At 34.9% G+C, this 57,671-nt stretch carries 56 protein-coding genes and 1 other annotated feature (2 of these 57 only partly in view); of the genes, 3 read left to right on the top strand and 53 right to left on the bottom strand.

The features are described from left to right. From MHI02_RS09670 to MHI02_RS09475, 40 genes are all read right to left on the bottom strand, one after another. Positions 1-312, bottom strand: partial view of a LysR family transcriptional regulator gene (locus tag MHI02_RS09670; RefSeq protein ID WP_047185994.1) — the start only. The gene continues 549 nt to the left of window position 1, outside the view; the window shows 312 of its 861 coding nt (coding positions 1-312); it begins with the start codon at positions 310-312; the stop codon falls past the left edge of the window. Positions 313-551: 239 nt separating this feature from the next. Beyond that, positions 552-1,961: an ISLre2 family transposase gene (locus tag MHI02_RS09665; protein WP_047184960.1), complete on the bottom strand. Its 1,410-nt coding sequence runs from the start codon at positions 1,959-1,961 to the stop codon at positions 552-554. A gap of 162 nt (positions 1,962-2,123) precedes the next feature. Next, positions 2,124-2,738: an orotate phosphoribosyltransferase gene (pyrE, locus tag MHI02_RS09660; protein WP_047186341.1), complete on the bottom strand. Its 615-nt coding sequence runs from the start codon at positions 2,736-2,738 to the stop codon at positions 2,124-2,126. Further along, complete coding sequence (pyrF, locus tag MHI02_RS09655; RefSeq protein ID WP_047186342.1) at positions 2,735-3,436, bottom strand: orotidine-5'-phosphate decarboxylase; 702 nt, start codon at positions 3,434-3,436, stop codon at positions 2,735-2,737. Before pyrF ends, pyrE begins: the two co-directional genes overlap by 4 nt. Then, complete coding sequence (locus tag MHI02_RS09650; protein WP_047186343.1) at positions 3,429-4,346, bottom strand: dihydroorotate dehydrogenase; 918 nt, start codon at positions 4,344-4,346, stop codon at positions 3,429-3,431. The genes pyrF and MHI02_RS09650 overlap by 8 nt, the downstream gene beginning before the upstream one ends. Then, a complete protein-coding gene (locus MHI02_RS09645; protein WP_204797802.1) occupies positions 4,343-5,098 on the bottom strand; it encodes a dihydroorotate dehydrogenase electron transfer subunit in 756 nt (251 codons plus the stop codon). Before MHI02_RS09645 ends, MHI02_RS09650 begins: the two co-directional genes overlap by 4 nt. Then, on the bottom strand, positions 5,095-8,295 hold the full coding sequence (carB, locus tag MHI02_RS09640; RefSeq protein ID WP_341165860.1) for a carbamoyl-phosphate synthase large subunit: 3,201 nt from the start codon (positions 8,293-8,295) through the stop codon (positions 5,095-5,097). Before carB ends, MHI02_RS09645 begins: the two co-directional genes overlap by 4 nt. Beyond that, positions 8,288-9,388 carry a carbamoyl phosphate synthase small subunit gene (locus tag MHI02_RS09635; protein WP_216883637.1) on the bottom strand — a complete coding sequence of 367 codons (1,101 nt, stop codon included), beginning with the start codon at positions 9,386-9,388 and terminating at the stop codon, positions 8,288-8,290. Before MHI02_RS09635 ends, carB begins: the two co-directional genes overlap by 8 nt. Continuing rightward, positions 9,381-10,673 carry a dihydroorotase gene (locus MHI02_RS09630; RefSeq protein WP_216883638.1) on the bottom strand — a complete coding sequence of 431 codons (1,293 nt, stop codon included), beginning with the start codon at positions 10,671-10,673 and terminating at the stop codon, positions 9,381-9,383. Before MHI02_RS09630 ends, MHI02_RS09635 begins: the two co-directional genes overlap by 8 nt. Then, entirely contained in the window at positions 10,627-11,550 is a 924-nt protein-coding gene (locus MHI02_RS09625) for an aspartate carbamoyltransferase catalytic subunit (protein WP_047186416.1), read from the bottom strand. Before MHI02_RS09625 ends, MHI02_RS09630 begins: the two co-directional genes overlap by 47 nt. Before the next feature lie 167 nt (positions 11,551-11,717). Beyond that, positions 11,718-12,185, bottom strand: coding sequence for an IS200/IS605 family transposase (gene tnpA, locus MHI02_RS09620; protein ID WP_216884347.1), 468 nt, complete (start codon positions 12,183-12,185; stop codon positions 11,718-11,720). Between the two features lie 566 nt (positions 12,186-12,751). Then, on the bottom strand, positions 12,752-13,294 hold the full coding sequence (gene pyrR / locus MHI02_RS09615) for a bifunctional pyr operon transcriptional regulator/uracil phosphoribosyltransferase PyrR (RefSeq protein WP_047186417.1): 543 nt from the start codon (positions 13,292-13,294) through the stop codon (positions 12,752-12,754). Positions 13,295-13,491: 197 nt separating this feature from the next. After that, on the bottom strand, positions 13,492-14,403 hold the full coding sequence (locus MHI02_RS09610) for an RluA family pseudouridine synthase (RefSeq protein WP_047186348.1): 912 nt from the start codon (positions 14,401-14,403) through the stop codon (positions 13,492-13,494). Beyond that, entirely contained in the window at positions 14,400-14,870 is a 471-nt protein-coding gene (lspA, locus tag MHI02_RS09605) for a signal peptidase II (protein ID WP_047186349.1), read from the bottom strand. The genes MHI02_RS09610 and lspA overlap by 4 nt, the downstream gene beginning before the upstream one ends. 217 nt (positions 14,871-15,087) lie before the next feature. Beyond that, complete coding sequence (gene ileS / locus MHI02_RS09600; RefSeq protein ID WP_047186350.1) at positions 15,088-17,838, bottom strand: isoleucine--tRNA ligase; 2,751 nt, start codon at positions 17,836-17,838, stop codon at positions 15,088-15,090. 124 nt (positions 17,839-17,962) lie between these two features. Continuing rightward, positions 17,963-18,186: a binding site (T-box leader), on the bottom strand. A 101-nt stretch (positions 18,187-18,287) separates the two neighbouring features. Then, positions 18,288-18,791: a DivIVA domain-containing protein gene (locus MHI02_RS09595; protein ID WP_047186351.1), complete on the bottom strand. Its 504-nt coding sequence runs from the start codon at positions 18,789-18,791 to the stop codon at positions 18,288-18,290. A gap of 103 nt (positions 18,792-18,894) precedes the next feature. After that, entirely contained in the window at positions 18,895-19,671 is a 777-nt protein-coding gene (locus tag MHI02_RS09590; protein WP_047186352.1) for a YlmH family RNA-binding protein, read from the bottom strand. Between the two features lie 31 nt (positions 19,672-19,702). After that, positions 19,703-19,969: a YggT family protein gene (locus MHI02_RS09585; RefSeq protein WP_047186353.1), complete on the bottom strand. Its 267-nt coding sequence runs from the start codon at positions 19,967-19,969 to the stop codon at positions 19,703-19,705. A gap of 3 nt (positions 19,970-19,972) precedes the next feature. Further along, complete coding sequence (locus MHI02_RS09580; protein ID WP_047186354.1) at positions 19,973-20,404, bottom strand: cell division protein SepF; 432 nt, start codon at positions 20,402-20,404, stop codon at positions 19,973-19,975. A 93-nt stretch (positions 20,405-20,497) separates the two neighbouring features. Further along, entirely contained in the window at positions 20,498-21,169 is a 672-nt protein-coding gene (locus tag MHI02_RS09575) for a YggS family pyridoxal phosphate-dependent enzyme (RefSeq protein WP_047186418.1), read from the bottom strand. Positions 21,170-21,221: 52 nt separating this feature from the next. Further along, the gene (pgeF, locus tag MHI02_RS09570; protein WP_047186355.1) at positions 21,222-22,031 is read right to left on the bottom strand and encodes a peptidoglycan editing factor PgeF; all 810 of its coding nucleotides are present in this window, start codon (positions 22,029-22,031) and stop codon (positions 21,222-21,224) included. A 69-nt stretch (positions 22,032-22,100) separates the two neighbouring features. Continuing rightward, entirely contained in the window at positions 22,101-22,358 is a 258-nt protein-coding gene (locus MHI02_RS09565; RefSeq protein ID WP_047186356.1) for a YlmC/YmxH family sporulation protein, read from the bottom strand. 278 nt (positions 22,359-22,636) lie between these two features. Further along, a complete protein-coding gene (gene sigG, locus MHI02_RS09560) occupies positions 22,637-23,422 on the bottom strand; it encodes an RNA polymerase sporulation sigma factor SigG (RefSeq protein ID WP_047186357.1) in 786 nt (261 codons plus the stop codon). A gap of 121 nt (positions 23,423-23,543) precedes the next feature. Beyond that, on the bottom strand, positions 23,544-24,269 hold the full coding sequence (gene sigE / locus MHI02_RS09555; protein ID WP_047186358.1) for an RNA polymerase sporulation sigma factor SigE: 726 nt from the start codon (positions 24,267-24,269) through the stop codon (positions 23,544-23,546). 16 nt (positions 24,270-24,285) lie between these two features. Continuing rightward, positions 24,286-25,206, bottom strand: a complete 921-nt coding sequence (spoIIGA, locus tag MHI02_RS09550; protein ID WP_047186359.1) for a sigma-E processing peptidase SpoIIGA — start codon at positions 25,204-25,206, stop codon at positions 24,286-24,288. A 535-nt stretch (positions 25,207-25,741) separates the two neighbouring features. Beyond that, positions 25,742-26,893, bottom strand: coding sequence for a cell division protein FtsZ (gene ftsZ / locus MHI02_RS09545; RefSeq protein ID WP_047186360.1), 1,152 nt, complete (start codon positions 26,891-26,893; stop codon positions 25,742-25,744). Positions 26,894-26,955: 62 nt separating this feature from the next. Next, positions 26,956-28,239 carry a cell division protein FtsA gene (gene ftsA, locus MHI02_RS09540; RefSeq protein ID WP_341165859.1) on the bottom strand — a complete coding sequence of 428 codons (1,284 nt, stop codon included), beginning with the start codon at positions 28,237-28,239 and terminating at the stop codon, positions 26,956-26,958. Positions 28,240-28,778: 539 nt separating this feature from the next. Beyond that, positions 28,779-29,558 carry a cell division protein FtsQ/DivIB gene (locus tag MHI02_RS09535; protein WP_047186362.1) on the bottom strand — a complete coding sequence of 260 codons (780 nt, stop codon included), beginning with the start codon at positions 29,556-29,558 and terminating at the stop codon, positions 28,779-28,781. Between the two features lie 176 nt (positions 29,559-29,734). Continuing rightward, positions 29,735-30,847: a stage V sporulation protein E gene (gene spoVE / locus MHI02_RS09530; protein ID WP_204797810.1), complete on the bottom strand. Its 1,113-nt coding sequence runs from the start codon at positions 30,845-30,847 to the stop codon at positions 29,735-29,737. A 77-nt stretch (positions 30,848-30,924) separates the two neighbouring features. Continuing rightward, positions 30,925-32,274 carry a UDP-N-acetylmuramoyl-L-alanine--D-glutamate ligase gene (gene murD / locus MHI02_RS09525; RefSeq protein WP_047186364.1) on the bottom strand — a complete coding sequence of 450 codons (1,350 nt, stop codon included), beginning with the start codon at positions 32,272-32,274 and terminating at the stop codon, positions 30,925-30,927. Then, positions 32,271-33,257 (bottom strand): phospho-N-acetylmuramoyl-pentapeptide-transferase, encoded by a 987-nt coding sequence (gene mraY / locus MHI02_RS09520; protein WP_047186365.1) that lies wholly within the window; start codon positions 33,255-33,257, stop codon positions 32,271-32,273. Before mraY ends, murD begins: the two co-directional genes overlap by 4 nt. A 258-nt stretch (positions 33,258-33,515) precedes the next feature. Then, complete coding sequence (locus MHI02_RS09515) at positions 33,516-34,880, bottom strand: UDP-N-acetylmuramoyl-tripeptide--D-alanyl-D-alanine ligase (protein ID WP_047186366.1); 1,365 nt, start codon at positions 34,878-34,880, stop codon at positions 33,516-33,518. Between the two features lie 5 nt (positions 34,881-34,885). After that, positions 34,886-36,355: a UDP-N-acetylmuramoyl-L-alanyl-D-glutamate--2,6-diaminopimelate ligase gene (locus MHI02_RS09510; RefSeq protein ID WP_047186367.1), complete on the bottom strand. Its 1,470-nt coding sequence runs from the start codon at positions 36,353-36,355 to the stop codon at positions 34,886-34,888. 195 nt (positions 36,356-36,550) lie between these two features. Next, positions 36,551-38,497 carry a stage V sporulation protein D gene (locus tag MHI02_RS09505; RefSeq protein WP_047186368.1) on the bottom strand — a complete coding sequence of 649 codons (1,947 nt, stop codon included), beginning with the start codon at positions 38,495-38,497 and terminating at the stop codon, positions 36,551-36,553. A 104-nt stretch (positions 38,498-38,601) separates the two neighbouring features. Beyond that, positions 38,602-40,836 (bottom strand): penicillin-binding protein, encoded by a 2,235-nt coding sequence (locus MHI02_RS09500; RefSeq protein ID WP_341165858.1) that lies wholly within the window; start codon positions 40,834-40,836, stop codon positions 38,602-38,604. A gap of 10 nt (positions 40,837-40,846) precedes the next feature. After that, positions 40,847-41,221 (bottom strand): cell division protein FtsL, encoded by a 375-nt coding sequence (gene ftsL, locus MHI02_RS09495; protein ID WP_047186370.1) that lies wholly within the window; start codon positions 41,219-41,221, stop codon positions 40,847-40,849. 2 nt (positions 41,222-41,223) lie between these two features. Further along, on the bottom strand, positions 41,224-42,201 hold the full coding sequence (gene rsmH / locus MHI02_RS09490; RefSeq protein WP_047186371.1) for a 16S rRNA (cytosine(1402)-N(4))-methyltransferase RsmH: 978 nt from the start codon (positions 42,199-42,201) through the stop codon (positions 41,224-41,226). 59 nt (positions 42,202-42,260) lie between these two features. Further along, entirely contained in the window at positions 42,261-42,692 is a 432-nt protein-coding gene (gene mraZ, locus MHI02_RS09485; RefSeq protein WP_047186372.1) for a division/cell wall cluster transcriptional repressor MraZ, read from the bottom strand. 349 nt (positions 42,693-43,041) lie between these two features. Next, positions 43,042-44,661 carry a bacillithiol biosynthesis cysteine-adding enzyme BshC gene (gene bshC, locus MHI02_RS09480; RefSeq protein WP_145523563.1) on the bottom strand — a complete coding sequence of 540 codons (1,620 nt, stop codon included), beginning with the start codon at positions 44,659-44,661 and terminating at the stop codon, positions 43,042-43,044. Positions 44,662-44,821: 160 nt separating this feature from the next. After that, the gene (locus MHI02_RS09475) at positions 44,822-45,223 is read right to left on the bottom strand and encodes a DUF3397 domain-containing protein (RefSeq protein ID WP_145523564.1); all 402 of its coding nucleotides are present in this window, start codon (positions 45,221-45,223) and stop codon (positions 44,822-44,824) included. 380 nt (positions 45,224-45,603) lie between these two features. Here MHI02_RS09475 and MHI02_RS09470 point away from each other — a divergent pair, with 380 nt between their 5' ends. Continuing rightward, a complete protein-coding gene (locus tag MHI02_RS09470) occupies positions 45,604-46,104 on the top strand; it encodes an N-acetyltransferase (RefSeq protein WP_047186375.1) in 501 nt (166 codons plus the stop codon). A 47-nt stretch (positions 46,105-46,151) separates the two neighbouring features. Here MHI02_RS09470 and MHI02_RS09465 read toward each other — a convergent pair whose 3' ends face one another. The 5 genes from MHI02_RS09465 to MHI02_RS09445 all read right to left on the bottom strand — a co-directional run bounded on the left by MHI02_RS09465 (position 46,152) and on the right by MHI02_RS09445 (position 49,845). Continuing rightward, positions 46,152-46,631, bottom strand: a complete 480-nt coding sequence (locus tag MHI02_RS09465) for an RsfA family transcriptional regulator (RefSeq protein WP_145523565.1) — start codon at positions 46,629-46,631, stop codon at positions 46,152-46,154. A 68-nt stretch (positions 46,632-46,699) separates the two neighbouring features. Next, positions 46,700-47,452 (bottom strand): enoyl-CoA hydratase/isomerase family protein, encoded by a 753-nt coding sequence (locus MHI02_RS09460; protein ID WP_145523566.1) that lies wholly within the window; start codon positions 47,450-47,452, stop codon positions 46,700-46,702. A 153-nt stretch (positions 47,453-47,605) separates the two neighbouring features. Next, positions 47,606-48,916, bottom strand: coding sequence for an ISL3 family transposase (locus MHI02_RS09455; RefSeq protein WP_047185367.1), 1,311 nt, complete (start codon positions 48,914-48,916; stop codon positions 47,606-47,608). Between the two features lie 197 nt (positions 48,917-49,113). Next, entirely contained in the window at positions 49,114-49,287 is a 174-nt protein-coding gene (gene rpmF, locus MHI02_RS09450) for a 50S ribosomal protein L32 (protein ID WP_047186378.1), read from the bottom strand. A gap of 30 nt (positions 49,288-49,317) precedes the next feature. Beyond that, the gene (locus MHI02_RS09445) at positions 49,318-49,845 is read right to left on the bottom strand and encodes a YceD family protein (protein WP_047186379.1); all 528 of its coding nucleotides are present in this window, start codon (positions 49,843-49,845) and stop codon (positions 49,318-49,320) included. A 204-nt stretch (positions 49,846-50,049) separates the two neighbouring features. On the opposite strand from MHI02_RS09445, the gene MHI02_RS09440 reads away from it, so the two are divergent. Then, positions 50,050-51,264, top strand: coding sequence for a nucleotidyltransferase (locus MHI02_RS09440; RefSeq protein WP_047186380.1), 1,215 nt, complete (start codon positions 50,050-50,052; stop codon positions 51,262-51,264). Positions 51,265-51,291: 27 nt separating this feature from the next. Here the strand turns inward: MHI02_RS09440 and MHI02_RS09435 are convergent, their stop codons facing one another. Beyond that, a complete protein-coding gene (locus tag MHI02_RS09435; RefSeq protein ID WP_047186381.1) occupies positions 51,292-52,308 on the bottom strand; it encodes a SepM family pheromone-processing serine protease in 1,017 nt (338 codons plus the stop codon). Between the two features lie 592 nt (positions 52,309-52,900). On the opposite strand from MHI02_RS09435, the gene ylbJ reads away from it, so the two are divergent. Further along, on the top strand, positions 52,901-54,115 hold the full coding sequence (gene ylbJ / locus MHI02_RS09430) for a sporulation integral membrane protein YlbJ (protein WP_047186382.1): 1,215 nt from the start codon (positions 52,901-52,903) through the stop codon (positions 54,113-54,115). A gap of 17 nt (positions 54,116-54,132) precedes the next feature. Here ylbJ and coaD read toward each other — a convergent pair whose 3' ends face one another. From coaD to MHI02_RS09395, 7 genes are all read right to left on the bottom strand, one after another. Beyond that, on the bottom strand, positions 54,133-54,618 hold the full coding sequence (gene coaD, locus MHI02_RS09425; RefSeq protein WP_047186383.1) for a pantetheine-phosphate adenylyltransferase: 486 nt from the start codon (positions 54,616-54,618) through the stop codon (positions 54,133-54,135). Between the two features lie 25 nt (positions 54,619-54,643). Beyond that, the gene (gene rsmD, locus MHI02_RS09420) at positions 54,644-55,207 is read right to left on the bottom strand and encodes a 16S rRNA (guanine(966)-N(2))-methyltransferase RsmD (RefSeq protein WP_257457520.1); all 564 of its coding nucleotides are present in this window, start codon (positions 55,205-55,207) and stop codon (positions 54,644-54,646) included. 354 nt (positions 55,208-55,561) lie between these two features. Continuing rightward, entirely contained in the window at positions 55,562-55,837 is a 276-nt protein-coding gene (locus MHI02_RS09415) for a YlbG family protein (protein WP_047186419.1), read from the bottom strand. A 244-nt stretch (positions 55,838-56,081) separates the two neighbouring features. Beyond that, entirely contained in the window at positions 56,082-56,513 is a 432-nt protein-coding gene (locus MHI02_RS09410) for a YlbF family regulator (protein WP_341165857.1), read from the bottom strand. Positions 56,514-56,585: 72 nt separating this feature from the next. Then, entirely contained in the window at positions 56,586-56,819 is a 234-nt protein-coding gene (locus MHI02_RS09405; protein ID WP_047186386.1) for a YlbE-like family protein, read from the bottom strand. A gap of 14 nt (positions 56,820-56,833) precedes the next feature. Then, positions 56,834-57,250, bottom strand: coding sequence for a YlbD family protein (gene ylbD / locus MHI02_RS09400; protein WP_257457521.1), 417 nt, complete (start codon positions 57,248-57,250; stop codon positions 56,834-56,836). Between the two features lie 78 nt (positions 57,251-57,328). Continuing rightward, positions 57,329-57,671 carry the 3' end of a CAP domain-containing protein gene (locus tag MHI02_RS09395; protein ID WP_341165856.1) on the bottom strand. The gene runs 707 nt beyond the window's last position, so only the last 343 of its 1,050 coding nucleotides appear in the window; its start codon lies beyond the right edge, outside the window; it ends in the stop codon at positions 57,329-57,331.

The raw sequence follows: 57,671 nt of genomic DNA, 5'->3' as shown, positions 1-57,671 counted from the left end.
ACGTTGACTTATAAGGGAAGAGCAAGCAATGGATAATGTTCCTTGGACATCATGACTGGATTTGGCTAATTCATTTTTTAATTTTTTTTCATTGTCAACAATCTCTTTCGCATAATTTAATATAATCTCACCACTTGGTGTAGGTAACAATTCTTTAGATGTACGAATGAATATTTGTTCTCCAAAATAATCTTCCATATATTTAAGCCTTTGCGTTACAGCTGGTTGTGAAACTAATATTACTTTAGCTGTACCTCTAATCGTTCCAATTTCATTCAACTTTAACAGTAATTCATAATCTTCTATTTTCATAGCAGTCTATCCTTTAATCGTATTATTTAGAACTAATTATATGGGATATGTTTCACTTAATCCAATTTCAATATCGCAATAGTATGCGTCAAGTTTTTCTCGGTGTGTCTTCCACACCAATATTTCCGGCACTCTATTTTTGTACACTTTTTCGGCTACCGCGCGACCCTTGTCGCTTGCTGTCCCCAATTTTTAGGTAACGTTCTAAAAACCAAGAACCTTACCTAAAAATCAGGGTGTTATCTAAAACTTTTTATTAACTGTCCAATAGCTGATGAATGAGCTGTATTTAGGCTTATTTTACCTTGTTTTGCTCCAATTGACGGCTGGGTTTCCTGGCGTAGAAATTCAGTCATACGAACCACTTTTTTCACGTCTCGTTGTTTTCTTACACTTCGCCTTTGGTCTCTCAAATAGACGGATCGTAATGTTTTATTTAGAATCCCTTGTTTGATCTTCACCATTGCCTCACTACCTTCTAAACTCCAATGCATTCCACGCTTTTTCATTCGGAATGAAATATGTCGTTGGTTGGATTCCATTGCACCCATGCCCCTTGCCTCTTTTGGTGGATTCTCAACTTTTTCTCTCCAATCAAAAATTCGATCCCAATTACCGCCAATATATCTACGAAAATCCTCGGCCTTTTCTAACTGCTTATCCGTTTCTAAAGTGCTCTCCAATGTATCCATCCAACGTATGAAATCATCCAGTTCGTGTTCTTTGATTGCCTTTTGTACACCTTCTTTAAACTCGCTCTTTTTAACTCCAAAAGTTCGATTCAGTGCTTTAGAAATGTGAAAGGAATCCAATTGATTTAAAACAGGATAACTAGACTGTGAGAAAGCCTCTTGAAAACGTTCTGCCGTATAACCGGGACCACCATCACTATTGGTGACAACTTGAGTGTTTTCTAAGGAATAATGATTAGCTGTATACGCCTGGACTTCTTTCCAAAAATCATTCGTTGGTTTGGTTGTCATGATGACCTGTGGATTCTTTAGGGAAATACGCTTCCCATTTTTACTCCAACCTTCATGAATGATCGCATGATGGACTTCATGACTTGTCTTTTTCTTTGTTCCACGCACAAATACACCATCTGCCTCGGCAAATAAAAAATCCAACTCATCTCCCTTTGGTAAATAAGCAGCTTCCTCTAATTCCGCTAACATTTCTTCATCAGCTCGCGCTTGTGCCTTCCCAACACGTTTCACAATACTTCCCACAGTTGTATGACTAAGAGTTACTGCGGTCCATTCACCTAATATGCGTGCCGTTTCTCGGTACGTACTCTCACTAGCCAACTCTGCCACTTTTACTTCAACTAAAGGACTATGTCGTTGATATTTTCTAAATCCAATCCATTCATCAAAAGGATAATGCGCCTTTCCATTCACATCGCGCATCAAGGTATGAGTAAAGCGAACCGCCCCAAAAATAAACTGAATCGTTTTTTCATCTTCTCGTTCAACCGTCCAACCTTTACTTTGCATTCTTCTTTTAATCGTTTGATTAAGTTGTGTAAATACGCTCCCCATTAGTGTAGTAAGTAGATCATATATACTAATTTGAATTTGTTCTTCAAACTCAATTAAGTCATTTGTATCCTTTAATAATTCGCTAATTTTTGATATAATTGTATTCATGAAAAGGCCTCTTTCTAATGTATTTGCCGGGAAGCATACATTTATGATAGAGCGCCTTTTCTTTTTTTTCTAGAATTTTGTTTCAAATCCCCGAGAACTATTTTACACATAGTATCGCAATAAAAAAACGCTCATGTGACAATGTCCCATGAACGCTGATTATTATAGATTATCACGCCACTCTAGTAATTCTTTCTTTTGTTGATTATTTAGTTTATCATCTTCAACTAACGCGTCAATTAATTCGTCAAAATTAGTAATCGTTGAAAAAGAAAGGTTTGCAGCTTCAAATTGTTGTGTTGCTTTTTTCAAACCATAGGAAAAAATGGCAAATACATCTAAAATCTTAGCCCCTTCTTTTTCAAGGGCCTTAGCTGATTCAATGGAAGAACCACCTGTTGATATTAGATCTTCAATGACCAATACTTTTTGTCCTTCTTTAATTTCTCCTTCGATTTGATTACCTTTCCCATGGCCTTTTGGCTTAGAGCGTACATATACCATTGGAAGATCAAGTCTTTCAGCTAGCCAAGCCGCGTGTGGAATACCTGCCGTAGCACAACCAGCAATAACTTCGGGTTGTTCATCCATTTCTTTTATTTTTTGAACAAATGCTTCTACAATTTTTCTGCGTATGGTTGGATAAGACATCGTTAATCTGTTGTCACAATAAATTGGTGACTTAATACCTGAAGTCCAAGTAAAATATTCATTCGGATTAATTTGTACTGCTTTCATTTCTAATAAATCACGCGCTAGGTCTTGACTTAATGTCATGTTAATCCACACTCCTTTAATGCTGTTTCGTACGCAACACGGGGGTTCCGGGCTTTGGTAATACTTCTTCCGATGACTAATATATCAGCTCCATTTTCCTTCGCATAGGAAGGAGTAGCTACTCGCTTCTGGTCATTCACATCTGTATTTTCTAAACGAATCCCTGGTGTCACTGTCAAGAAGTCATTCCCGCATTGTTTTTTGATGTCGTTTGCTTCATGAACCGAACATACAACTCCATCCGCTCCACTTTGTTTAGCCAAGCTTGCAAAATGCATCGCATTACTTAATACATCTCCAGGAATAAGAAGATCATTGTTCAATACTTGTTTATCCATGGAAGTTAAAATGGTAACTGCAATTAATTTAGTTTCTGTATTACTACTTAAAAGACCTTCTTTCGCAGCTTTTATCATATCACTTCCACCTAATGCATGAACATTGACGATGTCTACACCTAATTTCCCTAAGTTGTGCATCGCTTTCTTCACAGTAGTCGGTATATCGTGTAATTTTAAATCTAGAAAAATGGGATGGTTATTTTCTTTTAGTTTTTCTATAACAGCTGGGCCTTCGCGGTAGAATAATTCCATTCCTACTTTAACCGGAACACCTGTTAGATCATTATTTACTAGAAATTTCTCCGTTTCATTCCAGTTTTCAAAGTCTAGTGCAATATAAATTAATTGATTACTCATTCATAACCGCCTTTCCAATTGCATCCTCTACAGCGTCAAAACCGTATCGTTCTAATGTTGTAGGTAATTCATCAATGATATCTGAGCAAATGAGAGGATTAGAAAAATTAGCAGTTCCGACAGCAACAGCACTCGCCCCCGCTAATAAAAATTCTAAAACATCTTCTGCACTACTTATACCACCCATCCCAATGATTGGAATATGGACATGCTGTTTTACCTCATAAATCATTCGAATAGCGATAGGTTTAATGGCAGCGCCAGATAATCCACCTGTTTTATTAGCAATTATCGGTCTTTTAGAGGCAAGATTAATTTGCATACCAGTTAATGTGTTAATCATAGATAACCCATCCGCTCCGGCACTTTCTACTGCTTTTGCCATCGCAACAATGTCCGTTACATTTGGCGATAATTTAACGTATACAGGAAGATTACTAGCTTTCTTAACGATTTCTGTTACTTTGGCTGCCATCTTGGGATCTGTTCCAAATTGGATACCGCCTTCTTTAACGTTTGGGCAAGAAATATTTAATTCAAGTGCATGAACAGCCTTAGTATTGTTAAATGTTCTGGCAACATATTCGTATTCCTCTATCGTACTTCCAGCTACATTTGCAATGATACTCGTATCATATTGAGAGAGAAATGTTACTTCATTTTCAATAATTTTCTCTACTCCGGGGTTCTGAAGCCCGATTGCATTAAGCATCCCTGATGCTGTTTCAGCAACACGTGGAGTAGGATTACCAAATCTCTCACTCCCTGTAGCTGCCTTCATAATAACAGCACCTAATTTACTTAAATCATAAAACTGACTATATTCTCTACCGAAACCAAAGCAGCCTGACGCTGGCATGATAGGGTTCTTCAAATGAAGTCCAGGTAAGTTCACTTGTAATAGACTCATAATATAACCTCCCTGGCTGCAAATACAGGACCATCACTACAGATTTTTTTATAGCCTTTTTCAGTATTAGTAGGTACCACACAAGCAAAACATGCTCCAACTCCACATCCCATACGTTCTTCTAATGAAATGAATCCTTCCTTTTCTGAGAGTTCATTGGTTATTGCTTTTAACATAGGAAGTGGTCCACAAGAGTAGTAACGATCAAATTGTTCAACTTGGGGAATGACCGTTGTAACAAATCCTTTATCACCGTAAGAACCATCATTTGTTACGACATAGGTTTGAGAAAATTGTTGAAATTTCTCTTCATAAAATACATGTTCTTTCGATTGAAAACCAAGAACAGAAATGACATGAATATTTTGTTTAGCTAGGGACTTTCCTAAGTAATACATAGGAGGGACTCCAATCCCTCCACCTATTAATAGCACTGTATGAATTCCCTCTGTACTGGTTTCAAATCCATTGCCACTCGGGCCTAGAACATTTAAAAAGTCTCCAGCTTTCGACTCGGACAATTTTTCTGTTCCAGATCCTAACTTTTTAAAAAGAATGGTTACCGTTTCGTTATCCTTATCTACATCGGCTATCGATATTGGTCTACGAAGTGTATGACCTTCTACCAAAATATGAATAAATTGTCCAGGAATGGCATTCTCACTAATGTAGCTATTCTTTAAAACCATTTCTATCGTGTCTTTTGCAATTTGATTAGTGGAAACAATTTTCATACGTTGCTTGCTAATCATAGTATCACTGCCTCTTTACCAGTCATTGGTTTAGCACTAAAAGTTGTCGAATCAATCACGTTTAAAATGGCATTTGCCGTGTCTAAATTAGTTAAGCATGGAATACCGTGTTCCACTGATTGTCTACGGATTAAGAATCCATCGGAACGTGTTTTTTTACCAGAGTTTAACGTATTAATAACAAATTGTACATGTCCACTTTCGATGGTAGATAGAACATTCGGCTGATTAGAACCAACCTTTTCAACCTTCGTCACTGGTATACCAAATTGCCCTAAATACCCTGCTGTTCCTTTCGTTGCATAAAGCTGGAATCCAAGCTGATTAAATCGTTCAGCAATTTCTCGAACTTCTTCCTTATCTTTATCGGCAACGGTTAAAAGCACTCCACCTTCTTGTGGTACCTTAATTCCGGAAGCGATTAAACCTTTATATAATGCTTTTTCCAATGTCTTATCATACCCAATCGCTTCACCAGTAGATTTCATTTCAGGCCCTAAGATGGTATCGACACTACGTAGTTTTTCAAATGAGAAGACAGGAATCTTTACTGAAACAAGATCTTGTTCCGGTAGAATGCCAGTCTCAAATCCTAAATCTACTAACTTAGTTCCTAATATACATTTAGTAGCAATATTTGCCATGGTTACGCCAGTTATTTTACTTAAGAAAGGAATAGTTCTACTTGCTCTAGGGTTAACTTCAAGAATATAAACATCTTCACCGCGAATGATAAACTGAATATTGATAAGTCCTTTTACCGCTAGAGCTTCCGAAATTAATTTCGCCGCTGCTAAACATTTTTCTTTTACGGTTTGGCTAAGTCTTTGTGGTGGATAGACTGCCATCGAGTCACCAGAGTGAACGCCAGCACGTTCAATATGTTCCATAATACCCGGAATGATCGTAGTCTCGCCATCACTGATAGCATCTACCTCTACTTCAATACCTGTTAAATATTTATCAATTAAGATAGGATGTTCTGGGTCGACCTTATCAGATTTTTGTAAATAGTTTTGAAGTTCTTCATCACTATAAACAATTTCCATCTTACTTCCACCAATTACATATGATGGACGAACTAATACAGGATAGCCAATTTCATTTGCTACGTCAATAACTTGATCAAGTTTACGAACAGCTTTACCTGTTGGACGAAGTAAGTTAAGATCATCAAGAAGTTCCTCAAATTTATCACGGTCTTCTGCACAATCAATGGATTCAAGTGAAGTTCCTAGTAGTTGAACGCCTCTTCTTTTAAGTCCAGCTGCAAGGTTAATCGCAGTTTGTCCACCAAACTGAACAATAACTCCTTCAGGTTTTTCTAAGTTCACAACATGCATAACATCTTCTAATGTTAATGGTTCGAAATACAACTTATCTGAAACACTAAAGTCTGTTGAAACTGTTTCTGGATTATTGTTCATAATAATTGCCTCATAACCCATTTCTTTAATTGCTAGTACGGAGTGAACCGTAGCGTAGTCGAATTCTATACCTTGTCCGATACGGATCGGTCCAGAACCTAACACAAGAATCTTCTTTCTATCGGATACGATAGATTCATTTTCCTCTTCATAGGTACTATAGAAGTACGGTGTTTCAGATTCGAATTCCGCTGCACATGTATCTACCATTTTATAGACCGGTGTCACTTGTTCTTTTACTCTAAATTCGTATACTTCATCAAGGGAAACATCCCATAGTCTTGCGATTTGTGCATCAGCTACGCCAAGTTCTTTTGCCTTTTGAACAATTTCTTTAGAGAATCGATTCTCCCTTATTTCCATTTCGAATTCAACTAGATTTTTAAGTTTTTCTAAGAAAAAGCGATCAACCTTCGTAAGGTTAAAGAGTTCATCAACAGTCATTCCACGACGGAAGGCTTCAGCAATGACAAATATTCTTTCATCATCTGCTTTTTTAAGACGTTTCACCAGAACATCATTTTCTTCATTAACTAAACTTCTTAACCAAAGTTCCTCTGTACCACTTTCTAATGAACGAATTCCTTTTAATAAAGATTCTTCAAAATTACGACCAATCCCCATAACTTCCCCAGTTGCCTTCATTTGGGTACCTAGTTTTCGATCACCAGTGTTAAATTTATCGAATGGGAAACGAGGTAATTTAGAAACCACATAATCTAAGGCTGGTTCAAACATTGCATATGTTGTACCTGTAATCGGGTTGATTATTTCATCTAGTGTATAACCAACTGCAATCTTCGCCGCTACTTTCGCGATTGGATAACCTGTAGCCTTTGATGCTAGTGCAGAAGATCTACTTACTCTAGGGTTCACTTCAATAATATAGTAATTAAAGCTATTTGGATCTAGCGCTAATTGAACATTACATCCACCCTCAATTTCTAATGCACGGATTATCTTAAGAGACGCATTTCGAAGTAGATGATATTCACGATCGCTTAAAGTCTGTGATGGTGCAACAACTATGGAATCTCCTGTATGAATACCTACTGGATCAACATTTTCCATATTACAAACCACAATTGCCTGATCATTTTTATCCCGCATCACTTCATATTCAATTTCTTTGTAACCAGCTATGTTTCTCTCTATTAAACACTGATTAACTGGCGATAAGGATAGACCATTTCTTGTAATTTCTTTTAATTCATCTTCGTTGTAGCACATACCGCCACCAGTACCACCAAGGGTATAAGCAGGACGAACGATTAATGGAAAGCCTATCTCACTTGCAAAATCTAATGCTTCTTCAACCGTATGAACGATACTACTTTCAGGTACTGGCTCATTTAATTCGTACATTAAATTTCTAAACTGTTCACGATCTTCAGCTTTCTGAATTGCTTCGAGTGAAGTACCTAAGAGTGTCACATGATATTTATCGAGAACCCCTGATTCTTCCAGGGAACTCGCAAGGTTTAAACCTGTTTGCCCTCCTAAAGTTGGAAGCAAAGCATCTGGTTTTTCTTTACGGATAATTTTTGTCAAAAATTCAACCGTTAAAGGTTCCATGTATACTTTATCCGCAACGGTATTATCTGTCATGATGGTTGCCGGATTGGAATTCGCTAAAATTACTGTGTAACCCTCTTCTTTCAAAGACTGGCAAGCTTGTGTTCCAGAGTAATCAAATTCCGCTGCCTGACCAATGACAATCGGTCCTGATCCAATAACTAGGATTTTTTCAATTGCGGTATTTTTAGGCATATGCTTCAACCTCTTTCTTCTTGTGATTCTCTTGCATCATGTTTAAAAACTCATCAAATAAGTAGTTTGTATCTTCTGGTCCTGGTGAAGCTTCTGGATGATATTGAACAGAAAATGCTGGATATAGACTATGCTTAATCCCTTCAACCGTATTATCATTTAACGCTATTTGTGTTAATTCTAGGCCAGTACCTTCTAGAGAGGCTGCTCTCACCGCATAACTGTGATTTTGTGATGTTAAGTATGTTCTATTTCTAAGTATATCTTTAACCGGATGATTTGCCCCACGATGACCAAATTTAAGTTTTTCTGTATCAGCACCATTGGCAAGTGCTAACAGTTGGTGACCTAAACATATTCCAAAAATTGGTATCTTCCCAATAACTTGTTTAATCATTTCAATAGCTTCTGGAACATCTTTTGGATTTCCAGGACCATTTGTCAACATAATTCCGTCCGGTTTTAATCTTAAGATGTTTTCCGCACTATAGTTATAAGGAACAACTGTAATATGGCAATCTCGTTTCGTTAATTCTCTTAGAATACCGTGTTTTGCACCAAAATCAACCATGACAACTCTCATGCCACGTCCAGGAACAACATAAGGTTTTATAGTAGAAGTTTGTTTTACCTGGTCAGTAGGAAAACTTGTGTCTTTAAGTTCGTTAACAATTTCTTCTATCGACTTACCCATATCAGAAATTTTGGCCTTCATCGTACCATACTTGCGAATAATTTTAGTTAGTTTGCGAGTATCCACCCCAGTAATTCCAGGTATGTTGTTGGCCTTTAAGAAATGATCTAAGCTTTCTTCATTTCTGAAATTGGATGGGTATGTACTTACTTCCTTTACAACTAATCCATGAATGAATGGAGTGATTGTTTCAAAGTCGTCTCTATTAATACCATAGTTTCCTACAAGTGGATATGTCATGGTAACAATTTGCCCACAGTAGGATGGGTCGGTAATTACCTCTTGATATCCGGTCATACCAGTATTGAACACAATTTCTCCTGATTGTGTACATTCACTACCAAAACCATCTCCTATAAAGAATGAGCCGTCTTCTAATACTAATTGTCGTTTAGCCATGTTGTATCTCCTCCTCATCGATATAACGAACTTCTCCATCAACCATGGTTAAAATTGGTTGTGCCTTTACTTCCCAATTATGAAATGGTGTGTTCTTTCCTTTTGAATAGAATGTGTTTTTATCGATTACACTATTTTTTTCTAAGTTAACTACAGTGATGTCTGCAATAGCATTTTCTTCTAATCTTCCGTATGGTAAGCCAAACACTTCAGCAGGTTTAATGGTCATCCAATCTACTAATTGATTAAGAGTAACTTTATTTGTTAGAACGAGATTGGTGTATAGTAGTGGGAATGCTGTTTCCAACCCTACAATTCCAAATGGAGCCTTTAACATGCCTTGTGCTTTTTCTTCAGCTGAGTGTGGGGCATGATCTGTTGCAATGAAATCAATCGTCCCATCTAGCAACCCTTCTAGTAATGCTTGTTGATCTTCTTTAGCGCGTAGTGGAGGGTTCATTTTGAAATCTCCAGAATCCTCTTTAATATGTTCTTCATTAAGAATAAGGTGGTGTGGTGACACTTCAGCTGTTACATTAATTCCAGCTCTTTTGGCATCACGAATCACCCGTACAGATTCTTTCGTACTTACATGACAGACATGATAATGGCAACCTGTTGCTTCAGCTAATAAAACATCTCGAGCTATTTGAACGGATTCACTTAAAGATGGAATTCCAGGAAGATTAAGAGCTTTACTTACTTTTCCATCATGAACAACTCCGCCATACACAATAGAATTATCTTCACAATGGGCTACAATGGCACGTCCTGCTTTTTTAGCACGTTTCATAGCTTGTAACATAAAATCCGCGGTTTGAATTCCTACACCATCGTCCGTAAAGGCAAATACACCTAGTTCAGCAAGTTCTTCAAATTTTACTAACTCTTCCCCTTTTAAGTTCTTTGTAATTGCAGCATAAGGTAGTACACGAACTTGTGCATCTTGTTTTATTTTTTCAAAAAGAGCATTAACTGTATCTACATCATCTGGAACTGGATTTGTATTTGGCATTGAACAAACAGTAGTAAATCCACCTCGTGCTGCAGCTTTTGTACCAGTTAGAATGGTTTCTTTATGCTCTCCACCTGGTTCTCTTAAGTGAATATGAACATCGATAAAACCTGGTAATACTAAATTCCCTTTAACATCAATTTCACGATCAGCTACTTCTGATATTGTAGAATTTATTTCTTTAATTTGGTTATCTTCAATTAAAATTTCACAGTTCTCTAATTCATTTGATGGCAGTAAACGTTTGGTATTCTTTAAAATAATTTTCATTGATTGTCCCCCACTCTTCTAATAAATGCATCATAATAGCCATTCTTACATATACCCCGTTAGTCATTTGCTTAAATATACGCGATCTAGAACATTCTACCAAGTCGGTATCTATTTCCACACCTCGATTAACCGGTGCTGGATGCATAATAATAGCATGTTTCTTCATTCTTTGTTCTCGCTCTTTGGTTAAACCATACATATCTAAATAATTTGATGTCTCAGCTTTATGGAGATGTCTTTCATGTTGAATTCTTAGTAACATAATGACATCACAAATTTCAACTGCTTGATCAAGAGAGATATAAGGAACTTCTAATTCCTCATCCTCAAAACCAGGGGCTGCACAAAGGTAAACTTCTGCTCCTAATTTTTGCAGAGCACAAACATTTGATCTAGCAACTCGACTATGTTTGATGTCGCCTACGATAGCAATATTTAGTCCATCAAGAGTTCCATATTCTTGGTATATGGTAAGTAGATCTAGCATGCATTGTGTCGGATGATCTGCTTTACCTGCACCGGCATTAATCACTGGAATGGAAAGGTTTTTTAATTCCTTTGACCAATCATCTGACTGATGTCTTATTACTAACATGTTGGCACCTATCGACTCAAACGTTTTTGCCGTATCATAAAGTGTTTCACCTTTTAGAACACTTGAAGATTCAGAGTGAAAATCCAGTACTTCTAAACCCAATTTTCTTTCAGCAACCGTAAAACTCATTTTCGTTCTTGTACTTGGTTCAAAAAATAAATTCGCTACAAATAGTTGCTCCGCTAACGAGAAATCATTTTCACGATAATACTCTGCTTTAATTAAAAGTTTATAAATATCTTCCTCATTTAAATCACTGACGGAAATAAAGTTTTTCATCATTCCACCCCATTTAAGTTTTCCAATCAATCATGACCACCCGTCCAACGGGTGGTTTGCACAACGGCTATAAGCCTATACTACCGACCAGCGTCTCAAGGCGCTGGCTTTCATATAGCATTCAAGCCTCATTGTCGTTGCCTCTTTTGCTAACCCCTGAAGGAGTGTTAGTATTTCTTGCCACCCTTAAAAGGGTCTTCATATTCTTTTACACTTAATTTATCAAGTGCAATATCATGTTTTTCTTGCTCTTGAATGTATTTTCTAATGGTAGCTTCATTCAAACCAACTGTACTTACATAATATCCTTCAGCCCAAAAGTGTCTATTTCCAAACTTATATTTTAAATTTGCATGCTTATCAAATATCATTAGAGCGCTTTTTCCTTTTAAATATCCCATAAAATTTGATACTGCTAGTTTTGGTGGAATACTCACTAACATGTGAACATGATCTGGCATAAGATGTCCTTCGATTATTTCTACCCCTTTATATTTACAAAGTGTTCGAAGTATCTCGCCTATGCTCCTTCGATATTGATTGTAAATTATTTTTCGTCTATACTTTGGAGTGAACACAATATGGTATTTACACAACCATTTTGTGTGTGCCAAGCTATTTGCTTTATTGGCCAATTTACTCACTTTCCTTTCTATATTTAGAGGCTTGAACAATCTCTATTATAGAAGAAAGTGAGTTTTTTGTTTGGTATAACCACTTGTTACCCACCCGCATAGCAGGTGGTTTTCTGTTTCGCACGCTGCCGCGTACTCAACGGACTAAAGTCATAATAAAAAAACCTCTTTGCATAAAGGTTGCAAAGAGGTAAGCATGCCAAAAAATCATATTTAAAGCACACCACTACATACAACCTTTTAAATCTCTCTGGATTTAATTAAAAGTTGACTTATTTCATTGAATTAAAAAGTATAAAATTCAGCTTGTTATTTCTTTTTTTAAGAAAGTCCACGTCCGGCGCTTGCGCCTTTGTTCTTGTCTAGGAAATTATAAAATTTGTGGCTGTGGATAACTTAGATACAGAAATAGCCACGTCCGGCTCCAGCGCCCAGTGACTAGTAGACTTCCTTCACCTCCGTACGATAAGTCAACATCGACTCGCTTACGCTCTCCGTGTTTCCTTTATCTCCTACGGCTCAGTCCAGTCTATACGTCACTAAACGGGCGCTTGCGCCTTTGTTCTTTATTTTTCATAAATCGATACTCGATCATCTCCATCGATTTCATTCAATTGTACAACAATAATTTCTTTTTCTGATGTTGGGATATTTTTTCCTACATAATCAGCTCGGATTGGTAACTCTCGATGTCCACGGTCTACTAATACCCCTAACTGAATTAAAGCAGGTCTTCCTATATCCATAACTGCATCCATCGCAGCCCGTACAGTTCTCCCCGTGTATAAAACATCATCAATTAAGATTACATTTTTTCCAGATAAATCTTCATCAATCGTTGCTGACTTAATTTCAGGATCGGAATTCGTTGAAACCTTTTCTAAGTCATCTCGATATAAGGTAATATCAATTTCGCCCACTGGAACTTCAATCGATTCAATTTGTTTTATTTTATCTTGAAGTCGCTTAGCAATTGGAACTCCTCTTGTTTTAATCCCTACTAGTATAAGTTCTTCTCCACCTTTATTCTTTTCTAGTATTTCGTGGGACATCCGAGTCAAAGCCCGATTCATCGCAGCTTCATCTAAAATATCTGCTTTTTTCTTCAACATAACTCACTCCCTTTTGTACTCTAGGAAACGAAAAAATCCTTTTACCATGAGGTAAAGGATTCACTTCGATAGACTTATCCATTTTATAATGAATACACTTGTCTATGATTCACGATTCCTTTTCTAGCCTCACAGGACTATTGTTAAAAGGTCTTATTTAACTGTTATTATTATTTCAAACTTTAGTTAACATGTCAATATATTTTTTCAATATAATGTAATACTTTTATAAAGGATTCTGGCGGCTCCACTTCAAATTCCATCCACTCATTCTTCCTTGGATGTTGGAACCCAAGAATTTTGGCATGAAGAACTTGACCATCTGTTTCTAATGTTTTTCTAGGACCATACTTTGGATCCCCTACAAGCGGGAAACCAATATATCTCATATGGACCCGTATTTGGTGTGTTCTACCGGTTTCTAATTGACATTCAATATGGGAATAGTCTGGGTAGCTTTGAAGTACTGTGAAATGGGTAACAGCTGGTTTTCCTTTATCAACAACCCCCATTTTCTGACGATCTTTAGGATCTCGACCAATCGGTGCATCTATTACACCTGTTTCATGTGGGATTTGGCCATGTACGATTGCTTCATATTTACGTTTAATCGTTTTTGAAGCCATTTGTTCGGATAAATTAGTATGGGATAGATCATTTTTAGCTACTACTAATAAACCACTTGTATCCTTATCTATACGATGAACAATACCTGGTCTTTCTACTCCATTAATACCTGATAAATCTTGGCAATGATAAAGGAGTGCATTAACGAGTGTACCTGTTTGGTGACCAGCAGATGGATGGACTACCATTCCTTTTGGTTTATTAACTACAAGCAAATCACTATCTTCATAAATAATATCTAAAGGAATATCTTCTGGTATTAACTCTAACGGTTCTGTTTCAGGGATTTCCCATGAAAGCTCATCATCAAGTTGACATTTATAATTTGCTTTTACTTGTATCCCGTTCACCTTTACATAACCATCTTGAATCCAGGACTGTACTTGGGAACGCGAATTTTCAAGGTTAAGTTCAGATAAAACTTTATCTATTCTTTTTTTAGCTTGCTCTTCTGTAATAATATGACGAAAAGAACTCATTTATTTGTTCTTCCTTTCTTTCTTTCATCAAGAATCGTAGCAATAATAACAAAAATAACACCGATTGTTAGTGCCGAGTCTGCAATATTGAAAATTGGAAAATTGTAATTTATTATGTAAAAATCAAAAAAGTCTACTACTTCTTTTCGAAATATGCGATCAATAAAATTACCAAGTGCTCCACCCAATATAAAGCTTAACCCTAATCCTAACCATTTATCAGTTTTAGCAAATTTATTCATGTAATATACGACAGCGATAATGACAATTACTGTTACAATATAGAAAAACAACATTTTCCCTTGTAAGATACCCCAGGCTGCACCTTGGTTTCGGTGTGACGTAAGGTAAAAAAAGCCATCGATGATAGGTATACTTTCACCGATTTCCATAGATCGAACTATAAGCCATTTTGTTAATTGATCCATTCCAATAAGGAAAAGAGCTATGATGTAATACCAATACATCTCATCATCCCTCGATTCTATACAAAGTTCTTTTTCATCTTATATGTTAATCCATTTATTTTCAAGTGTGAGAGAACCATCGTCGAATAGGATTAGAAAACTTGGCATTCACTATTAGGTTAGGTCCCTTAGTTATACTTATATAGACGTAAAGATTTTTATATCTTTCCTAACTGTTAAAAAATACTCTCCATAATGGAGAGTATTTTTATTTCCTTTATGCACTATAGTTCTCTTTAACAATACTTGCACAACGCGTACATAGATGTGGATGATCATGATCCTCGCCAACCGTGTCCGAGGAAACCCAACAACGTTCACAAGTTTCTGCAGGATGTTTTTCAACAAAAACATCCGTATAGCGATATTCCTTCGCATTTTCAGCGGATTCTGCAACAACTGCCTCTGATACAATTAACAGTTGATGTAAATGTTCCATAGAATTTAATACTTCTTTTGTTTCGTTGTCTTTCGGGACAATCGTTACCTTAGATTCTAAAGATTTACCAATCACTTTATTATTACGAGCTTCTTCTAAAGCTTTTAGTACATCATCCCTAATCTTCATAAATTGATCCCATTTTTCTTCATTGAAATTAGAAATTTTTCTTGGCTCAGGCATATCCGTTAATTGAACACTTTCTTCCTCTACTCCAGGAATAAATTCCCATACCTCATCCGCTGTATGCGGGATAATTGGTGAAAGTAGTTGAACTAAAGACTTAAGAATTTCATAATAACCTGTTTGTAAACTTCTTCTACGTTTATTATCTTTCGCTTCGATATATAAAATATCTTTTGCAAAGTCTAAATAGAAAGAACTTAATTCAACAGAACAGAAATTATGAATACTATGATAGATTGGAGAAAACTCGAATCTATCATAACTTTCACGAACTGAGGAAATTAATTTCTGTAGTCGGTTTAGCATATAACGATCCACTTCTTCTAAATCTTCTTCTTGAACAAGATCAGTCTTAGGATCGAAATCAGCTAAATTGCCAAGCATGAATCGGAACGTGTTACGGATTTTACGATAGCTTTCAGAGATTTGTCTTAATATATCATCAGAAATACGTACATCAGCTTGGTAGTCTACAGATGCTACCCAAAGACGTAAAATATCTGCACCATATTGTTTTAATACTTTAGACGGTAATATAACATTACCAAGAGACTTACTCATTTTACGTCCATCCCCGTCAAGAGCAAAACCATGACTTACGATGTTTTTGTATGGTGCATGTCCAGTAACTGCAACAGCTGTAGAAATAGACGAGTTGAACCAACCACGATACTGGTCACTACCTTCTAGGTAAACATCAGCTGGTCTTCTATGTCCCTCTCTATGAAGTAAAACTGCTTGGTGAGAAGAACCTGAATCAAACCATACGTCCATGATATCTGTTTCTTTCGTAAATTTACCATTTGGACTATGTTCGGATGTAAAGCCTTCTGGAAGTAAATCTTTCGCTTCTCTTTCAAACCAAACATTGGAACCATGTTCAGCAAATAATTTAGAAACATGATTAATCGTTTCGTCCGTAATAATCGGTGTCCCATCTTCCCCATAAAATACTGGAATTGGTACACCCCATGTTCGTTGACGAGAAATACACCAGTCTTCGCGATCACGGACCATATTATAAAGTCTTGTTTCACCCCAGCTTGGGTACCAGTTAATTTTCTTGATTTCATCTAAAATATCTTGTCTGAAATCTTTAATCGATGCAAACCACTGTGATGTTGCTCGGAAAATAGTAGGTTTCTTCGTACGCCAGTCATGAGGATACGAGTGTTTAATGAATCCTAGTTTTAATAGAGCCCCAGCCTCTTCAAGTTTCTCGGTAACAGCTTTATTAGCATCGTCGTAAAATAATCCCTCAAATCCAGGCGCTTCTTTCGTAAATACACCTTTATCATCTAATGGTGATAGAGCTTCTAAACCGTACTCTTTACCAACATAAAAGTCATCTTCCCCATGGCCTGGAGCAGTATGAACACAGCCTGTACCTGCATCAGTTGTTACATGTTTACCTAGCATTACAATAGAATCACGATCATAGAACGGATGTCTAGCTACTGCTCTATCTAAATCTTTTCCTTTAAAAGTTTTAACAACTTCTGGATTTTCCCAATCAAGTTCTGCTGCAACGGTTTCTAATAATTCCTGTGCAACAACGAAGCGGTTGTCTCCAACTTGTACACGAACATATTCTATATCAGGATGGAGACTAATACCTAAGTTTGCAGGGATGGTCCATGGTGTAGTTGTCCAGATAACAATTTTATCGCCTTCTTCAAGAACGCCTTTCCCATCTTGAATCGTAAAAGCAACATAGATAGAAGGTGATTTTTTATCATAGTATTCAATCTCTGCTTCGGCTAAAGCAGATTCAGATGAAGGGGACCAATAAACAGGTTTTAATCCTTTGTAAATATACCCTTTCTTAGCCATTTCACCAAATACTTGAATTTGAGCCGCTTCGAAATCTTTTGTTAAGGTCAGATAAGGATTATCCCAATCCCCACGAACACCTAATTGTTTAAATTGTTCACGTTGCCCATCAACTTGTCTTAATGCGTACTCTGCACACATTTGTCTAAATTCGGCGGTACTTAATTTTTTACGATCTACTTTTTTACCCTTACTTAAAGCCACTTCAATAGGTAAACCATGTGTATCCCATCCTGGGACATATGGTGCATGATAGCCAGTCATGGATTTATGACGAATAATAAAATCTTTTAAGATTTTATTCATCGCGTGCCCGATATGTAAGTTACCATTAGCGTACGGTGGGCCATCGTGTAAAACGAATGAAGGTCTTCCTTTCGTTCTTTCTTGTACTTTCTCATATATGTTATTTTCTTCCCACTGTTCTTGTCTTTTAGGTTCTTTATTTGGTAAGTTTCCACGCATTTTAAATGCTGTTTTCGGCATCAATAGCGTTTCTTTGTAATCCATTTGGTTTCCTCCTTATTTAGTTTGTCTGCTGAAAAGAAATAAACTTTAGCAAATGTCCTAATTCAATTATACATAGTGAAAGATTAATTTTCTTACCTGTTAAAAAAAGCCCTCTCAAATCCCAAAAAGGGACGAGAAGACTCGCGGTACCACCCTTATAAATTTAAAATAAACGTTATTTTAAATTCACTCAATTTCCGTAACGTGGAATAACACGTCCAAAATTACTTTGTTTCATAATGGATACTTTGGAGTGATGTTCTAAAAGCATTACTCTCTAGGCTTCCACCATCCCTAGATCGCTAAACAGTAATTTTGCCTTTATACTGTCTCCTTCAACGTATTTCAACTTTTTTAGCGGTTATTCAAAAAGTCCAGTTTCCTTTTTGAACACACATTTTTAAAACCTTTTTAAGAATTATATGTAATATATTCTTATTCGTCAAGATTTAAGATTTATTTTCAACTAATTCAAGCTCTTCGCTCATTTCCTCTGAAAAAAGCTTGTCCCAATCGTCGGTTTGAACTATTTCTAATTGCGCCTCAACTAACATCTTTAATCGTGTACGGAAAACTTTAGCCTGTTTTTTAAGTTCTTCCACTTCGATGGAGATTCGGCGTGATTTACTAAGTGCTTCGTTTATTATGCGGTCCGCATTTTTTTCTGCTTCTTTAATAATTAATTTGGACTCTTTGGTAGCACTGTTCTTTACTTCTTCAGCTGTTTCTTGAGCGACTAATATGGATTTATTTAAGGTTTCTTCTATATTAGTAAAATGACCCAATTTCTCTTCTAATTGGTTTAGCTTTTCCTGTAAATCTTTTTTATCTCTAATAACCATTTCATAGTCTTTAATAACTTGATCTAAAAACTCATTGACCTCATCTTCATCATAACCCCGCCAACTTTTTGTAAACTCTTTATTATGAATATCTAGTGGTGTTAATGGCACATTGGCCACCTCCTTAAAGTAAATAAAATACGTTACTAAAAATAGTTTAATCTAGTTTTATTATTCGACAAAAAATTCCTTTATCCTGCAAAAAAATATAAAATCACTTTAAAATAGCAATCGTTATTTTCCATTTTTCCTTTTTTGATTGACCATTCATTTTTACTATCTTACTTCTACCTTTACCACGGAGTGAAATTAAGTCACCTTCTTGTAATGGAAAATTAACTTCTTCCACAACCTTATAATTCACTTTAACAAGTTGCTTTTTTATACATTCAGCTGAATCTTTCCTAGAAATATGATAAATTTCCTTTAAAACTGCATCCAAACGTAACGAGGATACCGTTTTTTCGGATTCAGTCCATTCGTTTTTCATTTGAATGAAGTGAATTAACGGAATTTCCTCAAACGTTATGTTAGCTTTCTTGATAGAGTGTAAAGTTGTTAGAACATATGTAGAAATTTCTTTCGCTACTACAATTTGAATTTTTCCATTCCCTGCAAAAATGTCACCTAATTTTTTTCTTTTAATGCCTAATGACAAAAATGTTCCCATTACATCGCGATGTTCCAGGGTGATAAATTTTTCATGGTAGTTAGCTTGTAGCAGACTAAGCTGATAAGATTCTTGTGTAATTTCTTCATAAAATGGAGCAATAATCGCTCGTTTTCTTTCATTATGATTACTGCCACCGAAAAATGACAATTTCAAATCATCATGATTCGTTCCGATCAGCATTTCAATAATTTGTTGTTCTCTAGGGTCAAGGAAATCTGTTAATTTTGGGCTAAATGTTCTTTCAACTTGCTCTTTCCATGACAGGACTTGATCGATAAATCCATGTTCTTCTTTTCGAAAATGCTGGTATATATCCATTGTAAACTCCTAAAATCACATCATTTACTTTTTAGAATACGAACATTCTAAAGAATTCAAATAACCCTACTCTAGCCATATGCAAAACAAAGATTGCGATAATCGGTGAAAAATCTATCATCCCAAGCGGTGGTATGAATCTTCGAAATACTTCTAAATAAGGTTCGCAAATTTTACTTAGGAGTTCCCCAAAAGTAGATTCTCTTGCCCCTGGAAACCAGGACATGAAAATATAAATAATAATTCCCCAACTATATATATTGAGGGCTAAATTTAAAATTTGTAACAACTGATACATCTACTACCATCCTTTATCATAGTCATCTTCATTAATTAAAGTATCTGTTATCGTGCCAGATACATCAATATTTTCAGGTGTACATAGGAATGTTTCGGAACCTAGCTTTTGAATATCTCCATTTAAAGCATAAACAGTACCACTTAGGAAATCCACAATTCGTTTAGCTTGATTTCGATCAACCCTTTGTAAGTTTATTACAACAGCACGTTTACTTACAATATTATCTGCAATTTCTTGTGCTTCGTTATATGTTCTCGGCTCACAAAGAATTACTTTAGAATTAGGTTGCTGAATAGCTGCTAAACTAACGACATTTTGGTTTTTCTTTTGCTTTTCCACAAATTTATTTTCCGGAATTTCCTCTTCGTCTACATATTCGTACTCGTAGTCTTCTTCTACAAAGAAACTTTTCAGCTTATTTTTAATACTCAAGCCTTTCACCCCATTTTATTATTAGCAGATTGGAAAGTATAAAACTATCTTAATGCTTATCGTATTCACCAAGCTCTATCCAATGTTTTTAAATCAATTTCCAACTAATTTCGTTCCAATTCTTATATGGGTTGCACCTTCTTCAATTGCAATATCATAATCATTACTCATACCCATAGATAAATAATGACAAGGAGCGTGTGAGTAATTTTTCTGACTAATTTGATCCCTTAATTTTGCCAACCGTTTAAAAACTTCTTTTATTTTTTCTCTGTCTTTAATATGAGGTGCCATGGTCATTAAGCCAACGACATAGATGTTTTCGTAATTTTTAATTTCTTCAATAAAGTCTAAGACGTTTTCAGGTGCTAGTCCGTGTTTAGACTCTTCGCCGCTAACATTCACCTGCACAAAACAATTCACAGGTTTTTCGGATCTTTTATTTACCTCTTTTGCTAAAGATAGACGATCAAGCGAATGAAGATAATCTATTTTTTCAATAATGTCTTTTACTTTTCGAGTTTGTAATGTTCCAATAAAGTGCCATGTAGCCTTTTTGCCAATGACTTCATGCTTTTCTATAAATCCTTCATTACGATTTTCACCAAGATTTTTAATTCCTGCGTCAATTGTCTCCTCCGCTCGTTCTATTGTAACATATTTCGTTACACCAATAACCGTTATTTCATCTATTTTCCGATTACTTTTTTCACAAGCCAATTTTATATTTTCTTGAATTTCTTTTAAATTTGAAACTACATCCATTGTTATCCATAATCCCCCTAGTATTACGTGTTCAAAAAGGATCTCTCTTGTATTAAGATATAATCCCAAGGAAACCTAACATTCTCCCCGTTTTTCCCTTATCCCTTCGATGAGAGAAAAATAACGATTTATCTTTATAAGTGCAATAATTTGTCACATCTATATTATGACGTAATACGCCACTTTGTAAAAGGATTTCTACATTTAATTTCTTTAAATCTAATAAATACCGTTTATTTCTACTAGGTACTACACATTTTTGGCGAATCTTGTCTTCTATGTTGTCTATAACCTTTTCATCTACCTCATACATTTCTTGGGAAATAGATGGCCCAATTACAACTAAGAGATTCGATTCATTGACTCCCTGATCTTTCATGGCTTGTACCATTGACCTTGCCATTCCATTAACTGTCCCTCTCCATCCAGCATGTGCAATCCCAATCATTTCAGTAACGGGATCAAAAAAGAATAGTGGGACACAATCAGCAAAAAATGCGGTAAGTAGAATACCTTTATGACCAGTAATTAATCCATCAACCCCATGAATCGAATTAGAATAATCACGTGATCCTTTGCCTTTATCGTCTACTGTTATCAATTGTACTGCAGTATCATGTACTTGTTCACCAGCAACCCAATTTTCAAGAGGTATGTTTAACTTATTAGCTAAAGTTTCCCTATTTTTTATTATATCTTCTTGATTATCGGGAACATGCAATCCAAGGTTAAGTGACTGAAATGGAGGATCACTTACTCCTCCATTTCTAGTTGTAAAACCTACTATTAATTTTTCATTTAATTGACGCCATTTTTCAATTTGTAAAAAAGATTGGTCTTTTTGTTGAAAAACTTCAGACATTATTATCCTCCCGAAATCTTTTATTTGTTATATTTTATCATATCTTACTGAAAAGTTTGCTATTAAATGTCATTGGGTTAGTAAAAGCGGACCATTTGCTTCTCTAACTAATATAACATCTGTTCCGATACGAACAATCTGATTCCATGCAATGATAAGTTCATCCGATTTACTAAAAAAATTACCTTTTTTGTCTTTTACAAATAAAATGATTGCCTCAATTTTCCCGGTATTAGGATTAATTTCAAGGTCCGCTATATTCCCCAACCTTCGCCCGTCTTCCATTAGAATGACTTCTTTTAGTTGTAATTCTGTTAAAGTAACCATACAAATCACCCACCTTATTACACTATATGCACTGACAAGTATTTATATTAGAAAACTTGCCCTATAAGTAAAAAGCTCTTAGGAAACTAGCATCGTTCAGCGAAAGACGAAGGTGACTTGGTATTCCAACAATAAGTAAGTTATTTTCCCTAAACCATTAGAACTAAGGCATTCGCCATGCTTTTGGGCGAATGCCTTAGTTGCACTTATGTAGACGGGAAAGATTTTTATACTTTCCTACCTGCCAAAAAAGGAAGAGGTATTAAACCTCTCCCTTTTTATCCTTCAAACATCTGTTTATTCATTTGACTAATGGCTGCTTTTTCTAGCCTAGATACCTGGGCTTGTGAAATACCAATTTCATCAGCAACCTCCATTTGTGTTTTACCTTGAAAAAAGCGTTTATTTAATATCATTTTTTCTCTTTCATTAAGTTTATGCATACCTTCTTTTAATGAAAGCTTATCAACCCATGTAGAATCTTTATCTTTTTCATCACTTATTTGATCCATTACAAATATCGGATCTCCTCCATCATTATAAATAGGTTCAAATAATGACACAGGGTCTTGAATTGCATCCATAGCAAAAACAATGTCTTCATGTGGGATACCCATTTCTTCGGCAATTTCTGCTGGTGTAGGTTCTTTTGAAGTTTTATTAATCAACTTCTCCCTAACCTGTAAAGCCTTATAGGCAATATCTCTTAACGACCTTGATACTCTTATTGGATTATTATCTCGGAGATATCTTCTAATTTCTCCGATTATCATGGGAACAGCATAGGTAGAAAATCTTACATTATGTCCTAAATCAAAATTATCAATGGATTTCATCAATCCAATACAACCTACTTGGAATAAATCATCTACATATTCCCCACGGTTGTTAAACCGCTGTATTACACTAAGTACTAATCTGAGATTTCCATTTACTAGCTCTTCACGTGCGGAAATATCTCCGTCTTGTTGCATTCTGATGAATAATTTTTTCATTTCTTCATTGGTGAGTACTGGTAACTTGGATGTATCAACACCACATATCTCAACTTTATGTCTAGTCATATGTTAACCCTCCCAGATGGTGATGCTGTTCAAGGACAGTATCTCCCCCAGGGAGGGTTTTTATGCAGTAACAGATTTTTGAAATAAATACCAATTACTGTAAAACCTTTGTGAAATAAGGCTAAACCATTTTATTAAATTCTTTTTTCAGTCTCCTAATTATTTTCTTTTCTAAACGAGAAATATATGATTGTGAAATCCCTAACATATCAGCAACATCTTTTTGTGTTTTTTCTTCTTCTCCTATTAATCCAAATCTCAACTCCATAATCTGTTTCTCTCTATCATTCAGTTTGGATAAAGCGGTTTTCAATAAGGTCTTGTCAACATCGGATTCTAAACCTTTTGTAATAATATCATCGTCTGTACCTAAAACATCGGATAATAATAATTCATTTCCATCCCAATCAATATTAAGAGGTTCATCAAAAGAAACTTCTGATTTTAATTTATTGTTTCTACGTAGATACATTAAAATTTCATTTTCTATACATCTCGATGCATAAGTTGCCAATTTAATATTCTTTTCTGGGTTAAATGTGTTAACTGCTTTAATCAGTCCAATAGTACCTATACTGATTAAATCCTCAATATTTATGCCCGTATTTTCAAACTTTCTGGCAATATACACGACTAATCGTAAATTTCGTTCTATTAGAATAGAACGTGCTGACTTATCCCCTTTTGGTAATAGCAAAAGTAATTCTTGCTCCTCCTGTTTAGATAGGGGTGGTGGCAGTGCTTCACTTCCTCCTATATAATAGATTTCGTCTGATTTAAGCCCCAAACGAATCAGTAGTTTATACCACTTTAATCGTAAATGTAATCGTAGCTTCCAAAATTTCACACCTTATCTCCCCTTTTTATGCAGTATTAATGGTAGCTAATTGAATAATTTGAGGATGAAGTAAACAATGATAACTATTATCCTTCGTAAGCTCCGCAAATTGAATCCCAATTAATAGTTTGCGAGTTTTAATTTGTTGTTCTCCATAATACACAATTAAGTGTTCAGGTCGTAACGCGAAAAGAAACATATTATTCCCTTGTACTCCTTGATAAGGAAGAACTTGAATACTACTTTCCCAATCTTTAGGAATCTTTTCCATATCAAATGTTTCATACGCATTTTTCAAACTAAGCCATTCTTCTTCTGTAAACCATTTTTTTAAAAATATTTGATCACAAATAATAACTGGCTTTTTCGATAATGGATCTACTAATTGATTTCCACTATCAATATATCCCATAGTCGAAAAGCTTTTATCCTTCATTTTAATGGATACAGAATAAAGTTGATCATAACGAATTTTTTCAGAAGCATGCTTGTCCATACGTTTCTTCGTAAAATACCATACGCAAGGGAACCCAATGAACACGAATAGCCAACTTACCGGATCACCATAACCATTGTTATACGTAATGAATCCACTAGAAGACATGGATATTGGATTAGAAAATAGAAAATGTAACCCTACAAGTCCACCTCCAATAGCAAAGGTCGTAAAATAAAACAATAAAACTAGTTTAGAAAAACGATAAATTGTTATAAAACCAAAAGAACAAAATATAATAAGAAGAGAATATATAATTTTTCCAATCAAACTAGTAATAAAGGAATTTGGATAAAATAAAGTTATTGGAACAATTAAAGAAGCAATGAATGCTCCAAGAATAACTCGTCTTGTTTTAGTATCATCTCTTGCTAGGGCTTTAGTTAATAAAAGTAACATGAAATCTAAACAGAAGTTGAGTGCCCAAACCGCATCTACATATATTTCCATTTTATTCTTCCTTCTATAAAAGATGGTTTCTCCTTAACATTTAATTTTGTATGTTCTAATTGGTTAGATTTACTGAAAAGTATATCTGATATATTAAGCAAAGTCTGTCACTTCTTGTATGCAGAACAAAGCTAATTTTAACTAGTTATCGAAAAGTTTGTCGGAGGAATGAAATAAGTAGGTTTAGAAGGAGCATATGGGTCCTTCATCCAAGGGTAGTCGGTCTCCCTCCTACCTTCTTTGTTTCCTTGGAGGCCTGAGATGGGAGTCTTACTGCCCATTTATGTGGGATAAAAGAAATGTCGAAGGAAAGTTTATTGAATGAACATAAGCGAAAGCATCCTTACAGGCTTAGAACGCAACACCTGTACTCACACATCCTGTGCTTCGTAGCGATGTATGTAGGTGTAGAAAATCTTGCTAGTCCCTGGAGCTAGAGCTGGGCGTAGCATTTCTTAAGAATAGATCTAATAAGCTAAATTTCCCTATAAAAAAAGCAAACGAGTATAAGTCGTCTGCTTTTTTTATAGGGAATTTATCTTCTATTTCGATTTCGATTTCTTAAAAATGTTGGTATATCCAGTTCATCGTCTTCTTGGATTCTTGGACGTTGAACTTGCTCTCTTTGTTGTTGCTGTTGTTGTTGGATAGGCGCTTCTTCTTTAGTTGCTGCATGTTGTTTTTGATTTAAGGTTGGACGTTGTTGCTTAGATGGCATTTCTGGCTTTTTATTCAACTCATCAAAACCAGTTGCAATTACTGTAACAACAATTTCATCATTTAAATTCTCATTAATAACGGAACCAAAAATAACATTTACTTCCTTATCCGCAGCAGAAGTTACTAAATCAGCGGCCTCTTGTACTTCATATAGGCTTAGGTTTGTTCCACCAGTAATATTCATTAAAATACCGTGTGCCCCATCGATTGAAGTTTCTAATAAAGGTGAAGAAATTGCTTTTTTCGCAGCCTCTGTTGCACGTGTTTCTCCTGTTGCGATACCAATCCCCATTAATGCCGAACCTTTATCGAACATAATTGTTTTTACATCTGCAAAGTCAACGTTAATTAAACCTGGTTTTGCAATTAAATCTGAAATCCCTTGAACACCTTGTCGTAATACATTGTCAGCTTCACGGAAAGCCTCTAACATAGGTGTGTTTTTATCAACAATTTCAAGCAAACGATCATTTGGAATAACGATTAACGTATCAACAGCATTTTTTAGAGCTTCAATACCAGAAATCGCCTGGGTCGAACGTCTTCTGCCTTCAAATGAAAAAGGTCTTGTTACAACTCCAACCGTTAAAGCTCCTAAATCCTTTGCAACTTGTGCAATAACCGGAGCGGCACCTGTACCTGTTCCACCACCCATACCAGCAGTAACAAATACCATGTCCGCACCTTGTAAAACTTCCTCGATCTGTTCTTTACTTTCTTCAGCTGCTTTCTTACCAACTTCAGGATTCGCACCCGCTCCTAATCCTCTAGTAAGTTTACCGCCAATTTGAATTCTTAACTCGGCCTTAGATAAATTAAGTGCTTGAGAGTCTGTGTTAACAGCTATAAATTCAACACCTTCCACACCGTGTTCAATCATTCGGTTAACAGCGTTATTACCGCCGCCGCCGACACCGATAACTTTTATCGTCGCTAATTCATCCATATTTGTATCAAACTCTAACATTTTCGTTCCTCCTAATTTCTACGCAAATCTCACGAGTTTTATAGATTTAAACATTCAAGAGTTTAATCAAAAAACCATTTGAATAAACTACTAACTTTCCCACTTTCTTTTTTCTCTTTCCTTTTCGGTTGCTCAGTATTTGCTTGCTTCGTATGACGTTTAGGACTAGGCTCGTCCATGTCATTTCGAACAGCTGGGTATAATTCTTTACCTTGAATTTTTGCGTTTCGGTAAGCAAATTGTAGAATTCCTACTCCAGCTGTAAACTGGGGTTCTCTAACACCGATATAATCCGGAATTGCAATACGAACATTAGAATGGAATAAATCCTGAGCTAATTCCAATACACCTGGCATTGCCATTGTTCCTCCAGTTAACACGTAACCTCCCGGTAGTTCCTGATATCCCATTTTACGAATTTCACGTTCAGCAAAAGCATAAATTTCTTCCATTCTTGCTTCTATCATATCAGAAATTTCCAGCTGATTGTATGTTTCTCTTTGATTACTTCCGATCACAGAAACCTCAAAAGTTTCATCTTCTTGTGCATCATCATAAAAGGCATGACCATAATTTAATTTAACATCTTCAGCCTCTTCAGTCGTAGTACGTAAACCAATGGATATATCTTTGGTAATATTATTTCCACCAAGGCTAACAACACTTGAACCTTGTAAATAATCATTTTCAAAAACGGAAATGGTAGAACAACCACCACCAACGTCGATTAAAGCTACACCCATATTTTTTTCATCGGGTGAAAGTGCTATCGTACCAGTGGCAAGAGGTTGTAAACAAATATCCAATACTTCTAAATTAGCACGTTCCACGCATTTAAGAATGTTATGTAAAATGGTCCTTGAACAAGTAATAATCGTTCCTTCCATTTCTAAGCGAACACCGATCATCCCTCTTGGATCAGTAATCTCGTCTAATCCATCTACTATAAATTGCTTAGGTATGACGTCAATAATCTCACGCTCTGGTGGAATGGAAACTACTTGTGCACCGTCAATTACTCTTCTAATGTCTTCATCCGTAATTTCACGATCTTCACTTTGAACCGCTACAACACCATGACATGGCTGTAAATCGATGTGGTTTCCGTTTATACCAACAACAACCCCTTCGATATGCATGCCAACCATGCGTTCAGCTTGTTCGACAGCATTTCTGATGGATTGCACTGTTTGATCAATATCAACAACTGCACCTTTTTTCATTCCATTAGATTTTGCTGTACCTACACCAATAATATTTAAAGAATCATTTAAAACTTCTCCAATTATAACTTTAATTTTTGATGTTCCTATATCAAGACTTACTAGTATTTCACTATTATTCAAAGAAAGGCACCTCCAAATTCAACACATCCATACAAAATGGATCATATAATTGTACATTTCATACAATCCTACTTTCATTGCTTAGGAAATTATAAAATTTATGACTGCGGATAACTAGTTGTTAAAGAACAGCCACGTCCGGCTCCAGCGCCCAGCGACTAGCGAGACTTCCTTCACCTCCGTACGATAAAGAAGACTTGCCGATGGTGAAACCAGAGGCTTAGTCGCACTTATACCCTTGCGGTGAAAGTCAACATCGACTTACTCCGTTCGTCGTGTTTCCTTTATCTCCTACGGCTCAGTCCAGTCCGTACGTCGCTAAACGGGCGCTTCCGCCTTTGTTCATTCGACTAAAATAGATATATATAGGTACTATTTCCACAAAAAAAACTGGATTCCTTTAAATTTCAAGAAAAATATTCCTATATACATATATTTTAATAGATTGAAAGATTATTCGTTAAATCAAATTTTTAGAATTACTTTGGGCTTTTTAGAAAAACTCACAATCGCTCATTCTTAGTGTACAAAATAGAATCTTATTCTTCTGTTTCATCCGTTTCTTCAGACTCATCATTAAAAGATTCAAAATATACACCCACACCAATATGGATAATCCCATCAACACCTGGTTCTAATTGAGAAACTATCGAAGGATAAACTACCATTTTCTCAGAAAAATTTCGAATCGTTCCATCAACTATGTATCCATCTGTCATAAAAAGTTGGATTTTATTTTTATTATTGTCAGTTGGTTCCCAATGAATTTCAGAGATGAGATTTGTTATATTTTTGGGTAATTTATTTAATTCTTCAGCCATCCGTTGTAAATACTCATCCTCTGTAAAGCCGATTAACATTGGTGAGTTACCATGATATGTATCCTGTCCTTCTTGCTTCAATGATACCCCATTAGCTAAAATTGGATAGTATTTCCTTTCTTCTTTTACATAACCAACTACATTATGTTCTGTTATTTCAATTGAAACAGTCCAAGGAAGCTTACGATTAACTTCTACTTCATTAACGATAGGATTTGTTTTTATTGCCTTTTCAATGGCATCAAAATTAACCATCCAAATATTCGTTTTAGCAGTAATTTCAGATAAGTTTATTATTTCCTCATCCGTTGTATGCACATTACCTTGAACATTTATTGTTTTAACATGACTTAATGGTGATTGCAAATAAACAATAATTGAAATCAAGAAGAAAAAGATTGATAGATAAAAAATCAAACGTCGGTTAGCTTTTTTCTTACGGGCTTGTTTTAATTTGGGAATTCGATCCTCAATTGAAACAATATTTTTATTACTCATCCCCATTTCTTCCTTTTTCAGAAATTAAAAGAATAAAACGGCATAAATTATGCCGCCTTTATTCAGTTACATGAATTATATCATAAAATATAGATAAACATATAGTGTCCAAGCATTAGATTAGCAAGTTTTTTCTCATATTTAATGGGTAATATTTTCCATTTTTGCCATTCCCACTATATTTTAGAATAAATACTAATGTTTAATAATATTCCAACGGAACAAAGGGTTAAAGTTAATGAAGACCCTCCGTAACTAAGGAAAGGTAATGTTATACCTGTAACAGGTATTAATCCAATTACTACACTTATATTAATCATTGCTTGTACAGCTAACATCGAGACAATTCCTAAAGCTAATAATCTTCCGAAAAGATCTGGAGCTTCTAATGAAACTTTAATCCCTCTCCATAAAAGGAGTAAAAATAATAGAATAACAAAGGTGCCGCCGATAAATCCTAATTCTTCTCCCACAATAGCAAAAATAAAGTCATTTTGTGGTTCTGGTAAATAGAAATATTTTTGCAAACTATTCCCTAATCCAAGTCCCATCAACCCCCCAGGCCCAATTGCATAGAGGGATTGAATAATCTGAAACCCATCACCTAATGGATCTTCCCAAGGATTTAAAAAAGCTGTTATTCGATTAATTCGATATGGGGCTGAAGCAATCAATCCAACCAATCCTAATACTCCTAAAGCAGCTAGTCCAATAAAATGAGATAGTCTGGCACCTGACACAAAAATCATAATCATACAGGTTAAGACCAGTACCATTCCAGTCCCTAAATCTGGTTGAAGCATAATCAAACCAAAAGCTGTAAAAACTAATAATAAAGATGGTAAGAAGCCTTTTTTAAAAGATGTAATGTACTTTTGTTTCGTGGCAAGCATATTAGCTAAGAAAATAATTAATCCTAGTTTCATAAACTCAGATGGCTGTATACTAAATGCCCCAACTCCAATCCAACTTTGCGCTCCACCACGAATTAATCCTATTCCTGGTATTAATACAAGTATTAGTAAAGCAAAGCATACAATTAATAGAATTTTCGAGTAGTTTTTCCAAGTGCTATAAGGTATAAACATAAAGAAAAACATAGCGAAAACTCCCGCACCAGCAAATAATAACTGACGTTTTAAGTAAAAAAACCCATCACCAAACTTATACTCTGACCAAACATGGGACGAACTGTAAACCATCACTACACCGACAATTAACAGTGCTATAATAACCCATAATAGAATGTAATCTGGTTTACTTTGATCGTTTAGACGTTTTTTAAACAAAAAAACACCCCTTTGACTAAAATATAGACAGGGGCATTTTTGAACATTCTTATTATTAATTTAATATACAAGCCCCTCTAAACTAGTTTATGCACGGCTTGTATAAACATGTCTCCTCTTTCTTCAAACGTTCGATACTGATCCCAGCTTGCACAAGCTGGTGATAATAGTATAACATCTTTTTCATTTGAAATTTCAAAAGCTTTGCTGACCGCTTCTTTGACATCTTCCACTTGTAAAATAGTTGAAATGCCATTTTCTTCAGCTATTCTTCTTAATTTATCTTTCGTTTGACCAAATACAACCATAGCTTTTACATTTTTCAAATAGGGAGCTAAATCATCGAACTCATTTCCTCTGTCCAACCCACCAGCAAGTAAAATGACAGGCCTCTCGAATGAAGATAAAGCCTTTTGAGTAGCTAATATATTGGTTGCTTTAGAATCGTTATAAAATAAACGACCATGAATATTATCTACAAATTGTAATCGATGCCTAACACCTTGAAATGTAGTAAGAACTTTGATAATTCCTTCATTTGTTGCACCTTTAAGTTTCGCTGCCGCGACTGCAGCTAAAATATTTTCAAGGTTATGATCACCAACTAAAACAATTTCATTTCGTGAAATTATTTTTTCATTTTTAAAATAAATAAATGTATCGTCTAGCCATGCCCCATTTTCCATTTTATTTTTTATGGAAAATGGAACGAGCGTAGATTTAAGGTTTTTCACTTCTGAAGTAATAATTGTATCATCAGCATTATATACTAAAAAGTCCTCTTTTGTTTGGTTTCTGAAAATATTAAATTTCGCTTGTTTATAGTTGTCAAATGTTTTGTGATAATCTATATGTGCTTCAAATATATTCAATAATACTGCAATATTTGGTTTGAACTTTTCAACACCTTGTAGCTGAAAAGATGATAATTCTAATACTAATGTTTCCTCATCCTCAAGGTTTTCGGCGACTTCACATGCAACAACGCCAATATTTCCAGCAACTTTAACTGGTCTTCTGCTTTCTTCCAACATTTTAGTTATTAAAGTTGTTGTTGTCGTTTTTCCATTGGAACCAGTAATTCCAATAATAGAATCACCTGCAAGCATATACGCAATTTCTACCTCAGTGATTACAGGAATATTTCTTTTCCTTGCTTCAACAATAATTGGATTATCATAATGAATCCCTGGATTTTTTACAATGATTTCTATACCATCCAATACGGATAATGGATGTGAACCTACTACTACTTCTGCACCAAGATTCCTTAATTCCTTTATTATTGGATCATTTTTTTCTGTTTTCATATCATTAATACGAACACGTTTATCGTGGTTCAACAATAAATTAGCAACTGCCGTTCCACTTTTTGCAAGTCCTAAGACTAAAATATTTGAATAAGGAAAATCCAATACTTTTTTCAATTTAAGCCCACCTCAATATATACGCCAAGCACAGCAAAAACAAGCCCAACTAACCAAAATGTTGTTACAACTCTCCATTCGGACCAGCCTAATAATTCATAATGATGATGTAATGGACTCATTTTAAATACTCTTTTACCAGTTGTTTTAAATGAAATTACTTGAATAATAACAGATAAAGTTTCTAATACGAAAATTCCACCAATAATAACAAGCAAGATTTCTGTTTTTGTTAATATAGCAATTGCTCCAATAGCTCCACCTAATGCTAATGAACCAGTATCACCCATAAATACTTTTGCTGGATGTGCATTAAACACTAGAAAACCTAGAAGTGCTCCAACAACTGCTAGAGAAAAAATGGAAACCTCCGTAAATCCACCTATGATAAGTGTAAGTATTGCATAAGCCCCAAAGGCTATCGCCGCAGTACCCGCTAATAAACCATCTAATCCATCTGTTAAGTTTACAGCATTAGAAGCTCCAACTAAAATAATAATAATAAAAATTGCATAAAACCAACCAAAATCCCACTGAATGTCTGTACCTGGAATTTGAATGTCTGTAGAAAATCCTTGTCCTTTGAGTATAAAGAAAAATATAAGTGCAATAACAATTTGTCCTAACATTTTTTGTTTCGAAGTTAGACCTAAATTACGCTTCATCGCAACTTTAATGAAATCATCCAAAAAACCTAATACTCCATAGCCAAGCAATACAAAAATTAAGAGCCAAAATTCATAACCAACATGATTTCCAAGTACTTTATATACCATAATAATGGAAGTTATGACAATACCCAATACAATCATAACGCCACCCATTGTAGGGGTACCTGTCTTTACCATGTGGGATTTAGGTCCTTCTTCTCGTATACTTTGGCCAAATTTCAACCTTCTTAATAATGGGATGAAAATGGGAGATAAAAGGACGGTAATTAGAAATGCTATTGCTATCGTTACAAATATTCCTGTTAAATCCATTGTGTTTCCTCCTCTTACATGGACCGTCCAAACTAAAACTTGATCTTTTTACCTTTAAGAGGTTGTTCAAAAAGTCTGGTGAAATTGACATGCCTCGTGCAAATGGGAAGGCGTGAGTTGGGCGCAAAGCTCATCTTTAGTCAGCCTTCCTTTAAAGAAGTCCGTTGGCGATTGTGGAAATTCTACTAAGACTGTCCACGTCCCGCGAGCAACGTAGAAGTCCTTTTCATCCTTCTTTTTGAACACGCACTTTAAAAATTAATTAATTAACTCATTTACAAAGGATTCGAATTTTAATCCTCTTGATGCCTTAAATAATACTAATGATTGATTATTTAAAAATGGTTGTAATGCTTCCATTAATTCTTCTTTTGTGTCAAAATGGGCGGTTTTAATTTTATTACCTTTATCTTTTTTAACTTTATCTGAAATTACCTTTGACATCGTACCAAAAGTAAATACTGTAGTAATTGGCTCACCAATTGCTTCCGCTACAGTTTCGTGTAACGATTTGGAAAACTCCCCTAATTCAAGGACATCCCCAAGAACTAAAACCTTATCTTTAAACCCATTCAATTCCTTGACAACTTTAATAGCAGCCTTCATGGAAGTTGGGGATGCATTATAAGCATCGTTTATAATTGATACTTCGTTTTTACCTTTTAATAATTCAAAACGCATAGAAGTGTGTTGTACGAATTTCAACGCTTGTTGTCTTTGCTTCGCATTAATTCCAACACAGTATGCTAATGCAATGGCATAGCATGCATTCTTCGCATGATGCTTCCCTAGTAACGGGATATGGTAAGTGGCTCCATCTGATAATTTAAATATAGTTTCCTTTGAAGTTACTTTGGAATCTTCAATTTTAAAATCATTACGTTCTTTAAAACCACATTTAATAACTTTAGGCTTTTGATGTAGTGATTTTAGGAGCTCTTCATCACCATCAATGATGATGGTTCCATTATCTTGCAAACCGTTAATAATTTCCATTTTTGCTTTTGCAATACCTTCCCTAGAACCGAGGAATTCAATATGGGATTCCCCTATATTCGTTATGATAGCAAAATTAGGTCTTGCTATTTGGGATAATAAATCTATTTCACCAAAATTACTCATTCCCATTTCTAATACAAGTACTTCCGTATCCCTGCTCATGGAAAGAATAGTTAACGGGAGACCAATGTGATTATTATAGTTACCTTTTGTGGAGTGAGTAATATATTTAGATTTCAAAACAGTTGTCACCAAATCTTTTGTGGTCGTTTTACCATTCGAACCCGTTATACCTACAACTATTGGATTGATTTGATCACGGTAAAGACTTGCAAGTTTCTGTAAAGAAGGTAATGTATCCTTCACTAGAAATACCGGAAAATCTCTAGGTAGAGTAGAAGGTAAATCCCTATCCTCATTCCAAAATAAAGCAACGGCACCATTTTCAACCGCCTGTTCTGCGAATTGATGACCATCAAAGTGTTCCCCAACAATCGGGACAAACAAGGAATCTTTGACTTCTTTTCTACTGTCTGTTGTTATTTCTTTAATAGCTGTTTCTTTATTTATGTTTCCCTGATTTTTAGGAAACCATTTGGACAAATCTTCTAATGTAAACAACATATGCATTACCCCTTAGCGATTATTGCGCTTTTTGCTATAACCCTGTCATCAAACTCATACTTGGTATGACCAATTTGTTGATAGGTTTCATGGCCTTTTCCAGCAATTAATATAATGTCATTTTCCTTCGCATACTGAATCGCCTTATTAATTGCTTCTTTTCTATCCACGATGACTTCATATTCATCTTCACCGTTTAACCCCTTCGTCATATCATTTAAGATGGAAACAGGGTCTTCCGTTCTTGGATTGTCGGATGTAAAAATTGCAAAATCCGAGTATTCCATGGCAACCTTGGCCATTAAAGGACGCTTCGTTCGATCACGGTCTCCACCACAACCTACAACAACATATATATCATTTTCCGCAAATTCTTTCACAGTTTGTAATACGTTTTCTAATGAATCGGGTGTATGTGCATAGTCAACAATAACCGTAAAGTTTTGCCCTGCATCAACTACTTCAAAACGACCATCGACTCCATTTATGCTTTCTAATGCTTCTTTGATCACTTCTAAAGAAACATTTTTAGCTATTGCAGCCCCAGTAGCAGCTAACATATTATAGACATTAAACATCCCAATTAATTTACTCTTGATTACAACTTCACCAATCGGAGTTACTAATAAAAACGACGTACCTGCTGCATCTAGCTGGATATCTTTAGCAACTATATCAGCTTCTTGACGACAACTATAGGTTAAAATAGGTTGTGCAGTGCTTCTCTTTAATAATCCAGCAGAAGAATCATCCGCGTTAATAATGGCAAATTTTTGCTTTTCTTGATTAAAGTTGTTTCCTAGTTGACTAAACAAGAGACTTTTTGCACGTAAATAATCATCCATATCTTTGTGATAGTCAAGATGATCTTGAGACAAATTAGTAAATATGGCAACATCATAATCACACCCATGAACTCTACCTAAATCAAGTGCATGAGAAGACACTTCCATTATGGCTTGATTCACATCTTCATCAACCATCTTCTTAAAAAAACGTTGGAGTTCAAGAGCATTTGGTGTTGTGTTTTGAGTTGGAAAAGCATTTTCACCAATTTTCATTTGAATGGTTCCAATTATGCCTGTTTTCTTCTTGTCATGGTTAAATATTTTTTCTAGTAAATACGTAACAGTAGTTTTTCCATTTGTTCCTGTCACACCAATTAGTGAAAGTCCTGTAGTTGGATAATGATAAAACTTAACCGCAAGCATAGATAAAGCTCTTGCAGTATCATTAACCATAATAATAGGTACATTTGCTTTTACTTCTTTTTCGGCAATAATTGCAACTGCACCATTATTTACGGCTTCTTCAACATAGTCATGTCCATCCACCGTGAACCCTGAAATACATACAAATAAATTCCCAGCACTCACTTTTCTAGAATCCATTTCTATTTCTGTTATTTCAATACCATCAATATTAACTTCTGTTTGATAAAACGGTATAGTCGTGAGCAAATCTTTTAAATACATTTTTCGTAACATCCTTTTTAGTTTTAGTATCCTACGTAAGAGATAATAACATCCCAAATATATGTACGTTATTCCATACATTTTTTTAGAGGGTGTTGGCACCCTCTAAAAAAATTATTTTATCACCATTTATTGTAATCAAAAAGAATAAAAACAAAATAAATGGGAAATCATATTAATTTATTATAACAAATATTATTCTTCTTCACGATTTTTTTCCTCATCACTTAAATAAATCCTAACTGTTGATCCTGGTTCTAATTTCGTTCCGGCCTTCGGAGCTTGATCAATAATTACGTCTCCAGAACCACTCGTCTCTATTGAGAGATTAGTCATCATTTCCATTAAGTCGCCCTTCGTACGCCCAATTAAATCCGGAACTTCAACTGCTGGTTCTTCAGGCCACTGATATTCTTTGTCTAATCCACCAGTACGCGGTTCTACTTCCATGGCACGTAAACTATCACCAATAATGGTTCCAACTATTGGCGCTGCCACTACACCGCCAAATTGAATCGTATCTTTAGGATTATCTACTGCAACATAAACTACTATTTCTGGATCGTCAGCTGGTGCAAATCCAATAAAAGACACAATATAATTGTTTTCTAAATAACCGCCATTTGGACCTACTTTTTGCGCTGTTCCAGTCTTACCTCCAACCCGATATCCATCCACGTATGCTGGCCTACCTGAGCCTTTAGCAACAACATTTTCTAAAGCACGACGCACTTCCTCAGAAGTAGACTTGGATATAACCTGTTCTCTTAAAGTTGGTTCCTTTTTTTCTACAACTTTTCCAGTTTTAGGATCAATCCATTCATCCGCTATATATGGTTCATATAAGTAACCACCATTTATAGCTGCAGCAACAGCCATTACTTGCTGAATAGGTGTTACGGAAACTCCTTGACCGAAAGAAGTGGTAGCTAACTCAACTGGGCCAACATTCTCTGGTTTAAATAAAATACCCGATGCTTCCCCTTGTAAGTCAATTCCAGTCTTCTGGCCGAAACCAAAATCTTTAATGTAGGAAAACAATCGTTCTGTTCCTAATTTTTGACCTAAATTTACAAAACCGGGGTTACAAGAATTTTGTACAACTTCTAAATAAGTTTGATGGCCGTGTCCACCACTTTTCCAGCAATGAATCGTAGCACCTCCGACTTCCACAGAACCATTATCATTGAATTCATCCTTATCTAAATCAACTAATTTTTCTTCCAAAGATGCAGCCAATGTAATAATTTTGAAAGTGGATCCTGGTTCATAAGTAGACCAAACAGGTAAGTTCCTATTAAATATCGATTGATCTACTTCTTTATATTTTTCCGGGTGAAAGTTAGGTCTTGACGACATCCCCAGTACGCCACCCGTTTTAGGGTTAACTGCTATGGCAATTGCGGAATCTGGGCTATATTTTGTTTCTACAAGATCAAGTTCTCTTTCTATAATGGTTTGTACCTTAGAATTAATAGTTGTCTTTAAATGCAACCCATCTGTTGGAGGACTATATATATCAGCTAACGTCTCTAGTCTCCTCCCTTTAGCATCCGAATAAAAAGAAAGATTGCCTTTTTCACCACTAAGCTTATCATCATAGTAAAGTTCTAATCCCATAAGCCCTTGATTGTCTATTCCTGCAAATCCTAAAACATGTGATAAATCGTCCCCTAACGGATAATGTCGTTTTGAATCTTTCGATAGATATACGCCACTTAGGTTTAGGTTACGGATTGCTTTTTCTTGCTCTGTTGATATTTTAATACCTTCAGGGCGTAAATTTACACTTGATGCATTTTTAGTTATGGATTTATACACGGTGTCTTTATCCATATTTAAAATACTTGCTATTTTCTCAGCGGTAGAATCTGCATCTTCAATTTGCCTAGGGACTACGACAACAGAAGGCGCAGTGACATTTTCGGCCAGAACTTCCCCTTCGCTATCAAGAATTAATCCTCTTTCCGGTTCAAAAACAATGTCCCTTGTCCATAAATCCGTTGCTTGTCCAACTAATTCATCACTTAAAAAAAATTGAACATAACCCAATCGGATAACAATAATAGTTAAAATGAAAATAGCAAAAAGAAATACAGTGACTATTCGTTTTCTAACTGTTACAGTGGATACACGCTTCATTTCTCTAAATCCCCTTTTCATAGGTAGGCTTGTATCAACTATATGATTTTAAAAAACTAAATAGAACACTGTACATATTAAAAGAGGTTGTTCAATAACGATAGTTATTCAATTCGTTCTTCTGTATCTATATTTTCTTTTTGTTTCTCACTGTTTTCATCTTGACCCGGAGGACTTAATTCTACAGCTAAATAATCATCTTTACTTATTTCAGCACCTTTTTCAATACTCTGAGATGTGGCATAACCATTGCCAAAGGTTTCTAATTTGAGTTCAAGTAAATCAGCCAGTTGTGAAACGTCACGATTGGACCAGTTTGTGATATTAGGCATTTTAGGTTGGTTCGTTACTAAAATTACCCTTTCTTGTGGGATAATCATATCACCTTCATGTACGTTGGCAGAAACAATTTTATCTCCATCGCCAACTACTGTCACCTGCAATCCACTGTCAACCAATTTTTGTTCTACATCTTTAGTATTTTCATCTATTACTTTTGGAACCTTCGTTTTAATTAAGGATTCTTCTGTTTCTTCTTTTTCTTTATCAGGATTGATATTTAAATAATGTAGACTGTTTTGCATAACATTTCGGTAAATGAATGATACAGGGTCAGATCCAACTTCTTGGGGTTCTAATTCCGGTTGTTTCACCGATACATACATTACTAATTGTGGATCATCAATTGGTGCCATACCAAGAAAAGAGAAAATATAATTGTTTTTTCCTTTTAGGTAACCACCATTTGGATTAGGGATTTCAGCAGTTCCTGATTTACCACCAGTTGTATAGTCTTCTAATTTAAATTTTTCACCTGTACCATGTTCACTATTGACCACAGAATTCATTAAAGATAGAACTTCTGTTGCTGTTTCTTCTGATATCGGTTGACCAACAACAGTTGGCTCCTTCTGTTCTAGAACTTTTCCGGATGTAGAATCTACTATTTTATCAATTACATATGGTTGAAGCATTTTCCCGCCATTAGCAATTGCCGTAGCAGCTTTCATTTGTTGTATTGGAGTTAAAGTGGAACCTTGTCCAAAAGCGGTCGTGATCTTTTCAAGTGGCCAGTTATAAAGTATTTTTCCCGCTACTTCACCCGGCAAATCAATATCTGTCTTTTTATCAAAATCGAATGCATGTAAATATTTCAGAAACTTATCAGGTCCTATTTTTTCCCATACCAATTTAGCTGCAGCAACGTTAGATGAACGAGCAAATCCCTCATCATAAGAAATGGTTCCCCAACCTTTACCGTTATTATGGTCATTAATAGGTGTGGTCTTTTTATTTACTTGATAACTGCCTGAGGCAAAACCCTCTTCTCCGTTATAAACGCCTTCCTCAATGGCAGCGGCCCATGTAAATATTTTCATAGTAGAACCAGGTTCATAAGGTGTTGAAACTGCATCATTATACCAGTTCCCAACATCGGCAGGGTTGTTTGGATTATAACTTGGTCGATTCCCCATTGCTAGTACTTCACCGGTTTTGGGGTTCATGACTATTGCAGTGATTCGCTCAGGACTATACTCTTCTTCAACTTGAGTTAATACATCTTCTACTAATGTTTGGATTTTTTGATCAATTGTAAGGTAAACATTATCACCATTTTCAGGTCGCTTGATAACCTCATTAGGATTTAATAATTTTTTATTATATTTATCACGTTGATAGGAAATATATCCATCTTTCCCCTCCAATAGATCATCCATTTCGTGCTCCATTCCAGCTATTCCCTTAATTTCATTAGTAACTTGTCCATCCTTTTCAAATTCTTCTTCTCTAGCGAAGCCTATAATATGGGAAGCAAATGTACCATTAGGATAATAGCGTTTTGAATGTTCTTCAAAATTTATTCCAGGTAAATCTAATTTTTCTATTTGTTCTTTTACATGTTGTGATACTTCATTTCCGACTTTACCAAATTCTACTTGGAATTTATTTTTTTCTATTCCGCTCTTAATTGGTTTAAGTATGGTGCTCTCATCAACATCTAAAATTGGAGCTAGAACTTTTGCAGTTTTTTCAGGATCTACAACATGTTTAGGATCCTCGGAGTTCTCGGAGTATTCCTTGCGAACAATAGCGTACATTCGATAGATTGGCATATCATAAGCAAGCGTCATACCATTTTTATCAAAAATTTTCCCTCTTTCTGCTGGAATCGTATAAGAAGAAGTTCGTTTTTGTTCAGCAAATTCCTTTAAGGACACACCATCAATTTCACCTGTTGCCTGAATATACATAAATCTTCCAGTCAGGATAATAAATATAGTTGTAAAAAAAATAATTAACATGCCGGTCATGAAGTGTGTCGTTTTATTCCTTTTCATAAAAATCCCCTTAGTTGTTTAAAGCTTGAGCTTGTTTCACATCTGCGTCTTGGATTTTTAATCCTTTTTCTTTAGCAATTTTTAAGATTCTTTCAGGACGACTAAGTTCTTTCTTTTCAAATACTAATCCTTCATTTGTTACTTTTTGATGCTTTACCGTTTGTTTTAATGCTATTACTTCTCTGTTTAACGAATCAGTGGCGGATGAAAATGAAACCATAAAAATTCCGGAAACTATAAAGCATAAGATAACAATCGAATAAATAACTTTTTCTCCCTTTGTAATCCAACTCTTTTTCTGAACTTTTACTTGTGTTTTTGGTTCCTTATTTGGAGTTTGCTGCGGGCTAAATTGTTGCCAATTACGAGCATGATTTGCACTCATCTTTATTTCTTCCACCCTTCTTTATATATAAATTCTTCATTCCATGGATTAACCTTTTCTACAACCCTTAGTTTAGCTGAACGTGATCTTCTGTTTTCTTGTAATTCATCGTTACCTGCTACAATTGGTTTTCTAGTAACAAGCTTAAAAGGTGCTTCAAATTCTTTCGGAATAATAGGTAAATTCCTAGGAGTTGGTTTCGGAGTACTCCATTTCTTAAATGCTTGTTTACACAATCTATCCTCTAATGAATGGAACGTAATAACCGCAATCCGTCCCTCAATATCTATTATTTTTGCAGCTTGATGAATCGCACTGTTAAACGCTTCTAGCTCATCATTAACCGCTATTCGCAAAGCTTGAAAAATCCGTTTTGCCGGATGTCCGCCTTTTCTCCTCGCTGGCGCGGGAATGGCATCTTTTATAATTTCGACTAACTCATATGTGGTTTCAATCGATTTAATTTTACGAGATTCCTCTATTTTACGAGCAATTTGTTTAGAAAATTTTTCTTCGCCATAACGAAAGAAAATGGAGACTAATTGATTATAAGGCCAATAATTAACGATATCATAGGCACTAAGTTCAGCTGATTGGTTCATTCTCATATCTAGCTTTGCATCTTGTTGATAGCTAAATCCTCTATCTCCCCTGTCTAATTGAGGGGATGATACACCTAAATCAAATAAAATACCATCGACATGTTCAATATGATGCTCTTTTAATTTTTCTTCCATTTCTTTAAAATTTGCATGGATGAACAATATTCTATTTTGGTATTTCTGTAATCGCTGTTTAGCAGCTTGTAGGGCATCCTGATCTTGATCGAAAGCAATTAACAATCCTTCTTCACTTAGCCTTGAAGCTATCTGTTCTGAATGGCCTCCGCCACCTAATGTACAATCTATGTATGTACCATTTTCTTTAATTGCTAATCCTTTAATAGATTCATCTCTTAATACACTATAATGTTCAAACATAGTAACCCCCGCTTTTCATAAGTCAACTAAGGCATTCGCCCAACCTAATCTAAAAAGACTCAGATATCAAAGTCCATAAGATTTTCGGCAATTTCACCAAATGATTCCTCAGAATTAGTTACATATTCTTCCCAATTATCATTTGACCAAAATTCTATACGGTCCGATACGCCGATGACTACACATTCCTTTTCTAAGGCTGCATATTTCCGTAAAGATTGTGGAATGTTTATTCTTCCCTGTTTATCAACTTCGCATTCAACCGCTCCTGAAAAGAAAAAACGAGTGAAAGCCCTAGCGTCTTTTTTTGTTAATGGGAGTTTTTTTAACTTTTCTTCTAAAACCTTCCATTCTTCCATTGGGTACGCAAATAAACATTTATCAAGTCCACGGGTTACAACAAACGATTCTCCAAGATCCTCACGAAATTTAGATGGGACGATAATTCTCCCTTTTGGATCAATGTTATGTTGGAATTCACCCATGAACATATAGTACGCCCCACTTTCATATTTTTTATATTACCACATCCCCCCACAATTCACCACCTAATTTATATAAAATCATAAATATTTTTTCTCTCCCTTGCTATTCCATGTAAACCAACCATAAAAAAACCTTGTCATTTCAATAAATGACAAGGTTTTAGTGTTTTTTATGGTTTTGGTGGTGGATAGTGGGGGGGGGATTTTCCCACTATAGGGGTCGTTCAAAAATCCGGTGAAAATGACATACCCCTGTGTAGGGGCAATGTTGCAACAAATCTTGACAGTCGGAGCCTAAAGACGTTGCGCATTTAGCCGACCTCGGTCCTCTTCATCCTCTTTTTTAAACATGCACCTATAGGTAAACTAAGTAATGATCATGTAAAAAAGAACAGGGACTGTCTATTGTTTTCTTAATAAAATCTACACCAAATTTATTAATAAACGGTAGTGGATTCCAAATACGTTCTTGTAAACCATCTGGATAAAGATGCACATTAATATAATCCAGTTCCGTTAGTTCTTTATCATATTTTTCTTCAACCGCTCTTACCATTCTACCCTCTATAAATGAGATTTCTTTTTGTAAATAATAAAGATTTTTATCAGCTAACTCTCCAATATCTGCCCGTATTCCCTTAGCTAAATCCCTAAGGGGGCGATGTGCCTTTTCAATCGTCGCTTTTATATCCTTCGCTAACTCATGAATCGGAGGATTTGTTTGCGAATCAATCAAGTTCCTCTTATAATCTTGAACCCCGTTATTCACTACTTCTTCAGGAGTAATCGTATAATGCTCTATCATTTTACTAACTTTAGGTTCAATATAGGTAAAAGATAACCGTGGGAATACAGGTGGCATTTTAATTCCAAAAACATGGAATACCGGTTTAAGTGCAGACCAGTAACTGATTTCTCCTGGCCCACCAATAAACGCTAAAGATGGAAATAGCAATTCCTGCATAAGCGGTCTTGTCACGACATTATTGCTTAGTTTTTCCGGTTGGCTAGTCGCTATATTAATTAATTCCTCAGTTGTTAATTCAATTTCATTCTGTTTTCCAATCCAGCCACCATTTTTATTTCTAAATAATAAAATTCGTTCTTTATCATGATGATAAAATAAATTTCCACTATTCAAATCTACTTCTAACGGAACTTGATAGTCTTTTTTTCTCAACTTATTTAATATTTCATATACCCCACTACTGATTTCTTGTTGTTTTAGAATCATTTGTTCAAAATATTCTTTTTCTAAATTTCGAACTAATGGGTGGTGTGAATCAATCAATACAAGACCTTCACTTGGGAAAAGTTTAAATATTAACCGAGCGAAGAAATCTGTATAAGTTTCTGATTGATCGAGACATCGTAAAATAGAATGATATAAGTCCTTTGTATTCTCTGTTTCCCTTAAATAAGAAAATACATTATCCAACCAATTACGAATTATATTTTTCTCCAATTGTATTTCTGACACAGAGCACTTATCTATATTTTCTTGCCCCACCTTTAGTTTTTTTAAACGGGATTTTTCCTGCATAAATATATGATTAATTTCATCAAAATCATGATCCTCTCCGGCGATCCAAAATACAGGTATTACAGGTATGTTTAATTCTTCTTCCTGTTGCTTAGCTAACTGTAGAATAGAGATTACTTTATTAATGGTGTACATCGGACCAGTTAATAATCCAGCCTGTTGACCAGCTATAACAACAACACTATCTTTATTTGAAAATCGATTAATATTATGTAAAGTGGAATTTGGCGCATCCCAGGCTTTATTCAATTTATGTAATACTTCTTGCAAGGATTCTCTCTGAAAAGTTCGTTCTCGTAATTCTTTTACTCTAGTTTCCAAATCTCCACTTGGAATATAATCAAAGAAATCCATTATTTCTTGCTTTCCCAATCGATAATCAGAAATTAACTTATTCTGAGAACCCATTTTTTTTATTGGATGTATCCGCATAGATTATTGTTCTCCTTTTTCTAGTTATTCCACTTCATACATTCTACCCAATTCTCCACTCTTTTTCATTTAATCTGTTTGAGAATGCAAAACCCCATAAAGAAGACTTCCACCAGTAGGGTTCTTACTCCCTGTTTTGGTGGGATAAAACTTATTTTTATCATACGATTTCCATTATTAATCCAATAATAGTGAAAGAAATATAAAGGATAAAAAATAGGAGAAAACAAATTTTCCATAATATTTTAAAAGCCTTCTTTATTTTAATATCCACATTTGTTTTCCATTGATAAATGATAATAATGGTTAATACAATAATCATAAATATGAGTACAAAACCTGTTATAGAAACATTAAAGAGATATTGTATAAGAATAAATACGGATAATATATAAAAAATGGTCGACCAACTAACAGCCTTATGAACTGCCATTCTAGATGATCGCCGTATCTTTAAAACAATCATGTATAAAGTCAGAGTAGCTATGATTGGAACCGTAATAAAGAATGATAACAAATATATAATAATATTAATAAGATTACCCTCTTCCCTCAAGAACATCCAACAAAACTTCCACACAGTAAAGACATGAAATTATTATTTCAATTACCCGATAATACTTTATCATAAAAGTTAAGAAAAAAAACTCATAATTTATCGAGACGTACTATTTAGCTAATTTACTATATTATTAATTTTATTTAAAAATTAACACTTTTATATTATAATAACAGTATAGGATTAGATAAAGAACCCAATCTGTAAGCCCTACAATTAATTCTATGGATTTTCTAGCCATTACACCAAATTGTCATGATAAATCACTATTTAATTTTAGCAGGGAAATAAAACGGTCTCCTGTATAATTACGACTAAGGCATGCGCTAATAACGAGAAATTTTCTAATATCCTATAAAATATGACTGGGAGAGTGAAGTTTTATGGAGAATATTAAGGTGGAACGTTTGTTAATTAACTACAAGACACTTGATATGTTTAAACGGTTTAAGGCATATGGAAATCAGGAATTGTCCATGCACGAAGAATTACAAAATAAATTTATAGAGAATAATATCGAATCACCTTTTTATGGCATATACTATGCGAATAATCTTGCAGCTAGAATGTGTCTATATGAAATGGACAAACAATATGACCACTATTTTGAGCCCCCACAGGACTATCTTACACTTTGGAAATTAGAAGTACTTCCAGATTATAGAGGTAGGGGGTACGGTAAAGCTTTAGTTGAATTTGCTAAAAGCTTTCATTTACCAATAAAAACAAATCCATTAATTAATTCTCAAGGTTTTTGGGAGAAAATGGGGTTCCAAAAAGCACACTACGACATGCATCGTGATTTAGGTGAGAATCCACTTATTTGGCTACCAGATGGGGTTAAAGAAAAAGGGAAAGAAAGAGAAATACAAATAGAAAATTAATCTTTTAAGACATGAATGTCACCCCATTCATGTCTTAATTTATATATTCATATTTTATTATTTCTAAAAGTATTAACTTCAGAAATGATCCTACCCAATTGGATAATTGTTTCCTCATAGCGTTTGAGATATTCTCGTAATTGTCTGTTTTCATTTTCTAGTTGTGTTACAAGTTTCTCATTTTTTTCTTTTGCCACATTATCTTCCGTTTGAAAGTTCGCTTTCATTTTTTCTAACAATAAAATAGCGGTTTCGATTGTATCTGCTTCACCTTTGTTAGCTGAAGAAGCATCGCTTTTTAAACCATTTTTTCTTTCTTCTTTAGCTTGTTCTATCGCTTCTTGATAATGCTTTCGAATCGTTGCGTTCCATCTAAACCCGCACGCTGCAGGTGTACGCGATAATTGAGAAGAAACTTCTTTAAAAGCTTCTAGTTGTGTTTTACCTTCTCTAATATAACGTAATACCGTTTCCGCTAAAATGATATCTTCATCATTTGTCCATGCATCTTGACGTGTTTCGTTCATAACACCCCTCCTTATTTCTTTGCTATAAAATGTATGCAAAAAATAGGAGTACTAGAATAACTGTTTGCTTATTTACGTAATAAAAATTTTTCTACAGCTTGTTTATGTTCTTCAGAATCCCATAACATAGCGGTTTTCTTAACTTCTTCTGTCATTTCAAAAAATAAATTACGATTCGTCCAACTTTTAATATGTTGATCTTTTAGTAATCTCATTTGCCGATAGGATTTGGAAATGTAGTCTTTTAATAGGACATCCATATCATCTATTTCATGTTCGTTAACTACTCTATTGATCCACCCTTTCTTCTCTAATAAATGACAATCCATTACTCTTGCTTCTGTTAACCATTCTAAAGCAAATGATGAGGAAACTTTATGATATAAAAGGGTTCCCCCTCCCCATCCAGGTAAAATACCTAAATTTGCTTGAATAAAACCAAACTTTGTATTCTTTCTCGCAATTCGAATATCACAAGCCGTAGCTAGTTCACATCCCCCGCCTAAAGCGTTACCATTTAATAATGCAATAACAGGTACAGGAAATAAAGCAATTTTGTATAGTATTTCTTTCATAGGATTTAACCTTGCATAAGCTTCTTCCCGACTTAAGTTACCATGTAAATATGTTAAATCCCCACCTGCACAAAACATCTTATTATCCTTAGATGTCAGAACCAAAAATTTAATTTCTTCCTTTTTAGCTTTATCAAGTATAGTACCGAGCATCGCTGCCATTTCTTTTGATATAGCATTTCTTTTTTCCGGTCTATTAAGATAGATTACACCATAATCCTTCTTTTTTTGATATTCCACAAACATATAGTATTCCCCCAAAATAAAGCGTATTTATTATGTTTAGAATACCATATAACATGGAACTTATTTAATAACATATGGCTCTACGTCAAGTGACGTTGGTACTGTATTTTAGTCGACTTTTAATATGTATTTGATTATCACACTCTAGGGAAGCTATGCTACTCTAGAGTGTGATTTGTTTACTACGGGTTTCAGTTTAAAATGTAATCTTATTCGGTTTTTGTAATGCTTAAAATTCCGATAGCCATATGCAATCCGATTGAGTACCTTGATTTTATTGTTAATACCTTCAATTCGCCCATTGTTATACGTATATTGAAAACTGTTTTTCGTATAGGGCAAGTGCTTTCTTAATGTTTTAATGCTTGTTCTTAAATAGGTTGATGACTGGGTTGGACACTTTTTGTTTAATGTGTTCTCTAATGCATGATAGTCCTTTTCGTCAATTGCCTCCAACAGGTCCTGATATATACCATAATTGACTTTAAGTTCCTCACTATAATCCAACATTTCTTGCACTATTGAACTTTCAAGACGTTGGCCAAATAAGCCGTAATATTTATATTCTGTATAAGATAAACTCGATCTTTTTTTCAGTAAAAGCTTCCAATAACGTTTAAGGCGGCGATACTTTTTCTGATCTTCCCCATTAGATGTTCTGAGTTGGTTCATGATTTTAACACGCGTTTTGTTCATCGCTCTTGATATGAGTTGAACTAAGTGAAAACGATCAATAATAATATCTGCATTTGGAAACATCTCTTTTATCAAACTTACATAACCTGCGTTCATATCGATTGTCACGGTTTCTACTCGTTGTCTAGCTGATAAGCTATAATTTGTGATGAAGTGATCTGTAATAGACCGGTTATCACGACTATTTAAAATGTCTAAGATGTCACCCGTTTCAACATCGATATATTCAAAAGCCATCTTGCCCTTGGCATACTTAAATTCATCAAACGATAGATGCTTAGGTAGGGCTTTATAATGCGGTTTATATTTATTTGCTTCTTTATTAATGATTCTCTGAACAGTTGCCTCAGATACACCACAATCCTGGGAAATATCTTTAACGGACTGCGCTCCAGCTGATTTAATCATGATTTGGGCTTCTGTATTTGAGGATATAAAACAATGACGCTTTACGATATTTGTTTGTGCAGTAAAACTAACACCACAATGTTTACACATAAAACGCTGCTTACTTAATAATAAATATGTTGGATAAACTCCCATGGTCGGAATGGTAATACGAGATAATTGTGTTCCGTTTTTATAAATAGAAGAGCCTACTTTCTCCACCTGGCAATTTGGGCATTGATCTGCATCATATGTTAATTTCGCCTTAATAAATTTACAAGACTTCCCTTTATGTTTGCCATACGTTACTGCATTTTCGCTCATATAAATATTTTTATCTTGAATATCTAACATATTTCTAATATCATTTGATATAGACAAGTGAGTTCCCTCCTAGGAATGGTTTTCAGCGACTTTAATTCTACAGGGAATCTCACTTGTTTTCTATTTATAAACACAAAAATGACGTAGGTGAGTTTTTCCCACCAACGTCATTTATTGTACAACCTAACATATTCATATGGTAAATTTACAAAAAATAAAAAACAGACCACGATGTGTGATCTGTTTTTTAACGATTAGCCATTAACAACATCTTTTCCATCATAATGTCCACAAGACTTGCAAACATGATGAGGTTTTGTTAATTCACCACAATTTGAGCATTCTACCATGCCAGGTACGTGTAATTTTTTATGAGTACGACGTTGATTCTTCACCTTTTTAGAAGTTCTTCTTTTAGGTACTGCCATGACTTACACCTCCTTTAACGGAAAAAGAAATTAATTTTCTTTCGTTTTTTTATCAAGTAATGATTGCAATTTTTGAAAACGTGGATCAACCTTACTTTTCTCATCATCTTCCGAGAGAAAATCCCATCCTTCTCCACTTAAAGAAGAATCATCTACTTCTTGATCAGAAAAAACCCTATACGGCGTTTCTAACAAGATGTTCTCCTTTATGTACGGAGTCAAATTAATCAACTCTCCCGTAATTGGATGGATTTCCAAATCCTCGTCTTCTGCACTGATATATGAAGCTGTTGTAAATATTTCCGTTGCCTTTATATTAAAAGGATAGGTAACATCAACTAGTGTACGAGCATCTGGTAAAATCATTTCTCCCTCAATCGTAAAGGTAAAAATGAATTGTTCACCACCACTTCTTACACATTCTCCATAAACATGAACAGAATCAATATTTCGTATATCATTATTCATTGTTTTAAGTTCGGAAACATCCACATGATCATCAAATGTGAAAGGTTTTTGATTCGCGTGTTTTCTAATTTCACCTAAAGTAAATTTCATTTTTTTCACCTCAAGGCAACAAGAGTAATTTTAAAAGAAAAAAAGGATTTTGTCAATATGTTTTTCTTTACACCGATTATATTATTCCCTATTTATAATGATGTAATCACTTCACTTTTTTAAAAGCAAAGAATATTAGAGTAAGGATGCATTAATGATTTTTTTTTGTTACAATGTTTATCAAACTATTCGGGAGTGGGATTAATGAAAGCATGCGGTTTAATTGTCGAATACAACCCCTTTCATAACGGTCATGTCTATCACATGGATCAAGCAAAAAAGGTTACAAAATCTGACTGTATGATTACAGTTATGAGTGGTTCTTTTCTTCAGCGTGGGGAACCCGCAATTATTGATAAATTTCACCGAACAAGAGCGGCTCTTCGTACTGGTATTGATATTGTCATCGAACTTCCTTATGCCTACGCTGTACAAAATAGTGATATTTTTGCTAGTGGTGCGGTTCAGTTACTAAATGAGATAGGAGTTTCTAATATTTGTTTTGGAAGTGAATCTGGTAATATATCTTATTTTATAGAAGCCTATGAAAACTATAAAGAAAAAGAACCGATATTTCAGCAGGAATTAAAATTAGGCCTAAGTGCAGGGCTAGCATTTCCAGAAGCTAGTAAATTGGCTTATCAGCGTATTGGTTTAACAACAAAAGAGTTGGATTTAGCGAAGCCAAATAATATTTTAGGATTCAGTTATGTAAAAACAATTATGGATCAGAAACTTGCTATCGAACCATTCACCACTCAACGAACAAAAAATGAATTTCACGATCAAATAATTACTGATAAAATTGCCAGTGCTACTAGTATACGCAAGAACCTTACAGAAAACAATCAAATCGATTCATCTGTAAAAAATACAATGCCTGAAGCAACCATTGAACAGCTTCTCCAATATAAAGAAAGTTCTGGTTTATGGCATACTTGGGAAGATTACTTTCAACTTCTTCTATACCGTGTCCTTACGATGTCATCGGAAGAATTAAAAGAGATCCATGGTGTCAACGAAGGGATAGAGCACCGCATTATGAAAACAGCTACCAAGGCAACCTCAATACATCATTGGATTGAATTAATTAAAACTAAACGCTATACTTGGACTCGAATTCAACGGATTTTTACGCACATTTTGACAAATACAACAAAAAAGGAAGTTCTAAAATCGTTAAATAGCACTCCTCCTTATATCCGCATTCTTGGATTAACAAAGAATGGACAAGCTTATTTAAATGAGAAAAGAAAAGAAATCTCTATACCTATTATTTTCGGATTTAAAAAAAATACAGATCCTATGCTCATAATGGAGGAGAGGGCTACGAGGGCTTATTATAGTGTTTTACAAACAAATCCGAGAAATCGTTTATTTCATCAAGAAATTACTGCACCAATTATTTTAAAAAAGTAGGCTAACTGCAAAAAGTTAGCCTACTTTTTATTTTAATTTCTCTAGATAAGATAAAGCGTCGTCGAATGTGTCAACTGGAATAATTTTCATATCTGTTCCAATTTCTTCTGCTTTTTTCTTAGCAATTTCATAATTAGAATACTTTGCTCCATGTTCATTTGGAGCAAAGAAGATGTCAATCCCTTCTCTATCCGCTGCAACAATTTTCTTATCAATTCCGCCTATTCGATGGACATTTCCATCATAGTCAATTTCTCCGGTTCCAGCAATCTGATATCCTTTTGTTAAATCTTTTTCCGTAAGTTGGTCGTAAATTTCCAAAGAAAACATTAATCCTGCACTAGGGCCACCGATGTTTCCACTAGCAAAGTGCACATCAGGGTCTACTGTTACGTTTCGGTCTGTAACCAAACTAATTCCTACCCCTACTTTATCATCCAATTGATCAAAATTCTTTAAGGTTATGTCTTTCGTCAACGTTTTATCATCTCGAACAAATTTTATAGATACTACATCATTCTCCTTTTTTTGCTCTACATAATGAATTAAATCGTTTGCCTCCTTAATTGGCTTATTATCTATTCCGATAATACGATCTCCCATTTGCAGAACCCCATCCGCCGGCATTCCTTCTACAACAGAAACAACATACACTCCATTGTATTCTATCGTAATATCACTTCCAGATGCAGTATAAGCAACTACTGTAGCCGCTTCTTGTGAACTCTCCATCACTTGTAACTGGGCTTCCATATATTCTTTTTGTGAAATCCCTTCTGGAAAGACCTGATCTAATGGAAGAATTTCAGTATTTGGCATTATTTTAGCAAGTACATATTGAATAGGAGTAGCCTGAAGACCACTAACAGTAACCAGATGCATGTCCCCTTCACTTTCATAACCATCCTCGACTTTAACGATTGGGTTTAAGGCATCCGCCCCACCTGGCCTTTGAATATAGTAAGGCAGTTTATAAGAAGCCAAAAAATAAGCTATTAAAATAACGAGGATGAAACTAATAACATTTTTTCTAGAAAAATTCATTCTAACGGCTGTCCCCTTCCATTCGTATCACAAGTATATATACCTGCTTTTATTCAGTAAACCTGGCACTCACGATTAGACTTAAAAGTACCTTAGTTGTACTTATGCTAACGATAAAAGATTATATTTTTTTATCTCCTAATTAATCTCTTTATAAAAGTGTATGGCATAAATATGGCAGGTATGTGCGTATATTGGTATAGACTTGTACAAAATTAAAATTTAATACCTCAAAACTTTAAGTGCGTGTTCAAAGAGAAAGATGAAAAGGACCAAGTTCGACTAAAATCGCAACGTCCTGTCCTGTGACTCCACGCAGAAAAAGTGGTTTTCTTTTTCAAGGGCGTGACGGAACTTAGTCGAAGCTCATTAGAAACGAAGTGTCCTTTTCAACGGACTTTTTGAACAACCTCTTTAAGATTTTCATTTAGAATTATTCTACTACTGTCCAATCCTTATGTACAGAAAAGTGGAAGTTGCGCTTATGCATTTTTAGAAGGTAGGAAAGTATAAAAATCTTTCCCGTCTAAGGAAGTAAGTTTTATACTTTCCCATCCGTCAACAAAAGGGAAAGTAACTAGGGGGATTATACTTGAAATCAATCTTTAAAACTTTATTATTTTCTGGAATAACAGTTTTTATAACCTTTTCATTAATCAGATTTCCCGACCCCGCTTTAGAAGCTAGTATCCGTGGTCTAAATCTGTGGTGGGAAGTGGTTTTTCCTTCTCTTTTGCCATTTTTTATTGCTGCAGAATTACTTATTTCATTCGGTGTTGTAAAATTTGTTGGTGTATTATTTGAACCCATTATGCGCCCTCTTTTCAACATTCCAGGAGTAGGAAGTTTTGGTTGGATGATGGGAATGGCAAGTGGTTATCCAACAGGTGCTAAAATAGCAGCACGCTTAAGAGAAGAAAACCAAATTAGTAAAGTGGAAGCAGAACGACTTGTGTCATTTACGAATAATTCAAGCCCATTATTTATTTTCGGTGCTCTCTCTGTTGGTTTTTTTCACGATCCAAAGTTAGGTATATTATTAGCAACATGTCACTATTTCGGTAATGCCATAGTTGGATTTATCATGCGTTTTTACAAAAGAAATGATAAACATCACACAAGTGATAAGAAACAAGCCGTATCGCTTAAAAGGGCGTTTAGAGAAATGCATAGAACAAGGGTAAGGGACAAGCGTCCATTCGGAGAAATCTTAGGGGATGCGGTTTTAAATTCCATTAAAACCTTAGTTATGGTCGGTGGTTTTATCGTATTATTCTCTGTCCTTATTAAGATTCTTTTTCTTGTTGGAGTTTCATCCGTCATTGCGAGTATTTTAGGTAGTTTACTAAGTATTGTTGCTTTACCGGTAGACTATGGATTACCCCTTCTATCTGGTTTATTTGAAATAACTATCGGTGCTGATATGATTTCTAAAATAACAACGGATTCTATATTTCAACAAGCTATTTTAATCAGTTTTATTCTAGGATTTAACGGATTTTCCATACAAGCGCAAGTAGCTAGTATTTTAGCAAAAACAGATATTAGTTTCTCACCATATTTTTTCGCTCGTATTCTCCACGGTACTATCGCTAGTCTACTTGCTATCATTCTGTATAAACCACTTTATCTTGATAGACAAGTTGTAGAGATGAAAGATATGCCTGTATCAGGGGCCGCATCGGATAATGTATGGGTTACGGTTTATAATACAATACAAGACACCGGTCCCTTTATTACATTGGTATTCTTAGGTATTGCAGTATTAATCATATTCAAAAGGAGCGCAAAAAAGGATGTTGCGTAAATGAACACAACATCCTTTCATCCCTTTTTGAATTTTTCTCTAAGTGCCGATTGTACAACTTCAGGTATCAAACCCGAAATATCCCCATGGTATTTTGCGATTTCCTTAACCATGCTGGAACTTAAGAAGGAGTATTGATTATTTGTCATCACAAATAAAGTTTCTACCTCTGGATTTAACTTTCTGTTCATTGATGTAATTTGCATTTCATATTCGAAATCACTTACCGCTCGTAGCCCTCTAATTACAACATCTGCATTTTTTTCTTTTGCATAATCCATTAAGAGATGACTAGAAGAATCGACAGAAATATTAGGTAGATAACTGGTTGACTCTTTTATTAAATCCATTCTCTCTTGAACCGAAAACAACGGTGACTTTGCTTCGTTATTAAATACTGCAACAATTACTTGGTCAAAAATCCCTGAAGCTCTTTCAATAATGTCCAAATGACCATTAGTAATCGGATCAAAACTCCCCGGACAAATTGCTAACTTCCCCATCATATAACCCCCTATTATTTTTACTTCATCTTTTTTTATAGATAGTTATTCCAATTGTTCCACCAAAATTATCTTGTTTTATCATCTCTAAAGAAGAATCTATATCTGAAAAATTTTCATTCCATTCATGTTCACAATAAATAATACCATTATCATTTATTAAATTGTATTCCAATAGCTGGTTTATTAATTTCACATAATCCATTTTTCCATAGGGAGGATCTAATAAGACTAAATCAAATACCAATTCTCTTTTTGCCGCTGCTTTCAACGCTCTAAATGCATCTGTACGGTAAATTTCTACCATATCATCTAACTTTAATAACTTAATATTTTCTTTTATTGTATGTATTGCTTTAGGATGCTTGTCTACAAAAATTCCTTTTGTCATCCCTCTACTTAAAGCCTCTATCCCTAATGATCCACTTCCCGCAAATAAATCTAACACACTTCCCCCATCAAAAAAGGGTCCTAGTATTTGAAAAACAGCTTCTTTTACCTTGTCTGTAGTTGGTCTTGTAGATTTACCTGGAACAGCTTTTAACTGCCTTCCTTTATAATTCCCAGCAACAACTCTCATGTTGTACACACCTCTATTAGAACAACCTAGTAACTATTCGTTTTAATCCTACCATAAAAATAGCACCCTGAAAACAATTAACAAATTATATTTATCATGTATAATATAAAACTCATATGTACATAATACATACTGATACAACTAATAATTGGTTGTTTCAAACACGGAGAAGACTTAAACTTCCCCATAAGTTCTTCCTCCGGTTTCTCCTCTCCCTTTGCCTATTTGTTTTTCATTGAAAAACAAAGGGAACCTGCAGAACATAGAGTTTCTGCAGGTTTATTTTTTAGCAGAAATATAGCTTTTTAATCTTTTCTTCAAAAAGACCACTTTAAGCTGTTACGCCCAGCCTCTTTTATTAAACTATATTCCCATCTTGTAATCGTATTGTTTTGCTTTATCAGGTTTAGCATTTTCATAATCGGTTCGAACAAATGGCTTATAAGATCTTTCTACCTTTGATATAAAGGGTAGTTTTGATAATTTTGTTTCAACATATTCGATATCTGCTTGATCAACATAAATAACCGCATATTTTAATTTTTTTGAAGCGTAAATTAAATTACCGTGTCTTTTAATTTGTTTTAAATTTTTCATATGCTGAAACCAAACAATTAAACCTTGTCGATTAATCCTCATGTTCTGATCCTCACTAAATAATATTATGATTATGTATAAAAAAATAATAAAGAAGACTTCCATCAGCGGGGATTTCCTTCATCCCCACTGATGGTTAGTCTGCACTTATCGACCTTTACGAGCACAGTTGACTCCCAACCACCTTCTTTGTTCCTCAGAAGGCTTGTGGTGGGAGTCTTACTTGCCCGTTTACGTGAGATAAATAACGAACCTTCAGTATAACTGAAGGCTAATTCTATATAATTTATAAGCTACACCCACATGCTCCACCATGCCCACAACCACTGTCTGTTAATGCAGCGCCATCTTGTGGTGCTTTGATTTGTGCACTAACACTTTGCGCAACAAATTGACTTATTTCATCTAGTAATTTTTGTAGGTTGCGTTCGGCAATTTTAAACTTGGCAACTTTATCGTTCATATCCATTTTACGTTTTGTGGATCTAACTTTTTTCATTATTTCATTATAATCTGGATGGTATCTTCCAAACCGTTGAATATCGTCGTAATGGATTTTCATATCGTTAAAAGCCTTAATTAGCGCTTGCGCTTCTTGGTCTTCATCAAGAGCAACTCGTGATTTCTTATAATCCTCCATCACTTCAGAATCTAGTACCATCTTTCCGATTTTTTCGGAATGATCTAGAATCTCTACATATTCCAAAGTTGCTATCATCCAAACACCTCCAGAATTATTTTATCATTTATTTATCCGTCTGAAAACATATTCGAAATTTTCTACCGACCTTTAATCCTTCATTAAGCCAGCAAATTGTGCAAGCATATTGATCATTTGAACATTATTTCCGATTTTTTCAATGCGTTGAGGAAATGTTTTTCCGTAAAACTTTTTTGCTTCTTTTTCCATTTCATCTAAGCAATTGGGATCCCTCATTAAATAACGGTACCAAATTGGATTATGCCTTCTAAAATGAAGTAAATCATCCCTATTAGAGAGATATTGATAAAGAGTTGGATCCATATTATTATCCCTCCTTAATCTTGAAACCAGTTAAAAGGCCGGGATTTTTGCGGTGGTTGTTTTTTCGTTTGTTGAAATTGGTCCACTAATTCCTGGACTGCTCCAATTGTTTTACTTAGATTCGCTACCTGTCCTTGTATTTTATTCATGTCAATATTCTCAGTTAGCTTCATTATTTGGTTCATTAATTCAAAGTTTTTCGACTCCGACTTATCTTTTGAATCCTTACTTTTTGAACTGTTATCTGTATCCTGTTCTTCTTCATACTGTTGCCAGAAGGGGTCTTCTTCTCCTAGTAAAACCCACTTTTCATAATATTCTTGCCATGACCTGCCGCTTTTTCTTATCTCTTTGAGTAGTAAAGGTTTATCATTAATAAAGCTTTTAAATGAAGCGACAGATGGATGCAATTTAGGTTCTTCCTTCTCCATAATTTCACACCTCCGCATAGTCTTTTATACTATATAAATTATGCTTTGTTCCCTTATCTGTGCGAAAATAAAAACTAACTATGAAGCTTGCGCTAGGAAATTCTGCGTATAATATAAACGATATACCCCAACCCCAATATGCGTATAGTCCTCACTTAACAATGCTTCACGATGTCCTTCACTGTTCAGCCAACCTTCCATCGCTGCCGGAGCATCTGTATATTGTGCCGCAATATTTTCAGCTGCAGATAAATAAAATACCTCTTTTTCTGCTAATCTTTCCTTTAACCCTTCACCATCTAATCCAAAATGTGAGAAATAATTATTTTCCGCCATATCTTTGCTATGATCATATGCTACTTTTCTAACTGTATTTTCCCATTTTAATGGTTTACTACCTTGCCTTACTCTCATCACATTT

Origin of the sequence: Oceanobacillus sp. FSL K6-0118 (assembly GCF_038006665.1) — a bacterium.
GTDB lineage: Bacteria > Bacillota > Bacilli > Bacillales > Amphibacillaceae > Oceanobacillus > Oceanobacillus caeni.
The sequence above is the reverse complement of the archived record's forward strand: the minus strand, read 5'-3'. Positions and strand labels throughout refer to the sequence as shown.

Excerpts from the sequence above, each read along its gene's own strand:
- MHI02_RS09665 (WP_047184960.1), bottom strand. The coding sequence starts at position 1,961 with ATGAATACAATTATATCAAAAATTAGCGAATTATTAAAGGATACAAAT.
- pyrE (WP_047186341.1), bottom strand. The coding sequence starts at position 2,738 with ATGACATTAAGTCAAGACCTAGCGCGTGATTTATTAGAAATGAAAGCA.
- pyrF (WP_047186342.1), bottom strand. The coding sequence starts at position 3,436 with ATGAGTAATCAATTAATTTATATTGCACTAGACTTTGAAAACTGGAAT.
- MHI02_RS09650 (WP_047186343.1), bottom strand. The coding sequence starts at position 4,346 with ATGAGTCTATTACAAGTGAACTTACCTGGACTTCATTTGAAGAACCCT.
- MHI02_RS09645 (WP_204797802.1), bottom strand. The coding sequence starts at position 5,098 with ATGATTAGCAAGCAACGTATGAAAATTGTTTCCACTAATCAAATTGCA.
- carB (WP_341165860.1), bottom strand. The coding sequence starts at position 8,295 with ATGCCTAAAAATACCGCAATTGAAAAAATCCTAGTTATTGGATCAGGA.
- MHI02_RS09635 (WP_216883637.1), bottom strand. The coding sequence starts at position 9,388 with ATGGCTAAACGACAATTAGTATTAGAAGACGGCTCATTCTTTATAGGA.
- MHI02_RS09630 (WP_216883638.1), bottom strand. The coding sequence starts at position 10,673 with ATGAAAATTATTTTAAAGAATACCAAACGTTTACTGCCATCAAATGAA.
- MHI02_RS09625 (WP_047186416.1), bottom strand. The coding sequence starts at position 11,550 with ATGAAAAACTTTATTTCCGTCAGTGATTTAAATGAGGAAGATATTTAT.
- MHI02_RS09610 (WP_047186348.1), bottom strand. The coding sequence starts at position 14,403 with ATGAGTTCTTTTCGTCATATTATTACAGAAGAGCAAGCTAAAAAAAGA.
- lspA (WP_047186349.1), bottom strand. The coding sequence starts at position 14,870 with ATGTATTGGTATTACATCATAGCTCTTTTCCTTATTGGAATGGATCAA.
- ileS (WP_047186350.1), bottom strand. The coding sequence starts at position 17,838 with ATGGATTACAAAGAAACGCTATTGATGCCGAAAACAGCATTTAAAATG.
- MHI02_RS09590 (WP_047186352.1), bottom strand. The coding sequence starts at position 19,671 with ATGGATATATACCAGCATTTTCGAAAAGAAGAACATGGATTTATCGAT.
- MHI02_RS09585 (WP_047186353.1), bottom strand. The coding sequence starts at position 19,969 with ATGTATCAGTTGTTACAAATTTTAAATTTAGCCCTCAATATATATAGT.
- MHI02_RS09575 (WP_047186418.1), bottom strand. The coding sequence starts at position 21,169 with ATGGATGTAGTTTCAAATTTAAAAGAAATTCAAGAAAATATAAAATTG.
- pgeF (WP_047186355.1), bottom strand. The coding sequence starts at position 22,031 with ATGTCTGAAGTTTTTCAACAAAAAGACCAATCTTTTTTACAAATTGAA.
- MHI02_RS09565 (WP_047186356.1), bottom strand. The coding sequence starts at position 22,358 with ATGGTTACTTTAACAGAATTACAACTAAAAGAAGTCATTCTAATGGAA.
- sigG (WP_047186357.1), bottom strand. The coding sequence starts at position 23,422 with ATGACTAGACATAAAGTTGAGATATGTGGTGTTGATACATCCAAGTTA.
- spoIIGA (WP_047186359.1), bottom strand. The coding sequence starts at position 25,206 with ATGGAAATATATGTAGATGCGGTTTGGGCACTCAACTTCTGTTTAGAT.
- ftsZ (WP_047186360.1), bottom strand. The coding sequence starts at position 26,893 with ATGTTAGAGTTTGATACAAATATGGATGAATTAGCGACGATAAAAGTT.
- MHI02_RS09535 (WP_047186362.1), bottom strand. The coding sequence starts at position 29,558 with ATGAGTAATAAAAATATTGTTTCAATTGAGGATCGAATTCCCAAATTA.
- mraY (WP_047186365.1), bottom strand. The coding sequence starts at position 33,257 with ATGGATTTAACAGGAATATTTGTAACGATAGCAATAGCATTTCTAATT.
- MHI02_RS09515 (WP_047186366.1), bottom strand. The coding sequence starts at position 34,880 with ATGTTGTTTACATTAGAAGATTTGTCCAAATGGTTTCCTAAAAATCAG.
- MHI02_RS09510 (WP_047186367.1), bottom strand. The coding sequence starts at position 36,355 with ATGTATTTAAAAGATTTGCTCACGACTATACCGTTTTATCAAACAGAA.
- MHI02_RS09505 (WP_047186368.1), bottom strand. The coding sequence starts at position 38,497 with ATGAAGCGTGTATCCACTGTAACAGTTAGAAAACGAATAGTCACTGTA.
- MHI02_RS09500 (WP_341165858.1), bottom strand. The coding sequence starts at position 40,836 with ATGAAAAGGAATAAAACGACACACTTCATGACCGGCATGTTAATTATT.
- ftsL (WP_047186370.1), bottom strand. The coding sequence starts at position 41,221 with ATGAGTGCAAATCATGCTCGTAATTGGCAACAATTTAGCCCGCAGCAA.
- rsmH (WP_047186371.1), bottom strand. The coding sequence starts at position 42,201 with ATGTTTGAACATTATAGTGTATTAAGAGATGAATCTATTAAAGGATTA.
- mraZ (WP_047186372.1), bottom strand. The coding sequence starts at position 42,692 with ATGTTCATGGGTGAATTCCAACATAACATTGATCCAAAAGGGAGAATT.
- bshC (WP_145523563.1), bottom strand. The coding sequence starts at position 44,661 with ATGCGGATACATCCAATAAAAAAAATGGGTTCTCAGAATAAGTTAATT.
- MHI02_RS09475 (WP_145523564.1), bottom strand. The coding sequence starts at position 45,223 with ATGTTCTTGAGGGAAGAGGGTAATCTTATTAATATTATTATATATTTG.
- MHI02_RS09470 (WP_047186375.1), top strand. The coding sequence starts at position 45,604 with ATGGAGAATATTAAGGTGGAACGTTTGTTAATTAACTACAAGACACTT.
- MHI02_RS09465 (WP_145523565.1), bottom strand. The coding sequence starts at position 46,631 with ATGAACGAAACACGTCAAGATGCATGGACAAATGATGAAGATATCATT.
- MHI02_RS09460 (WP_145523566.1), bottom strand. The coding sequence starts at position 47,452 with ATGTTTGTGGAATATCAAAAAAAGAAGGATTATGGTGTAATCTATCTT.
- rpmF (WP_047186378.1), bottom strand. The coding sequence starts at position 49,287 with ATGGCAGTACCTAAAAGAAGAACTTCTAAAAAGGTGAAGAATCAACGT.
- MHI02_RS09445 (WP_047186379.1), bottom strand. The coding sequence starts at position 49,845 with ATGAAATTTACTTTAGGTGAAATTAGAAAACACGCGAATCAAAAACCT.
- MHI02_RS09440 (WP_047186380.1), top strand. The coding sequence starts at position 50,050 with ATGAAAGCATGCGGTTTAATTGTCGAATACAACCCCTTTCATAACGGT.
- MHI02_RS09435 (WP_047186381.1), bottom strand. The coding sequence starts at position 52,308 with ATGAATTTTTCTAGAAAAAATGTTATTAGTTTCATCCTCGTTATTTTA.
- coaD (WP_047186383.1), bottom strand. The coding sequence starts at position 54,618 with ATGGGGAAGTTAGCAATTTGTCCGGGGAGTTTTGATCCGATTACTAAT.
- MHI02_RS09415 (WP_047186419.1), bottom strand. The coding sequence starts at position 55,837 with ATGAGGATTAATCGACAAGGTTTAATTGTTTGGTTTCAGCATATGAAA.
- MHI02_RS09410 (WP_341165857.1), bottom strand. The coding sequence starts at position 56,513 with ATGATAGCAACTTTGGAATATGTAGAGATTCTAGATCATTCCGAAAAA.
- MHI02_RS09405 (WP_047186386.1), bottom strand. The coding sequence starts at position 56,819 with ATGGATCCAACTCTTTATCAATATCTCTCTAATAGGGATGATTTACTT.
- ylbD (WP_257457521.1), bottom strand. The coding sequence starts at position 57,250 with ATGGAGAAGGAAGAACCTAAATTGCATCCATCTGTCGCTTCATTTAAA.